Below are 47164 nucleotides of genomic sequence, written 5' to 3' on the forward strand. Positions count from 1 at the left end.
TGATCTGGTGTTCGGTGAATCGGGCTTTACGCATGGCGATCTCCTCAACGGGACATAATCAGTGTGTCAGAAGATCTCTAAAAGTGAATGGTTCGGTTTACCGGGATACTTACACTATCAGCCCTTCACGAGGATGGCTTTATGAAGAGCAGTCTGCTAGGTGGGTTAGTCGCTTTGCCTGGCATGCAGACGAGGCTGTTTAGCTTTATTACTCAATAGCCCATACCGGTGAACTAAAAATCTTCACGCAGCGACATATCATTGAATGACAGACCTCTGCAATCGTAGCGAAACACAACGCCTATTGCATCGATTTGTCTAATTCTGAAAGAAAAAAGTCCCGGTTTGAGGCCAGGACTTTTAGAGGGAATATGCGTAAATTTATTGCCTGATTTATCTCAATGAATTGAGCGGCAACAACAGATCAAGTTTTAGAGTGTAAGATTGATGGTCCGTGAGAGCGTGTAAATCAGGTCATAACCATCCCATTGTAAACTGAAGTCCATACTTCTTCCCATAGGAACAATACGATCGACACCTTTGGGTTGATACTGAGAAAGAAAGCTAGCAAGCGTGTTATTGGTTACTCCCAACACAGAAATTGTCTGACAGCGCTCATCACACACAGGATATATTTCACTTATATCATGCGCCAGATACTCCATAAAATAGCCACCAGCGCCAGTGAAGCTCATCGTTTCCTCATCCAGAGAGTCCAACTGGACACGATAAACCAGATTTCTATCCCCAGATACTTTCGTTATCCCTTCACGTGCACTACTCAACAGGCAAAACTGAGTCAATTTTTTGATAGCAACGGCTTCCTGCAGGATATATCTCTCCTGAGAAAATGCTTCAAATTCAGCCCAAAATGTCGCACGTGCCGAGTTCACCTCATCATCGTGACCTAACCAGATAATTAACCCTGGCGAAGTGCAGGCATTTTGATCCGTCAAGAAAGTATCATTATAAAAATGCTCAGCTACAGCACGTTTATCCGGTACTGACAAATAATGAGCCGTATCCACCAATGCAAAAGAATAACGATTTGCGAAGGCAATATCGATGCTTCGCGCTAGCATAGGTGATTCGCGGAGCGCCATGATCGTGGCGTCACCTCCCCAGATCAACCGGCTATGACAACGTGCAGAAAGCCAATCATTAGTTGCTTTATCACGCTCGTAACGTATCAGGCAAATATAAGGTGAAATCTGCGGATACTCTTGCAATGTCATCTTTATTTCGTGACAAATGATATCTACCTGCTGAAAATCACGCGATGGCACCCTAACCACATTCGCATTGCCACTCAACAGCCCTGCAACCAGCGAGTAGGCGAAGTTGACGGCAACGTTCGAGGGGGCGATGTGAAACGCGACACCACGTCCCCAACGGGTCGACAAATCCGGGTATCCCTGTTTCATGCTTAATACAGAACTCTTGCGGCACCAAAAAGCAAAACTGATCATATCAGGATAGGTTTTCGCTAATGGATTAAGGAATAATCGTTTTGCCAGACTGTTCAAAAAATCGATGATTTCTTCATCAAAAAGGGAGCGCGCGCGCAAACGATTCATCTGCTGGAGTGCAGTGATATTCCCCACCAAAAAAGAGGTGTTCTCAAAATTGTGCTGCATAGGTATCACTACATCCTCGCAGTTCAGCATTTTTTACACGCCCAAGAATCTTGAAGTATTTGCCCTTACGACCACAGGGGCAATTGTCTTCTCCCAATATGACGCCCCGATCTTCAGTAATAAGAGAGTGCCCAGGATATGATTCGGGGAGCAGAGACAGCACCTGGATAATGCCCGGCTCTCCCTCAGCACATACCGAAAAATCGTTGTGATTGCGAATAATAATATCGGAGAAAATACTGGCATGCAGATGGCCTTCTTCACATTGCATGTAGATACAGCCGGTTTGTTCAACCATCCCATAATAATCGTGGACGCGTTGTATGCCACAAACTTGATTCAATGCAGCAACAAACCCAGCAGGAGAGACTGCTTCAGACTGTAATTTTTTCCAACCTCCACCATGGATTAATATGCCAGATGAGAGATCTATTTTTTTATCGTTTGCAAGCAGCTGCTTATAAAAATGCTGCCATACCATAAAGGTAAAACCAAACAGCAAGATAGGTTTACCACGATGCTTATCCAGAAAAGCAAGGATTGTTGGAAAATCTAACGCCATATTATCATCCAACGCATAGGTCCTATCAGTACCAAAAATCGAAAAACCGAGGATACCGGCACCACGGGCCGAAAAAAGTCGACGATCTTTCATGACCGATTGAGAATCGATAATCAACAATGGCAATCGCGATGGGCCAATAAAATCATTAAGAATCTTTACCAAAGTCTTTTGTTGATTAGCAGCAGTTGCTTTATTTAGAAATATCTTGGAAACACGTTGTCCAGTGGTGCCTGAAGATGTCATTGTTTTTACGATCTGGTCCGAAGCAACGCTGGAAAGCGCCATCTCTTTGAATAAAGAAACAGGAATAAAAGGAATATCTTCAACTGCCTGATAATTGACCTGTGCCAGGTTCAAACCATTAAAAATGCGACGGTAAGCCAAACAATGCGCATAATGATGCGCCGTCAGATCGGATAAACGCGGCAAAACCAAAGCGTGCTTTTCTTCTCTATTAAGTGAGTAAGGCAAGGAATGAAGAATATCATCATATTGCATTATAATATGCTTCCAGTTGTGAGTAGAGCGTTTTTCCCGCTCCATTTTTTGGAATGCTTTCGAGCGTGATAATCTTGAAGGCGATATGATTCAGTTGAGTCTGCTCAACCAAGAAACGTTTAACTTGGGCGCTAACACTATCATCCGTAATAAATACATACATTCTGTCATCAATGCCCGCACACGCACAGTGAATATCGGGAAAAGCGTCACGAAGTTCTACTTCAACCTCATCTAAACCGACTCGATTGCCAAAAATTTTGAGGAACCGTTTTTTCCGTCCCACAACATAATAATATCCTTCACTGTCAAAGCGAGCCATGTCACCGGTAGAAAGGCGCCCTTGAAATTCATTTCCCTTTTGAAGATCCTCACAGCATTCCGCGTACCCTAATACAACATTGTCCCCCCAATAAATCAGCTCACCAACCTCGCCCTCTTGGGCAATAAGGTTTCCTCGTTCATCACAGAGTGCAAATTCTCCTCCGGGGATCGCTTTACCTATACTGCCACATTTATCGATGGCTTTATCGGAGGGTAGGTACGCCATACGAGCCGTTGCTTCAGCAGCACCGTACATTACGACAAAAGATTTATTGTTATCTTTCGCATAATGCGCAAATACGCGGTGCAAATCAGGAGACAATTTCCCCCCTGCTTGCGTCAACGTTTTTAAATCAGGCAATGCTAATGATGTGAAACGGAGTCTTTTCAACATCTCATAAGTGAAAGGAACGCCAGCTAAAGACGTAATGCAATATTGTGTCATCTGAGCCCAAAAGTCTCTCTGCATCACTGTCGCTTTCGTAAGAAATAAACTAGCCCCACGACTTAAATGAGAATTAATGATCGAAAGCCCATATGTATAATTCATAGGCAATGACGTAATAGCTCTTTCAGAGGCTGTAATGTTGAGATATTCAACAATAGATGTAGTATTAGCTGCCAAATTGTTATAACTTTGTCGGACTAATTTTGGACTACCCGTCGAGCCTGATGTGGTCAGCAGTAATGCCAATTCATCATGCATATCTGTTTGTTTTTTGGAAACACTTAACAACGAATATTCATGTGCTGTATAAAGAACAGGATAGGAGAATCGGTCAGATAGAGCTTGAGGAACATATATATAGTCAGGCTGATAAATTAATATATAATTATTAAGTTGTTCCTCGTTAATATCCTCATTGAGCATTAATGATACATGGCCACATTTTAATGCCATCAAATATCCGATTAATGACCCCAAACAGTTAGCACTCAAGTTAAATATCAATGATCTTTTTTTTACATTCTGAGCAAGTCTGGAGCAAAATTCATCAAGCTCTCGATAAGAGACTGTATTACCTTGCTCAGTAACAACGGCAGTATTGTCAGAATATTTAGAAAAGTCAAAAATTATGAAATATCTCCTTAAGCGTGCCTTCATCTCCATGACCAGGAAAACAAAGCATATCCTCATCTAATGACTTTAGAAAAGGTAGGGTAATATTATTATAGTCTTTTGTACTTCCCCCGGGGAAACGCGTGATAGCAGGGATTTTTTTCAACAACGAGTCACCGGTAAAAATCATTATTTCATCAAAAATAATTACTGCACTCCCTTTAGAGTGACCTGGTGTAGATAAAAACTTTATTGTTCTTCCTTGCCATTGGTGAATGTACTCTTGAGAAAAGGTTATATCCGCTGCACATACATATTGAGGGAAGATTTTATTAAATTCATCAGCCGTATTGGTATTATTGATTCTATCTTGTTCAGCAAGGATAAAGGATAATAACACCGGGCGATTATTCTTTTCTATTGCTATAATCTGAGCACAAGAATCCTGACAGATCACCGTAGAATTGGCAAATGTCCGAACCCAATTAACCCCTGATGTATGGTCAGGATGCTCATGCGTCAAGAGAATCAGGATATCATTGATATTCTGTGATATTAATAAAGCGTGTAGCTCATCACTCTGGTGCGGATCGATAACAATCGCTCGTCCATTATCTACGATGAAATACATATTGGCGTTAATATAAGGATAGACAAAACGCCTCACTGTCACGCCGTTAACCGTACAAGTATACATGTTAGTTTAATTTTTCAACAATATCTTCACCCGAGACTAAATTGTCTGCTTTAACATCCTTCTTCAGGGTGTATCCCGCCAATTGCTCGATCCACTCAGGGGCGAGACCCGTTCCAGGACGTTTAACATCAAAATTTTCGATTTGCAGCTGATGTCCGGCCGGTAAATCTCGAATAAAAACCACACTACGACGCATCTTTTCACGCTGAGCCAGTTCTAACACAGAAACGACGCGAGTTTCGCTCCCCATACTCAGATAAACATTATTGCACTGATCAACCAACTGTTTCATCTCATCCGGTTCAATGGCCATGTTGTTATCCATCCCCATTTTGGTTTTATCCAGAGTAAGATGCTTTTCAATGACAGTGGCTCCTAACGCAATCGATGCCGTTGGAATCTCCACACCTAACGTGTGATCAGAAAAACCGACGGGATAGTCTTTAAAAAGTGCTTTTAGACCTACAATATTATTAAGATTAATCGTTTCCGGTGCGGCAGGATAAATTGACACACAGTGCAATAGAATAATTTGTTGATTATTCTGTGATGTAATGGCGTCGACAGCCTTACGCACTTCTTCGATATCAGCCATCCCTGTCGATAAAATAATAGGAACTTGCTTACTCGCGATGTATTTAAGATAGGGGTAGTTATTCACATCCTGCGAAGCTACCTTGATAAAAGGTACTCCACATTCATCTACAAGAAAATCCACTTCATGTCGAGAATAAGGCGTTGAGGCAAATGCAATGCCTACACTCTGACAGTATTTTGCCAATTCTAATAACTCAATTTCGGCAAGGGAGAATTTTGAAATGATTCTTTTTGCAATCGGATTACTGTCATAATAGTTCTTTGAATAGAGCGAATCAGCAGACCAGGACTGGAATTTTACGCAGTCACACCCAGCCATTCTAGCACTATCAATCATTTTGCGCGCTATTTCAATATCACCATTGTGGCTTGAATTAACTTCAGCAATAAAATACGGTTTGTTCCCACTACCAATACACTTTCCATCTTTTAACAACACATCCGGCATAGCAAACCTCTTAGCTAAATTTTATTGATCGATAGGGTCAATGATCATTTCTGATAAAAACAACGTACGTTCAAGAAATGGTGCCTGATCTTCCAATGGACGCTGAGCGAAACGACCTTTACTGGTGCGAACATACGATGTATTAATATATTCTTGATCCTCAGTGCACATGACCTCACAAATAACGGGGCCTTCGTGACTCAGAACACGCTCTATTGCTTCATTAAGATCTACAGACGTTTCCACTTTTTCATAATGAAGACCAAAACACAGGGCTACCTTTGAAAAATCGGGACATGACACTCCATTATCCGCATCGGTGCCAATTGTGCGCGTTCTAAATAAATCAACCTGCCGTTTTCTGATTACCGCGTAACAATTATTATTAGCTACAATGATTTTAATAGGCAACTGATGGTGGGCTATTGTTTGCAACTCCTGCAAATTCATCATAATCGAGCCATCACCAATCACCGTAACCACTTGCTTATGAGAGCTTAAATAGGCACCGATAGCAGCGGGCAACGCGTAGCCCATCGCCCCTTGAGAAGCAGGATGTAAGCATTTTTGTTGTTTCTGGAACGAGATCGTAGTCGGTAAAATCAACTCTTCCAAGCCTGAATCAGTCACAAAAACTGCGTCATCAGCCAAATGTTCCGAAAGTATATCAGCTAAATAGTACAGATCGATCTTGTCGCTTTTGGTATATTTTTCTTCGCACTTGGGAAATATTTTCTTGTAATGGAGGCATTTTTCAGCCCAATCACTCCAGGTAACAGTAATGTTTCTCTGATTGATTTTTTCCAAAAAAATGCCCGCGTCAGATAATATTAACTTTTCAATCTTGATGTTATCTTTGCGAAATTCGTTTTCATCGATATCAACAGCAACAATACGCGCAGCACGAGCAAATTTTTCCGGGTTAGACCCAGTAGTCATTGATGTCATACGAGCGCCAATTATGACCAATAGATCAGAATTTTGCATAGCAAAATTCGCAGCCCGGTTGGTTGCCATTGTTCCTACAGCACCAATGGATAATTGATGCTCGGACCTATAAACATCTGTAGCTGATGCGCAATATACAACAGGAATCGACGTTTTTTCGATGAAGTCACTGAAAAGTGATTGTGCTCCCGCCGAGCGAACACCGCTGCCAATGACCACAACAGGCCGCTGAGCGCCAGCTAACGTTTCGCACAGCCAATCAATATCTTCATGTGAGGCACTTAATTTAGCCTCAGTGGGTGTATAACGCTCAAGCTCTTCTTCCTCAACGCGCATATTCTGAATATCTAAAGGGATATCAATCCAAACAGGTCCTTTGCGTCCATGCTGGGCCATATAAAGCGCTTTATCCATTTCCACTGCAATTTGGGTAGGATCATCGATCATTACCGCATATTTGGTAATTGGTTTTACCAAACTAATGATGTCGGCTTCTTGCTGACCATAGGTTCGTATAGGTAATCCTGTGTAATCGACTGTTTCTTTTAAAGTATTCTGCCCAGAAATGATAACCATGGGAATATCATCTTGCCAGGCACATAGCACAGGGGTTATCGCATTCGTCGCTGCACAACCGGTTGATACCAAACAGGCCCCTAATACCCCATTAACTTGGGAATAGGCCATGGCGGCGTAAGCGCCAGCCTGCTCATGGTGAACGCAAACACAGTTAAGTTCCTGATGCTTAGCTGCAGCATCAGATAAATACAGGACACCTCTACCTGTCACCATAAATAGATCGTCCACACCCGATTGGTGCAGCCGTTGCATCACGTAATCAGAGACGCGCATAATGAGAAACTCCTACGAAATAAAATCTACTTTGGAAGATAAAGGTTTAGCGTATCAGGCACAGCAACAACCAACTCAACCTGACAAACAACCTCACCATTGATAAACCCAGTAGATTTCCCTTTCGCAATCCCTCTGGAATAAGAATCAAGTTCAGCCACAATATCCAAACGTTTTCCTGGAATAACCTTCTGTTTAAAATTTGCATTTTTAACAGATAAGAAACCTGTCTTCTTTCCTTTATTCTCTGGTTTTGTTAAGAAAGTCATCAAAAACACTTGTGTCAGCGTTTCGATAAGAATAAAACCAGGAACAACAGGCTCGTCCTCAAAATGAGCGGGGAAAAACCATTCATTGTAAGTAAAGTTTTTAAATCCTCGAGCATTTTTACCAGGAATGGCTTCTTCAATAGCATCAACAAAAAAACAAGGAAAACGATTTTGTTGATATTTCTGGATCTCTAAAGGCCCAAGATCGCGCAGAATACTGATGTCACTCATCGCTGTCTCACTTAAATTTCAACATTATACTTCTTAAGTATTTCAATTCCTTTTTGGAAGGAACTTAAATCAACGATGTCATCTGTATCAAGCATAATGCCAAAGTCGTCTTCTAATGCGGCAATCAACCCCATGTGACCGACTGAATCCCACGCTTCGATAGATTGATACTTAAGTTCCTCAATGCCATTTTCATTCTCAATATCAAACGTTGTAACAAATGCAGATTTATATTTTTCAAAATTAGACATGATAACCTCTATATTGTACTTTACTTAAAATCAATCTTCGTTTTTTATAAATTTAACCCACTCAGAGATCAGCTGATCTCTTGATTGGATACAGTCAGGTGTTTTATATAAAGTAACACCACCGTTTATCGTATCGGACAGATCCAGCTTACAACTCGCAACCGAAAGTCCAACACCAAAAGAAACGAAAAGCGTACTATTACTTACTTTACCAAACATTTGGTCGCAATAATTAACCAGCACAGATGTGCCACCACAGTTTCCATATTTAGAAAATGTTTCAGCTGAAGCTTTATATTTGGGTAACCCAGCATGGTTAATAATGGTTCTAACAATTTGTCCATTCGCCTGATGGATAGCAAAAAAATCAATTTTTTGATAGCTACTTTTTGCATATTCAATAACTTTACTGATCGAGTCCGGTGCATTATCTATAGCAAACTTAAAGACATCACCACCTTGCATCACCGAATCTGACAAGTGATACGGGTTTCCGACAGGATCCATGATTTCCAAATCTACAATATCACGTTGAACAGGCAGTCTAAAACCACCCGCTGGCGTGACAATTTTTTTCCAATCTTTGCCTAAACTTTTTAGGTGAAAAAACGATTCATATTCTTTGTCAGAGCGGTCAACCAAGATAGCGGCTCCCGCATCGCCAAACAACATATTTGCGTTTCTATTTCTTACATTTGTAATAAGACTACTTGAAGAACCTTCAAGTACTAAACATTTTTTTGATGCCCCGCTTTCAACCAGAGAATGCGCCAACCAAAGCGCATAGATAGCATCGGTACATCCCAGGCCACTGGTGTCGAAACAAGCACACTCCTCAGATAACCCTAACTTCCCCTGAATAATACATGCATCTGAGTTTCCGATATAATCATGGTTGATAGATGCCATAATGAGAGTATCAATCTCATTGACATCAATATCCATCTTTTTTATCAGCACTCGCGCAGCTGCCTCACATAAATCAGCAGCCGTAACGCCATCGGATACAACATGACGCGTGCCTAAACCTAATATTTTTTTATTTCGACTAAGTTTGGCGGCATCATTTTCATAAAATTTAATTTCATCATCAATATTTTTTTGATTTTCTGGCAAAACACAAAAAATAGTAGAAACCTTGGCATGCTTGAACGTTGACAATGACATATCAATGACCTCTCTGATTAAAAACTTCCACAATCTACAACATAATTTTGAGCTGTGATCCAAGCTGACTTATCAGAAAGTAAAAAAATTATCATTTCGGATACATCATCAACTGCTCCGATCCCCATTGAATATTGTTGATGCTCAGTGTTGTATTTTTCTACCATTGCCGTTGTTAAAGGCGTATCTATCGTTGACGGTAAAACACAATTGGCTCTGATTCTAGAGGGCGCCAACTCTTTGGCTATGCACCTTATCGATGCACAGAGTGCTGCCTTACTTCCAGCGTACTCGGTATGTCCTCTGTCACACAATTGTGCAGCGACACTGGACACGAAAACCATAGAACTTCCTGCATTATTATTAACACGGCGATCGGAGAAAGCTTTAGCCATCATCAGCGGTGAGAAATAATTAATCGCGAACGTATCCTTTATACCTTCGTAAGAAAGGCTTCGTAAAAGCACAATATCGGAGATGCCTGCACACCACGCCAAGCCCTGCATTTTCCCATAGTGGTCTTTCAAGGCCTGAACATAACTCGACATCGTTTCAATATTTTCAGCTAACTCTTTAACTTCAGAGAAAATATAGTGCGGGAATTGACTCTTTTCTCGCACTTTTTCTAATCGCTCCCGGTTTCTGCCTACAGCAATGACCTTGGCACCCAATGCGTTCAACTTTAAAGTAACTGATTCGCCGATGCCAGATGATGCTCCGGTAACAAGGAATACCTTTCCGCTGAAAAAATCACTCATAGCGTGATATTTGCCATTTTTACAATTTCGCTGAGGTCTTTAATGTTTTTATAATCGGCCATGGTCGTTTTGGCACCGAAATTACGCTCAAGAAATGCCATCATAGCCATGATAGAAAGCGAATCCCAGTCAGCAAGACTTGGCAGATGAGTATCCATGCTCAAAACTTCATCCGTCTGCAATAATTCCTGAACTTCTGATAAAAATTCTTTCTCAGTCATGATTGTCGCTCCAATTATCATCAATTATTCACTTTAACTGCCGGATTACCAGACATATAGCAGTTATTACCACAGCCCTTATAAACCACAGACACAGGAACTATCGTATTTTCGTTTCCAATACGTGATTTAGGAAGTAAAACTGAAGATGTTGCAATAATATTTTCACTTCCAACCTTAACATTTCCAAGGACACGGACGTTAGGCGATATAAAATTAAAGTCACCAATAATAGCATCATGCCCAACTTCGACGCCGCCATTAAACAAATTTCCGTTTCCAATATGAACATTGGTTGAAATCAAAGTTCGTATGGCTAAAATATTACCATCACCAAGCTCACTGTGCGGAAATAAAATACATGATGGGTCAATAATATTTGGCATTTTCACGCCGCGATTCTTCAGATAAGTATATATACTTTTTCTTATAGCAGGCTTTGCTACGCCGATCACCGCACAATCGTTTTCCTCAAATACAAAACCATCTACGTCACAAACATATAACTCTTTGTATTCTTTATAATTTTCAGGATTGTCGTATCCGTTATGTCCGAGAAACCCACCAAATTGGATTTTTTCACCCGCTTGCATCATCCTATCTATATATGAATAGACTTCGCGAGCCAGGCCATCACCACCAACAATAAAAATACGATTCATATAATCATTCCATACCCAAAAGACAAAAAAGCGAATATACAGCGCTAGTCGTCTCCAGCTGTTGCATTTTTGATTAGTGAGATGATTTTTTCCTGCTCTTCTATATCTAAATCTGGATAGATAGGAATACACAGTACAGAATTGGCAATACTGACAGACTCAGAGAGATCTCCCCTTTTATGCATCTTATACATAGGGAAATCACTTATCAGGGGGTAGAAATAACGGCGAGCAAAAACACCTGCAGCTTTCATTTTGTTGTAGAGTGCGTCTCTGCCACAAGGGTAGCGATTGTCTATAAATATAGGAAAGTACGCATAGTTCCATTCAACATTGTCAGGAACATCAACTATTCTGATACCCTCTATATCAGATAAGACATGACAATACCTTTCAGAAATGGATTTTCTCAACTCAAGTGCTTTGTCGATATATTGTAACTGTAACAATCCAAACGCTGACTGAACTTCATTCATTTTGCCATTAATTCCTGGCGCTACAACAGTCACTTCATCGGTAAAACCAAAATTCTTAAGGTAATCAATTCGTTTTTTTGTTTTCTCATCAGGACAAATTATTGCCCCACCCTCAATGGTGTTAAATACCTTCGTGGCATGAAAACTCAGTATTGATAAATCACCATGGTTAAGAATGCTGACACCCTCTTTTTTGACACCAAAAGCGTGTGCTGCATCATAAATGACCTTCAACCCATAAATATCTGCGATTTGTTGAATACGCTCAACATCTGCGGGTATCCCGTAGCAATGCACAGGTAAAATTGCTGACGTCGCTGATGTGATCAGTTGTTCAATTTTTTCTGGATTGATATTGCACGTTTTAGGGTCGATATCAGCAAATACAGGCGTCAAACCATTCCACAACAACGTGTGTGATGTCGCAACGAAAGAATAGGGTGTTGTTATCACTTCCCCCGTAATGCGTAAAACTTGTAATGTAGTCAACAACGCCAGGGTACCGTTGGAAAAAACGCTGATGTACTTGACACCCAAATAGTCAGCCAATTGCTGCTCGAACTGCTGGTGAAATGGACCATTGTTAGTTAACCATTTGTTATCCCAAATTTTTTCTAGATACGGGACAAACTCCTCCAAAGGAGGAAGCAGCGGTCTATTGACATAGATATTTTTCACGCTAATGCTCTCCACGATTCATTCTTATCTTTTTTAGGCACGCTACCGCCCTGCCTTACGCTACCAGAGAACCACACCACTTTTGCTTGCCCATACCTTTTGTGCTGTAATTGATGGCGAGTACAGCCATCAATTACATATTGAGAAGTCATTGCCAGCATACATCACAACTCAAAGGTCCTTGTCACATAATAACATTTTGAGCGGTGATTACTCTACTTATCAATACCCGAATGCACATGCTTGCGCAGGTTTACCATCACAGTAATTCATCCAGACGCCTCGCATCATTTGCTCAAAGTACAGTGAGGGCGACCCACCTTGTTTTTCAATCGCCTTGAAGCGAGCCCGTAAGGCCTGCCGGCATTGATTCAGTTCATCAAGCCGAGTTGACCAGCTAATGGCTTGCTCGATGTATTCTTGCTTTGAAGAAGCGACAAATCCGTCCAAGACCAGTGCGTTTAATGCAGCAACACCTTGCCATGTATGGTAGTTTTCCCCCGTCAACATGAGTGTCGGCACCCCCATCCAAAGCGCATAGTTGGTAGTTGTCCCTCCAGAGTAAGGGTAAGTATCAAGCAATAAATCAATTTCATGATGTAATGCCAGATACTCACTTAACGACAGCCTTTCATGAAAAACAAGTTGAGATGATGCTATTCCATAGCTATCAAATTTAGCGCGCAAAATGGCAATGTCTTGTTTACCGGAGAGACCTGCGATAATCATTCGACTATCGGGCACCGACTTGAGTATTTGGGCCCATGCATCGCAAATATAATCGTTAAGTTTTTGTATACGATTCATGCTAGCAAACGTGAATCCCCCACGTTTTATAGCAGGTAATTCGTTCACTTCAGGGCTATTGTCCACAATTTTAAATTGAAGTTCGCTACGCAGATAAACCAGCTTTTCCACAAATTGTTGTTGGAAGTTTTTCGTTCTCGGAGCCAAATTAAAAACAAGGAAATAGTCCATTGCTGACATTCCTGTGGTGCCAGGACAACCAATCCAGCTTATCTGTATGGGAGCAGGTTTAAACGCAAACATAGGCAAGCGATTACACGCAGTATGACCAGAAAGATCAAACAGAATATCAATCTGTTCCTCATGGATTAGCTCAGCTAACTCTATATCGCTCTTGCGATACACAGCGTGCCATCCGTCAGCAGTTTGCTCAAAGGACTGCGTAACATTGTCGTACTTATTTGATGACGCAAAGCCATAAAGCGAAAAGTGCTCCCGATTGATACTCTCCCAAATGGGCCTTAAGAAGTTCGCCACTTGGTGATTCCATAGATCTCCAGAAACAAAACCAACGCGTAATTTACGCCCAGGTTCCCGTATTCCTTTCGGGATGAAATGCCGATGATACTGTTGTGCCAGTTGCTCGACCAATACACCATACCCTCGGTGCTCTGCATAAAGTGACTCAGGCGTTTCCCGTACATCGTGTAGCAGCGTGAAAAGATAGCTGCTATATAAATCACAGTCATCAGGAGCAATAGCACGCATACGGCGAAAACAGTCCACAGCTTCACTCATCCGCCCTTGCGAGCTGAGCAGGTTGGCCAGGTTGTTTAATATGTTAGGTTCTTCTGGCGCATATTGTTCTGCTTTTCGAACGCAAAATTCAGCTTGGGCCATCTCATTGCTGTCTTTATACAAGGTGCTGAGCATATTCCATGCCCCTGCATTACGACGATCGCAACGCAATATCTTGCGTACCAAACGCCCGGCATAGTAGTGTCGGTAGCTATACCAAAAGGCATAAGCAGCATCCAGGTATACACTCCAGCTCGTAGCATGCATCGACAATGTTTTCATCAAGGCAGCCAGCCCCTCGTCATATGCACCTGTCTTTAAGTTTGTTTGCCCGAGCAGATACCAGCAATACATGTTCGATGGCATTTCTTCGACCAACGCTTTAGCCTTGCTCCGAGCCGCCGCATAATCACTAATACTGATAAGGTCTCTAATTTGCTGTTGTACCTTTTTATCGACTGGCCTAGCATCAGCCACACGTTTACTGTGGTGAGACTTCTTCACTTTTTCTGAATCCGGGCTGATGTATCCCCCGATGCTGGTTTCACTGCAATACATGATCAATGCCCCGAGATAGCGCTCGCTCTTTGATGAACATGCTTGCAACAGTTGCTGAAAATAATGTTGCCAGGCAGGGACGCTCCCCCACAGCACGCCTCCTATACGTAGACGCTCCATGAACTCGTAGCAATCAGCGTCAAGTGGCATGTCAGATTTCTGGCATAACAGCAGCCTCAGGTAATCTTGTTCTTGCTGAGTAAAGGTAAACGTAATCTTGTCATGCCAAAGATTGAAAGCACCGATAGCGGTATGCGCGGGTACGTTACCCCGCAATAAGGCAGCAACACAAGGTAGGAGCTGTACTGATGTCGATGAGCTACTATTATAACGCCCTTGTTCTTGGCTAAAGTGCAATCCATCGATTCCACTGCGAAAAAGCATTGTAAGCGCATCCAACACATCCTGCTGATGCTGCTTATCTTCTTTATCATATTCTGGCGCTCGGGTATTAAACACCAATTGATCAAAACTGACACTGTGGGGCCAGGCATCACTGATCACATCCATCATGTTCAGCGCTAAGTCATGATTGATATGCACAACAACACCACTGCCAGAATAATGCGCATTGGCCACATAGCCTTCGTTAGTTACACCTCGCTGAAAACTCCCCGCCCAATGAAAATGCGTCAACCGCGCTAAATCAGGTGTTGGCAGAATGTCCTTTGCACGCTGTTCAGGCACTAACAAACTAAAACGATGGCTACGTCCAACAGCAAAATCCAGGTATTGCTGACCCAGCAACTTGTTATCACCCGGGCATATTGCATTATGCAGTTTCTCAACGTCACCACCATAGTACCCCGCAATCTCGGTATGAGGCAGAAGATCCCCTACATAGGCAAATCCAGCACCGGCAGCCATAGCATGGAAATCGAGTAGATAGCATGGCTCATTCAAACCCTGAAGATACCTCAGACTCAAGGCTAAATCTGAGCTGGTTTCAGCGTGTTTAACCAGCTCACGCATTGGTTCACTTAATGTATTTTTTGCAGCCAGTCCCAGAGACATGAAAGTTAGCATCGCACGAGCACTATCAAGTTGTTCTGCTGGCGTTTGTGCCAGGCTGCTATGCAATTGCAGCGCATCCTGCAATACTTCAGCAACCTTATAGCCGGGATAAGTACTCCATGCCAGACAAGCTATCCCTTTGGGCGTTAAATGCAGCTTAACCCATTCTAATAGCGCCGAGCGCATTGCATTATTGATCGTAGAGAAATGACCATGAATGATAATGTAATCAAACTCCCCCAAATCACTGTTTAATAATTCATCAATTCCCGCGGTCGCCAACTGAAGATTTGGCACTGACATTGTGCGTAATGCATGTTGCCCTTGGCTAATCAGCGCATCATCCAGATCAATACCAACCGCCTGACTCTTTTCATAAGCAAGTACAAACGGCAGTATGTTATCCCCAGCACCACATCCCAGTTCAAGTACTCTGGCTTTTTCTACTGCAGGCGTATGGATACAGTATAAATAGGCCACCGCCTTGATATGTACCGGCGATGCATATGACGTTTCAATTTGTGGGCGATGTACTGTTTCATCAGCAACATTAACAAGGTCAACAGAATTATCTTGCATATTAAGTGGATATCCTTAATTCATTAGTCCAATCGCTTTACGGTGGCATAGCTGCTCAATAGCAACTATTGATCCGCTGAGTAAGGTTGCCCGACTGAAAAACTCTCAGGTTCCAGCCTTAAACAATAACGCCGCCAACATTCACGCCACATCTGCCCCACGCAGTCTGAAACCGATACCTTACCAGCACCATCGCTAGCCGCTTTTACACGATCGCGCAGGCTAAGACGAATGGCATTGAGTTCGTTAGTTTTACTCGACCAAAGCACAGCTTTTTCGATGAATTCGTCTTTACTGTACCCAATAAACGCCGACAATCCGCAAGACTGCATAATGGATGCCCCCTGACGTGACACCAGTGTCTCACCCGCCAGTGAAATGGTTGGTACCCCCATCCATACAGCATGATTTGTGACAGTGCCGCCTGTAAATGGAAAGGTATTTAACAACAAATCGACGTCGTTATGCGCCTGAAAATAATGTTCTAACCTCATGTTTTCAAATAGCTTAACTCGATTGATATCAATACCTCGGCGGTGCAAATTCTCAATAATGTGAGCCCAAATAGCACTCGGCATGTTGCCAATGCGCATTCTTGACGTTGGAACGCGTTTTAATATCTCCGCCCACGCATCTAACACATCATCATTGACCTTATTCGGGCGGTTGAAACTGCCAAAGGTGAAATAGCCGTTCTTAAGTGCAGGCAATGGGTTGACAGGTATCGTGGATTCCTTGTTGTCAAAACTATTCGGCAGAGAAAGGTAGATCAATTTTTCCGTAAATTGCGCCTCAATCACGGGATCTTTCGCCACAGGGAAAATAGTCGCGTAATAATCCATTACAGGCAATCCCGTGGTAGTATGATAACCAACCCAAGAAATTTGTATCGGCGCGTGTTTTAACGCAAAGGTGCTTAACCGGTTGTATCCGGTATGCCCAGAAAGATCGATCAATATATCAATCTTATCCGTCTTTATCATCTCGGCTAATTCAATTGGGTTGACATATTGAATATCTCGCCAGGCATCTGAGGTTGCTTCGAAGTGATCCGTACCCGCATTGCGCAAATAGGAGGGGCTGTTGTTGTAGCAGTATAATTCAAACAGTTCCCGATCTAACTTGTCCCAAATCGGTGTGAAAAAAAAGCCCACTGGATGCCAATATCTAAGGTCACCAGATACAAAACCGATACGCAGTTTCCTATCGAAAGATTTTTCGAGGGGTCGATAACCTTCGAACGTCTGATGCGCGGCCCATGCCATTTCTCCTTTGGCATAGGCCAAATGACAATCCATAAGCTCTTGGGCAGTCGCATTTTTACTGTGAGAAAGAATAAATGCCAATTGGCTGTAGACATAGTAATCAGAAATCGGATCTCTTATCGCTTTACGTAGAAACGCAATTCCCTCATCAGTCTTTGCCTGTTCGCAAAGGCATCCCCCCAATAGACCAACGATTTGCTGATTATTCGGCACTAATGCCATCGCCTGTCGTGCACAGTATTCGGCATGATCTAATGTTTTACTCACTTTGTAAGAGTCCAAGCAAAAACCAATCTGGAGAGCTTTTCCGGTTACAGAGCAAAATTGCACGGGCTAACCGCCCTGCAGTCCAAAACACTCGGTGTTGGTAGAGCGCCATCGCCAACTCTGAGTAAACAAATAAAATCGTTGAGTTATAAGATAATATACGCGTTAGCATCAGTGCAGTTGATGCATCATCCGCAACCCGCCGATAAAATCGTGATAAATAATAACAACCGTTTATCGTTTTCAGAAGTCGCTCTCGTTCATGCTCTACAAGCGCGATCGCTTTTTCATTTTTACTTTTAATCAGAAGACTATTAATTTCAATAACCAACTCACCATCTATCGAGTCTTCATCCTGATTCGCAGCGTTTGTGTCTGTTTCATTGGCCAGAAGTTCAAAGGTGCAAGTATAGAATCCTCCTGCCGAAACATTGCTGGAGAACAGTAATAACGCACAAGGTACTCGATTAAGATCAACTAATTCTGCATTGCGCGCGACCTGCTGATAATAGCGTTTCCAGCCCAGTGCAGATGCGTTTAACACACCTTTATGGTGCAGGTTGTCAACCAACGTTCGGTTGGTTGCTGTAAGGGTTAAGCTTGGAAGTAACAGTTGTTCCCGTTCTTCTTCCGTAAGCCCTACCACTTCTTGCCACAGATTAATGACAGACAGCGATCCTGGCGCACTCTGCAACTGGAGCTTAACACTCTCGCTAGCTGCAACATGGTGCTCATTGCACAAACTGTGGCGATCTTTGTCCAACTGAAAATGGAGGCTTGAGATGCCTTTATTCAGCAATGCTTTCAGTGCATTGATTATTTTCTTCTCTAGATCGGCCGAAAAAGGCGATTCTGGATCATCATCTGGCAATCGACAATGAAAGACGAGTTGGTCAAAGCTGACACTATACGGCCAAGCATCTCCGAGGGTGTCAAGGATACACATCGTCAGAATATTGTCTGTAGAAACAGCGACACCATCATGACTGGCGAGCGAGTTATGAATAACACGAAGATCGGAAGCCTGACGGCGGAACCCCCCAGCCCAACGCATATCCGCCAATCGGGAATAATCAATCTGCTCAGATACTTCTGGAGCCCTACTCTGCGATACCAATAAACTAAAACGCTGACTACGATTTACTGCAATATCCAAATATTGCTGACCCATCACCTTTCCACATCCAAAGGCGATATCCTGCCACCGTTCATCTAACGCTTTGTTGTAAAAATCGGGCGTTTCTGTTTCAGGCCTCACATCACCCACGTAGGCCAAACCGCAATTTTCGATACGGTTATTAAATTCGACTAAATAACTGGATTCGTTTTTGCTTTCCAGAAAATAGTTTATGAATAAATCGCCTGACAGTGCATTCGCTTTCTTCAGAGGTAAGTCAAGACGGCTTTCGGTTCGGGGATACCTGGTTAAGCCAAGACAACATCGCTTTTCCCTGCTCGACTTGCTCGGTAAAATTTTCCCCCCGACAACTGTGAAGTTGGATCGCATCGCGTAGTGCCTCCATGGATTTAGCTCCGGGCTGGCAAAACCAATCTAGAGCAATAATGCCTTTCACACTCAACTTTTGTTGAAAAAACGCCAGCAAGAGATCGGTCACGTCATTGGCAAGCAGGGAAAAACTCCCCTGAACAATGATGTAATCAAAATTCTCCCACGAGTTGCCCAGTAATGCTTCCAGAGACAAACTGTAAAGATGTAGGTTGGTCGGCAACAGGATATCTGCATTTTTCTGTTTTTCAGGGAGAGACTCTGATGCTAATTCAACCCCAACGATCTGCGCAGAAGGGTAAGCAGTGGCAAAAGGCAGTAAGTTTAATCCGTCTTCACACCCAAGCACTAAAGTACGCGAATATTCAGCTGGCACAGTGTCAATGCCGTACAGCCACGAAACAGCCCGAATATGTTCAACCGAACCATAGACTCGCTCCATTGGGGTTGGAACAATGTCCTCAGCCGTGGTGTTCTTTACGTCACTATTGTTCTTGTTGCCCAACTTACTGTACTGTCTAAAGCCGCCATTTGACCAACTCCCAATTAAACCTACCTGCAGACTATCAACCTTGATACACACACAATCCAGCAAGGACGTTATTCTTCTAGCCGTTATTATCCGGCACTAACGTAAAAAAATAAAAACTTGTGCTTTTAAACAAAAAAAGCCAGTCCGGAGGCTGGCTTTGAAAACTGAGTATAGCAATTAACGCAGCAGAGACAGAAGAGTCTGCGGAACCTGGTTGGCTTGGGCCAATACAGCAGTACCAGCCTGTTGCAGAATCTGGTTTTTGCTCATGTTAGACACTTCGGTCGCCATATCAGCATCTTCAATACGACTACGTGCAGCACTCAGGTTAGTTACGGTGTTTTTCAGGTTAGTGATGGTGGATTCAAAACGGTTCTGAATCGCACCCAGATCACTACGTTGCGTATCAATGGCTTTCAGTGCAGCGTCCAAATCAGCCAATACGGTAGTATCCAGAACGTCAACACCTTTCGCGCCAACTTGACGTTGACCAGCAGCAGTACCGGTACCGGAAACAGTAACCTGGCCACCAGAAGCAGCGGCAGAACCAGCGGAATCAAATTTGTTCCAGCCAGAGTTGCCTTTCAGGGTGATAATGATAGTTTCGCTATCGTTAGCACCGACCTGGATGGAAATAGACGTATTAGCACTGGTTTGGGACAGCACTTTGATACCGTTGAACTGAGTCTGAGAAGCAACGCGGTCAATTTCTTCCAAACGTTGGTTAACTTCAGACTGGATGGAGTCGATGTCAGATGCAGAGTTAGTACTATTCTGTGCCTGAACAGACAGTTCACGGATACGCTGCAGGTTGTTGTTGATTTCGTTCAGAGAACCTTCAACAGTCTGCGCGATTGAGATACCGTCGTTCGCGTTACGAGCAGCCTGACTCAAACCTTTGATATTTCCGGTGAAACGGTTAGCAATCGACTGACCAGCAGCATCATCTTTAGCGCTGTTGATGCTATAGCCTGAAGACAGACGTTCAATAGCTGTCCCCAGTGCGGACTCAGATTTATTCAGGTTATTTTGTGCTACCAGCGACAGGCTGTTAGTGTTGATCACTGCCATAGTTGTATTCCTTTTTCAATTAAAGTCAGTTAGGGGGGGGACAGCGTTTGCTGCCCACGGTTTCATCACCGTCCTAACTTGATATCGGCGCTCCTTTCAGAAGCTTTAATGATTTTTTAAAATTTCCTTCGAAGTGGATTACTGATTAAAATACGCTGTAGCGGATGCCATCGTGCCATCTCAGTTCTGCTGAAAGATTATACTAAACTTTGTTCATTATTTGCCGATAAGCTTCTAAAGGCATTAACCTATTCATAAGGAATTACCATGGAAAGCATCAGCTTCACAGATCCCACCAGCATAATGAGCGATAGCCTTTCGAAATTAAAAACCAATGAAAAGACTCGCTTAACCCCGGTAAAGGGACAACAAAAGCTTTACGAAAACCGAGATAAAGCCTTTGACACCCTTAAGAGTGCACTAGAAAAGCTGAACAATGCCGCAGAAGCATTGACCAAAGCAAGCAGTATCAATAAAACCAGTGTTAGCAGCACCAATACCGCTTTCACAACAACAACGGATAGCAAAGCAACTAACGGCAATTACAGTGTAGAAGTGAAGACACTTGCTACCGCGCAATCCTTGATCTCGGGTGAATTCGCCAGCAATACAGCACAGCAGGGAGCAGCGACAGAAAACAATACCCGGACCCTGACTATCAGCCAGCCTGGTCAGGATAAACCACTTGAAATCAAATTGGCCGATGACCAGACATCATTAGTGGGCATCCGTGATGCAATTAATAAGGCTAATGGCAATGTTGGTGCGAGTATCATCAAAGTGGATGACGATACTTATTATTTGTCTATCACGGCCAAAGACACGGGCACCGATGCCAAGATGACTATCAGCGTCACCGGTGATGACACGCTGAATAGCAAATTGAATTATACCTCCGATACAGGTGCTGGCAGTGGTGCAATGACGCAGCAAACTGCCGCGCAAAATGCATCAATAAAGTTTAATGGCATGACGATTGAGCGCCAAAGTAACACGATTTCTGATGCTATTGACGGCATTACATTAACCTTGAAATCCCAGACAGCGACGAATTCATCAGAGACACTATCAATCGCCAGTGATATTGCGCCGATGAAGACAGCCGTGCAAAATTACGTCGATGCGTACAATGCACAGCAGACTACAATTGGTACTTTGACCAAATATACAGAGGTAGATCCTGGTTCTGATGCACAAAGCACCAGTAAAGGTGTACTGCTTGGTAACAGCACTGTCCGTGGTATCCAGACCTCGCTGAAAACACAAATCTCCTCCGCTCAGAGCGGTATGGATATCAGTACGCTCAATGAAATGGGCGTTAAACAAAACCCCAAAACCGGCATGCTTGAGATTGATAGCGATAAGCTAACAACTGCACTGACAGATAATTCCAGTCAGGTATTAAATTTTTTCGTTGGCGACGGAAAAACCACCGGCTACTCTACGCAAGTCACTAATTATTTAGACAACGTTCTTGATTCCAGCAAAGGGGCAATCCAAACCGCTAAAGACAGTAACGCAGCGACGCTGAAAACCATTAAAAAAACCTACGATCGCACTCAGCAAAGTATCGAAGATAATATTGCGCGCTATAAAGCGCAGTTTGCCCAGATTGATAAGTTGGTTTCTAAAATGAATCGCACCAGCGATAATCTGATAAAACAACTCGCTGCCTTAAACAAAAGTAGTTAATGGAGAAAGCCACTGATGTACAGCAGAAATGGCAGCCAGGCCTATGCCCAAGTTGGCCTGGAAAGCAGTGTGATGAGCGCCAGCCCACATCAGCTCATTGTGCTGCTTTTTGACGGTGCGCGCAGTGCGTTGGTCCGTGCGCTGATTTTATTACAGCAGAATGATATTGTTGGTAAAGGTTACGCTTTATCCAAAGCTATCGATATCATCACGAATGGCCTTAAAGCGGGCTTAGACATAGAAAAAGGCGGTGAGTTGGCAGAGAACCTTGCCGCCCTTTATGATTACATGGTTCAACGTTTGATGATTGCCAATTTGCATAATGATGCAAAGGTTATCGACGAAGTTGAAACATTGCTTAATAGCATCTCTGATGCCTGGCGCCAGATTGGCCCTACACCGCAAGCGGTACAGAGCGGAGCAGCATAAATGACAACGCTTTCGCAACTGCTTAAGTATTATCAGCAGCTTCAGCTACTGAGCCGGCATATATTGGCTCTGGCTAACAACGGCGCATGGGATGAAGTGGTCGAACAAGAGATTATCTACATCCAGTCGGTGGAGAATCTGAGCAAGATGCCGATTCCCGATAATCTGGGCAGTGTAATGCAGTTGCAATTTCGCAAAATTTTGCGAGAAATCGTAGAAAGTGAAGCGCAAATAAAAGAGTTACTGCAAAAACGCATGGATGAGCTGAGTTCATTAATGCAAATATCAGTTAAGCAGCATAGTGTCAATGCCGCCTATGGTGAACTCCCGCCCCAAGGTGTTATTCCTGACAATATTAATCCTCAAGAGTGACGGTGCCAGGGCAGTTTGCCATGTGCAATAAAAAACCATTCTGACGTCGTCGGAATGGTTTTTTAGACTGAAGCTTACCAACTCGGTTTCGCCAGATACTGACTCAGACGGAAAGGCTCATCATTTCCTGATAAGCAGCAACCAGCTTGTTACGTACCTGGATACCCATTTGCATATTGATTGAGGATTTCTGTAAATCCACCATCACATCATTCAATTCAACGCCCGGTGTACCCAAGGTGAACTTTTGCGCTTGCTCACGTGCGGCTTGTTGAGTGCCACTAATGTTATCCAATGCAGACTTTAGCTCACTCGCAAAACCAGGCTCGATAGTCGGTTTAACGCCAGGATTGTTCGCCGCTTGTAACGCGGTAGCCTGCAATTGCTGCACTACGCTCTCAATACCTTGAACTGACATTGTCTCTCACTTTTTCCCACAGGAATGCCCCACAACAGCGCCATCTTTCGCAAATGATTTCGTGACAAGGAGCTTATTGCTCCACGTTGCTATCGCACAAAAATCATCCGATTAACACAGTGCACTAAACTACCATATCAGTCTTATCCTAAAAGGCGTAAAAGACAGGGAAAATGCCACCTTATCGGAGCATCGTTTTTGCCGTTACGGAAAATAATACTACGCCGACAAAAGTAGGTGCACGTATTAACGATTGCGCAATCAGGGAGTGCTGTTTTGTTACGTACCAACGTTAATTTTATCGCTCAACAACCAAGCAGAGAACGAGTATGAACGCCGCAACCGATTTTATGTCCGGTGGAAAAGGGTTTGGCGAGATACTCAACCGCTTGCGCGCCAATCCTAAAATTCCCCTGTTAGTTGCGGCAGCAGCTGCAATTGCAATTGTTGTCGCTATGGTACTATGGGCAAAAGGCCCTGATTACCGGGTGCTCTACAATAACGTCAATGACCGTGATGGTGGAGCCATTGTCAACGAACTGACAAAAATGAATATCCCTTACCGATTTGCTGAAGGTGGCAGTGCAATCCTGATCCCCTCAACAAACGTGTATGAAACCCGTTTACGCCTTGCTCAACTGGGACTTCCCAAAGGAGGGGCGGTTGGTTTTGAATTGCTCGATCAGGAAAAGTTTGGTATCAGCCAATTTAGCGAGCAGATCAACTATCAGAGGGCGCTAGAAGGCGAACTGTCACGCACCATTGAAACGCTCGGACCAGTGCAAACAGCACGAGTGCATCTGGCGATACCTAAGCCCTCACTGTTCGTTCGCGAACAGAATGCACCCTCTGCGTCCGTAACGTTGAACTTGCAACCGGGCCGTGCCTTGGATGAAGGGCAAATCAACTCCATCGTCTACATGATTTCAAGCAGCGTGTCCGGCTTGCCCCCCGATAACGTCACCGTTGTAGACCAGATGGGCCGCCTGCTCACCTCCGCGGGTGCAGCTGGACGCGATATAAACGCGACACAGCTGAAATATGTGACAGAAATCGAGTCTATGTATCAGCGCCGCATTGAAGCCATTATTGCCCCTATTGTCGGCGGCGGTAACGTGCATGCGCAAGTCACAGCACAAGTCGACTTTTCCGCACGTGAACAAACCGATGAACAATACCAGCCCAACTCTGCACCAAATCAAGCAGCTACTCGATCACAACAAACCAGTCAAAGTGAGCAACGTGGTGGGCCCAACGTGGGGGGCGTCCCTGGTGCATTATCTAACCAGCCAGCTCCGGCACCCACAACGCCTATAGCGACACCGGCAAATAACGCCGCTAATGCTAACAACGCGAACCAAAATCAAAACAATAACCAGAACCCGCAGCAGGCCAATCAGCAGAATCAAAATGCAGCGACGGGCGCGCAAGGTAATTCAGTTATACAAACGTCAAACTCACGTAATGATGCAACAACAAATTACGAAGTTGATAAGACAATTCTGCATACCAAACACAGCACCGGAGGCATTAAGCGTCTTTCTGTTGCCGTTATAGTCAACTATCTGCCACCAGGGGAAGACGGTAAGCCCATCGCCTTGTCGGAAGAGCAGATAAAGCAAATTGACACCGTTGCGCGCGAAGTCATGGGTTTTTCAACTGAGCGTGGTGACTCATTAAACGTTGTCAACACACCGTTTATGTCTACCAGTGATGCTGCCAGCGAACTCCCCTTCTGGCAGAAACAGGCCTTCTTCGAGCTGATGGTTGAAGTCGGACAGTGGCTTCTGGTTCTTCTTGTCGCTTGGATCGTTTGGCGTAAGCTGGTTAGACCGCAATTCAAGAAACGTGAAGAACAGTTGGCTGCGGCTAATGCAGCGGCACAAATGCGCAACAATTCTAACGATGTCATAGTTAAGCTGAGCAAAGACGAAGAAGAACTGCAACGTCGCTCACAACAGCGCATCAACACCGAGTTGCAAAGCCAGCGTGTACGCGATCTGGCTGAAAACGATCCGCGCGTCATCGCCCTGGTTATTCGCCAATGGATGAGTACTGAACTATGAGTATGAAAGGCACAGAAAATAGCGCCATCTTGTTGATGACCGTGGGCGAAGATCTCGCAGCAGAGGTATTTACTCACCTTTCAACGCGTGAAGTGCAGAATTTGAGTACGGCAATGGCGAATCTGCGCCAAGTCTCGCCGCAACAGTTGGCAGAAGTACTCAACGAGTTCGAGGTGGAAGCAGAACAATACGCCGCATTGAGCGTCAATGCCGGTGATTATCTGCGCTCGGTGCTGGTGAAAGCGCTGGGCGAAGAGCGAGCATCCAGCCTGTTGGAGGATATTCTTGAAAGCCGCGAAACGAGCGGCGGTATCGAAACCCTCAACTTTATGGAGCCGCAAACTGCCGCAGATATTATTCGCGACGAGCACCCACAAATTATTGCAACCATCCTGGTGCATTTAAAACGGGCGCAGGCTGCGGATATTCTGGCACTGTTTGATGAGCGGTTGCGTAACGATGTCATGCTGCGTATTGCCACTTTCGGCGGCGTTCAACCTTCAGCGTTGGCAGAACTGACCGAAGTGTTGAATGGCTTGATGGATGGTCAGAACGTGAAACGCAGCAAAATGGGTGGTGTTCGTACTGCGGCCGAGATTATCAACCTGATGAAGAGCCAGCAGGAAGAGGCAGTTATCGATGCTGTTCGCGAGTTCGATGGCGAACTGGCACAAAAAATCATCGACGAAATGTTCCTGTTCGAAAACCTTATTGATGTGGACGATCGCAGTATCCAGCGCCTGTTGCAAGAAGTGGAATTCGAATCGCTGCTGTTGGCACTGAAAGGCTCCAACGAGCCGTTACGCGAGAAGTTCCTGCGCAATATGTCGCAGCGGGCGGCAGAAATTCTGCGCGATGACCTCTCGACTCGCGGCCCGGTTCGCATGTCTCAAGTGGAAAACGAACAGAAAGCCATCCTGCTTATTGTGCGTCGTCTGGCCGACAGCGGCGAGATGATCATCGGTGGCGGCGAGGATGCTTATGTCTGATGCCGCTGACAACATGGCCTGGAAGCCCTGGAAGCTGAAAGACTTGGCATCCCCGTTTGATGTCGAGCCTGAACCGAAAATCGACGTTGTCGAACCGGAAGAAGCAGCACCAGAGTCGGTGGATCAATTCCGCTCGTTTGAGGCGGAACTGGAAAGTATGCGTGAGCAGACCATGCGGCAGGCGCGCGAAGCAGGCTTTGCCGAGGGACGCCAACAAGGCTATGACGCAGGGTATCAGGAAGGGCTGACTGCTGGTACGCAGCAAGGTACGCAAGATGCCTTGCTGCAACAGCAGCCGATGATTGAGCATATGCAGCAGTTGGTGAGCGCGTTCCAGCAGACATTGGATGCTATGGACAGCGCTATTCCAGCGCGCTTGACGCAATTAGCCTTGACCGTTGCGAAACAGATTATTGGTCAGGCACCGCTGTGCGATGGCACCGCGTTGCAGCATCAGATTCAACAGTTGATCCAGCAGGAGCCGCTGTTCAGTGGGAAAGCGCAATTACGGGTCAATCCCAGCGATCTCGAGTGTGTAGAAGCAGCGCTTGGACCCACGCTGGAACAGCACGGCTGGCGATTGCTAGCCGATGGTCAACTGCATCCAGGCGGATGCAAAGTGAGCGCAGAGGAAGGCGATCTCGATGCCAGCCTCGCCACGCGCTGGCATGAGCTATGCCGATTGGCTGCGCCGGGAGAGTTATGATGACCCATCACCTCGCACGTTGGTTTGCCGAATTGGACGCTTTCGAAAAGCGTATCAAAGAGACACCGTCCGTGCGTCGTTACGGGCGTTTAAAGCGTGCGACCGGGTTGGTGCTGGAAGCTACAGGACTACAAATGCCCTTGGGCGCGACCTGCCTGATTGAACGCCACATGGGCACTAAAACGGATGAAGTTGAGTGCGAGGTAGTTGGCTTTAACGGTCAGAGCCTATTCCTGATGCCACTGGAAGAAATGGAAGGCATCACACCGGGTGCGAGAGTCTATGCCCGTGTCGCGACGCAGGGTGTGGTGCAAGGGAAGCAATTGCCTTTAGGGCCGGAGTTGCTTGGTCGTGTTCTTGATGGCAGCGCTAAACCGCTTGATGGCTTACCGCCCCCGGAAACCGGCTATCGCGCACCGCTGATGACTGCGCCTTTTAACCCTCTCCAGCGTACACCGATTGAAGATGTACTGGACGTGGGTGTGCGCGCCATCAACGCACTGTTAACCGTGGGCCGTGGCCAACGTATGGGCTTGTTTGCCGGTTCCGGTGTCGGTAAAAGCGTACTGCTGGGTATGATGGCACGCTATACCAAAGCAGACGTTATCGTCGTCGGGTTGATCGGCGAACGCGGTCGGGAAGTGAAAGATTTTATTGAAAACATACTGGGTGACGAAGGGCGAGCGCGTTCAGTGGTCATCGCCGCGCCTGCGGACGTCTCTCCCCTGCTACGTATGCATGGAGCCGCTTATGCAACGCGTATTGCTGAAGATTTTCGCGATCGCGGCCAGCACGTATTGCTGATCATGGATTCTCTGACGCGTTATGCAATGGCACATCGTGAAATTGCATTGGCTATCGGTGAGCCACCGGCCACCAAAGGCTATCCACCGTCGGTGTTCGCCAAACTGCCTGCGCTGGTTGAACGTGCGGGCAATGGTATTCACGGCGGCGGATCGATTACCGCGTTCTATACGGTGCTGACCGAAGGTGATGACCAGCAGGACCCAATTGCGGACTCAGCGCGTGCTATTCTGGATGGACATATTGTCCTGTCGCGCCAATTGGCCGAATCCGGTCACTATCCGGCCATTGATATTGAAGCGTCAATCAGCCGCGCCATGACCGCGCTAATTGATGAAAAGCACTACGCCTTGGTAAGGTTGTTTAAGCAGTTACTCTCCAGTTACCAACGTAACCGGGACTTGATAAACGTGGGGGCTTACGCGCCGGGCAGCGATCCGACGCTTGACCAGGCCATTCGCCTCTACCCACAGCTTCAGGATTTTTTGCAGCAAGGCATGTTTGAACACAGTGGTTATGAAGCCTCTTGTCAGGCTTTAAACGTCATTTTTCCCCGTAGCGAGTAGGAGGACAGATGAAAACGCAGTCATCGCTGGTTACACTACGTGAATTAGCCCAAAAAGAGGTCGAAAAAACAGCGACCCAATTGGGACAAGTGCGTAAAGCCTATCAACAAGCTGAACAACAACTGAATATGCTGTTAAACTATCAGGAAGATTATCGCGGTAGGTTACAAGTGACGATGTCTGAGGGCATGGCCAACACCAGTTGGCAGAATTTCCAGCAATTTATTCAAACGCTGGACGTCGCTATTGATCAGCATCAGAAACAACTGCAACACTGGAATTCGCGCCTAGATCTGGCGATGAAAACCTGGCAGGAAAAGCAAAAGCGCCTCAATGCGTTCGAGACGCTACAAGAAAGAGAAGATATCAGGCAGCTCGCGCACGAGAATCGCCTCGATCAAAAACGGATGGATGAATTTGCCCAACGGGCCTCTCTGAGGAAAACAGATTTATGATGCTGCCAATCGTTACCACAACAGCAAGCACCGGCGTCAGTGACACAGCAGGATCGGCTTCGGGGTTGCCTACAACGGATCAACTGCCTCAGAATTTCGTTCAACTGTTATCTCTGCACCTGCCGAAAAAAGCGGCCACCACCGCCGTGCCATCTGAAAACACTGCGGCGCTGAGCGGAAAAGACAGCAAGCAAAAGCTGTTGGATGCGTTGACAGCACAAGATATTGATTTAAGCCAGCAGGATTTGAATACCCTGCTCAACGTCGTTAACGGGCAAGATAATCTGGATGACAAAACGTTATCAGAACTGGTGACGTCATTACGCAAGTCTTTTGCTCAAGGCAAAGACACCTCCCTTGAGAAGGGCAGCGCCGAGGCTTCATCAACCGACATCCAAGCAGTGCAAGCGCTGATGGCGATGTTATCGCTAGTAGTAACACCTGCAACTACGCCACAAAGTGGCGAGATGTCGTCTTTGCTTCAGGCAACACAGTCGCTGTCAATACCTGGTTTGAATCAGTCAGCACAGCAAAATACCGCTTATGGCGCAACCGCGTCCGCCTCCTTGTTTGGTACACTGGCCGCGCGCGATGCGCTGACTAGCGGGAGTGATACGCTGTCAACAGCAGCATCCAATGCCAAGAATAGCCGTGCAACATCAAACTATGCGTCGCGCATCCAGGCACAGGTTGATGATAGCAGCGCCATGCAGGATAAATCGGCAGTTGTGGCCCACACCATCGCCGATGTAACCAAACAGGATAGCAATGGCACCCAAATACCGTTGACCGCACATACGACCCCGGTGAATCTGGCACCCAATGCACAGACCTCAATGATGAACAACATTGCACAACCGGGTGCGACCGTGCAGTTAAATGCGCAATTAGGCACAACCCAATGGCAGGACTCCCTTGGTCAGCAAATCATTATGCTCAGCCGCAACGGGCAGCAAAGCGTACAATTACGGTTGCACCCTGAAGAGCTGGGCACATTGCATATTTCGCTGCGACTGGATGATAATCAGGCTCAAATCCATTTAGCATCGGCAAACAGTCAGGTGCGTAGTGCCCTTGAGGCTGCGTTACCTCACCTGCTTACAGCCATGGCAGAAAGCGGTATCAACCTCGACCAAAGCAGCGTAGCGAGTGATAATAGTGGTTGGCAACAAACCCAACAGCAAATGGCGAGCAGTAACAACGATACCGGTGATAACAACGCATCTTATCGGCAGCAATTTGCGTCTTCCGCGCCCTATGGTGATGAAGTAAGTGAGATTGATATGTCAAGCACAGTCCGCGCAAGACCAGTGAGCGGTGTCGATATTTTTGCATAAACATTAGGTAAACGAACAAGTTAGCGCGATTTTTCTGGTTTATTCCTTGTATTGAATGGACGAATAGACCGGATAATCATTAACATCATATATTCATTTAGTGCTGCTCCATATTGGCATTAGATATTGATTAATAACAGGAATTCTCTTTGGCTATGTCTGACATGCAAGCTGGTTCACGGCGTAAGCGATCTATCTGGGTGATACTGCTTATTATCATTGCGCTGGCGGCAACAGGAGCTGCGGGCGTAGCATGGTGGATCTTGTACCACAAGTCCTCTTCTGCTGAGCAGCAAGTGGCATCGCCGCCTCCAGCGCCCGTATTTATGCCGTTGGACACGTTCACTGTCAATTTGGTCAATGCTGACAATAACCCCGAACGGGTACTTTATGTCGGTTTCACATTGCGTCTGTCAGACGAAGAAACCAGAACACGCTTGACGAATTATCTCCCTGAGGTGCGTAGCCGCTTGTTATTGCTGTTGTCGCGTCAGGATGCCATCTCCTTGGCAAATGAGCAGGGTAAGCAAAAGCTGATTGAACAAATCAAGCAGGTGCTTAGCCCCCCACTTGTCCCCGGACAGCCGAATCAGGTCGTTACTGACGTGTTATTCACTGCCTTTATTTTGCGGTAATTTTTATGGGCGATAGCATTCTCTCTCAAGCAGAAATTGACGCATTGCTCAACGGCGGCAGCAGCGATGATGCCAGCAGTGTTGGCGCTGCCACGAAATCGGACGATGATGTCAAGCCTTATGATCCCAATACGCAGCGACGTGTCGTTCGTGAACGTATGCAAGCGCTGGAGATCATCAATGAACGCTTTGCACGTCAATTCCGTATGGGGTTGTTCAACCTGCTACGACGTAGCCCGGACATCACCGTTGGTGCAATTAAAATACAGCCTTACCATGAGTTTGCGCGCAACCTGCCGGTGCCGTCGAACCTTAACCTGATCCACCTGAAACCGTTGCGTGGCACGGCGCTGTTCGTGTTTTCGCCAAGTCTGGTGTTCATTGCGGTAGACAACTTGTTCGGCGGTGATGGCCGGTTTCCCACCAAAGTGGAAGGACGCGAGTTCACGAACACCGAGCAGCGTATCGTAAAACGCATGTTGCGTTTGGCGCTTGACGCCTATGGCGAAGCCTGGAATGCCATCTACAAACTCGACATCGAGTATGTGCGTTCTGAGATGCAGGTAAAATTCACCAACATCACGACATCACCGAACGATATTGTGGTGATTACGCCTTTTCATGTTGAAATCGGTACGCTGTTGGGGGAGTTCAGCATTTGCATCCCTTTCTCGATGATTGAACCGTTGCGCGAAGTGCTGACCAATCCCCCCTTGGAAAACTCCCGCCAGGAAGATAAGAATTGGCGCGAAACGTTAGCTAAGCAAGTGCAACATTCTGAATTGGAGTTAATGGCCAATTTTGTTGATATACCGCTGCGGCTTTCCAAAGTATTAAAACTTCAGCCGGGTGATGTATTGCCTATTGATAAGCCCGATCGCATCATTGCTCACGTTGATGGCGTTCCGGTACTGACCAGTCAATACGGCACGCTGAATGGGCAATATGCATTACGCGTCGAACATTTGATTAACCCTATTTTGAATTCTCTAAATAATGAGGAACAGCCCAATGAGTGACACCAAGCAACCGTCCGACGACAAGGAATCCGTGGACGATCTGTGGGCTGATACGTTTAACGAGCAACAAGCCGCAGAAAAACCAAGCGCAACGGACAATATCTTCAAAAGTCTGGAGCCTTCCGATGCACTCGGCAGCTTGCAGGATATTGACCTTATCCTCGATATACCGGTAAAATTGACCGTTGAACTCGGCCGCACCAAGATGACTATCAAAGAACTGCTGCGCTTAACGCAGGGTTCCGTGGTGGCGTTAGATGGGTTAGCGGGTGAACCCTTGGATATTCTGATCAACGGCTATCTGATTGCTCAGGGTGAAGTCGTGGTGGTATCGGATAAATATGGTGTACGTATTACCGATATTATTACGCCTTCTGAGCGGATGCGTCGTTTGAGTCGCTAATGGCTGATACCCAACCTCTTGCTCCTGCGCGGTCGGCACCTATCTCTCAGGCCACGACGCAGGTTACCACCGCCCCCTTCCCTACCAGTACGCTGCTTACTCAGGTAGGCACCGTGCTGGTGGGTGTTTTGATGCTCATTCTGGCGATTGCCTGGGTGGTGCGTAAGCTCGGGTTACCCCCCCCTGTCAGACAAAATAAGCTGGTCAAGGTAGTTTCAAGCTGCCAGATCGGGCAACGCGAACGCGTTGTGGTGGTCGAAATTGAGGATACCTGGCTGGTACTGGGTGTAACGACACAACAGATTACGCCGTTGCACACGCTGCCCGTTCAAGAAATGGATGACGCGCCTGCTGGCGAGATGGCCACACCAGCCAATTTCCGGCAATTATTACACAAAGTTATCAAACGTCCGGAAAAATCGGAATGAAAGTGCGTCTTCATATTCCATCGTTATCAATGCTGAAGCGCGGACTGCCGGCACTCGCTGCCATCCTGCTGCTCTTTACACCCGCTGTCTGGGCAAAGTTGCTGGGAATTATCAGCCACCCCCTCGCCAATGGCGGTCAGAGTTGGACCTTACCGGTTCAAACGCTGGTGTTCCTGACGTCATTGACGTTTATTCCGGCAACCATGCTGATGATGACCTGTTTTACGCGCATCATCATCGTCCTGGGCTTATTGCGTAACGCATTAGGTACGCCTACCGCTCCCCCCAACCAGGTGCTGTTGGGTTTGACGCTGTTTCTGACTTTTTTCATCATGTCTCCGGTGCTAAACCGGGTTTACGATGAGGCTTATGTGCCGTTCAGTCAGGATCAGATCAGCATGCAAACGGCCATTGAGCGCGGTGCTCAACCTCTACGCGAATTCATGCTGCGCCAGACACGGCAATCCGACCTGGCGTTGTTTACGCGCTTGGCTCAGATGGGCGAGATCCAGGGGCCAGAAGCGGTTCCTATGCGTGTTTTGGTCCCTGCATTTGTCACCAGTGAATTGAAAACCGCCTTCCAGATTGGCTTTACCATTTTTATCCCATTTTTGATTATCGACCTGGTGGTTGCCAGTGTGCTGATGGCGCTCGGTATGATGATGGTGCCGCCGGCCACCATTTCGTTGCCGTTCAAGCTTATGCTATTTGTGCTGGTAGACGGATGGCAATTGTTGCTCGGTTCACTCGCGCAAAGTTTTTACAGTTAATTCCTACTAAGGTCGCCCGATGACGCCAGAATCCGTAATGGCTTTAGGCTATGAAGCAATGAAGGTCGCACTGGCGCTCGCAGCCCCACCTCTGCTATCAGCGCTGTTCAGCGGATTGATAATCAGTCTGTTGCAGGCTGCAACCCAGATCAACGAAATGACGCTCTCCTTCATCCCAAAAATTCTGACGGTGTTTTTCACGCTGGTGATTGCGGGACCCTGGATGCTTAGCTTGATGCTGGATTACATGCGCACGTTGTTCGGCCAACTGCCGACGATCATTGGCTAACCATGCTGACGCTTGATAGCACACAGTGGGAAATTTGGTTCAATCAGTTCCTGTTTCCCTTGATACGCATTCTGGCGTTAATTACCACGTGCCCGGTATTCAATGAGCGTACAATCCCGGCTCGCGTGAAAATCTGCCTCGGCATTGTCATTACCCTCCTAGTCGCCCCCTATTTGCCGGTCAATACCACACCGATATTTTCCGCTGGTGGCGTCTGGATCATTCTGCAACAGTTACTTATCGGTGCTGCGCTTGGGTTCACCATGCAATTGGCCTTTGCTGCAGTCAGGCTGTCGGGCGAACTAATCGGTATGCAGATGGGATTGGCATTTGCCACCTTTTTCGATCCCACTGGTGGACCCAACATGCAAGTGCTTGCACGTTTTCTGAATATCATGGCCATGTTGTTGTTTATGGCTTTCAATGGTCATTTATGGATGATATCCCTGATCGCCGATAGCTTTCATACGCTGCCTATTAGCCCCGCACCGCTGAGTAGTGATGAATTTTTGGGCCTGGCGCGTGCAGGAAGTTTGATATTCATTAACGGTGTGATGCTCTCACTGCCTTTGATTACGCTGTTGCTGGCACTCAATATTGCTTTAGGGTTACTGAATCGCGTTGCGCCGCAGCTTACCGTTTTTGTGATTGGCTTTCCGCTTACGTTGACTGTCGGTATCATGACGGTTGGTATGCTGCTTTTTCTGCTGGCTCCCTTTGCTGAACATCTTTTTGGTGAGGTATTCGATATCCTCGCCGATGTGCTGACGCGGCTTACCATCACTCCCTGAGGTTATCCCAGTCAATTCGACGTTAAGATAGAAAATTATTGTTGGGAGAGTTCGGTACAAAAAAGAGATAAAAAAAGGGGAAAAAAGAGATAAGTAAAACAAAAGCGGCACGTCATTATTGAAATGACATGCCAAAAGAATACGCCCGGTTTAAGCGTATTCAAATCTGTGCCGCATCACTGTAGTCAATTACCAATTAATCTGAAACAGTGACATACCCGACATATTTTTATATGTGGTATAAGCAGCTTGTAATGAAGCTTGTTGCATAACATAAGTCGAAATAGCAGATACCCAGTCCGTATCCACTAATGCGCTTTTTGCCTGCGAGTTTGCTATCGTACGGTCAGCCCCAATCGCATCCAACTGATCAAGTTCTTCTAACTGAATACCGAGCGTAGACTGAACAGACGAGACGTTATTCAGTGAGTTCCGAAGCCCTCTATTTGCCGTATCCAGTGAACTCTGAAGCGCTTCACGCGCCGCATTATCACCGTCAGCAATCGGTGTTTTCAGCACATTGATAGCGATATCCAATGTAGCAAACAGATCTTTTTGGATAGAGCCATCGGGCTCTTTCACTGCATCACCCGTCGCACTGTTGAATACCTGTGGTCCAATATTACTTACCGTCATGGTGCGACTGGAATCAACTTGTTGCGATATTGCCGTATGACCACCCGTGTAGGTTACTACTTTGGTTATAGGGTCTTGCACATAAGGTGCTGTTGTCGTCTGATAGCCTGCGAAAATATAATTACCATTGCCATCCGTAGTATTGGCAATATTCAGTAATTGTGCTTTCAGCCCTTCAAGAACTTCGGCTTGAGTGTTACGGTCATCGTTACTTCCAACACCACCGGCGCTGATCACGGTTGTCGAAGCCGAGGTTACCGCCGTGACAACGCTTTCCAGCACGGTCAATTCCAGTGACATATTTTGACGAGAAAAAGTTCTGGCCAAAGTAAATTGAGAAGTTTCCGCCTGCGCCTGCCCGATCATGACGGCCTGAGAGGCAGCGATCGGATCGTCAGAAGGTGTCGAGACTTTCGTACCACTGGCTAATTGCTCGCCAACTTTCTGCCAAATTGACTGACCATTCAGAATACCATTCATATTCTGCTGATATATCATGCTAGTGCTTAAGCGCATGGTATAAGTTCCTCTTTATTCGATCGCCAATTAGCTGCGGATAGATAACAACGCGTCAAAAAGTGCCTGTGCGGTTTGAATCACTTTCGCATTGGCCATGTAATACTGCTGGTAACGCATCAGATCGCCATATTCTTCGTCCAGATTGACACCCGATACGGACTGTTGCTGAGCAGTGAGCTGTGTAACAACGTTCTTTTGTATGGTACTGTTGATCTTCAACGTGTTGGTTTGGTTACCAATATCACCCAAGATACTGGCGTAGGCACCGGTAAATGTCGCGGTATTACCCACAATTTTTTCATTCTGCAACGCCAAGAGTGCCTTGGCATTGGTGTTGTCACTTGGACCACCTGATTCGCCGGGCACTTCGTTGCCATTTTCATCCAGCTTGGTTGAAGCTGCAGCCACTTTATTCGGATCGCTGATGGCCACTTTCATATCAATGATGACATCACTTACCGGTTTAAGCAGATAAGTATCACCTGCCGCTGTTGGGGTGGCACCATCTGTAATCGTGACTTCAAGTCCATCAAACGAAAGCTTGCCATTGGCATCCGGAGTCAGCCCCGTTATCGTGGTATTAGTAGCGGTACGCGTGATATCCCATGAAGTGCTATTGAAACGCATCGAATAATCTGTTGCCTGCACCGATTTTGTATCGGTGTAGGTCGCATTTAACACCGCATTACCGGTATTTTTGCTATTTTCGTAAACAACAGGTCCGCCAAATTGGAAGAAATCATCGCCAGAAACACCGTTATAGTCATACCCGGCTTTATGTTGGGTATTAAACGCATCCGCGAACGCCAGCACCAATTGGTTGACCTGATTACGTGTAGTATCAAGGGTATCAGTTCTGAAAGAAATTAACCCACCGAGCTTACCCCCGGATAAGGTGCTGTCACGGAGCTCACTAACACCAACGGTCGGATAGTCATACCCCACAGCAACAAGCTGTGGATCGCTGCTAGAGGGAATAGTCACCAAATCAAAGCTGCGCGTGCTATGAACCAAGTTCATGCCATTCTTGAGTGAAACATTGTAAATAGAGCCATCTTGAATTGTGACGTTCACGCCCACCAATTTGTTGAGTTTATCCACCAACAAATCGCGCTGATCGAGCAAATCGTTAGGTTGAGCCCCCTGATTAGCCCCCTGCAAACACGTAATCTCTTTATTCAGATTAGCAATCTGACTGATGTAGGTATTTACCTGCCCAACCACACTTTTGATTTCGCTATTAATGCTTGATTCCATGTCACGCAAGTATTTATCGGTAACCTGAAACTGGTTTACCAACCCTTGCGCTTTGCCGATCATGGTTTGACGGGCTGATGAGTCGCCAGCATTATTCGCAACGTTTTGCAGGTTGGTAAAAAACTCCTGCATGGATGTAGAGAGATTGGTTGTACTGCTTGCCAGCAAGTTATCAATTTTCGATATCTGTTCGTAGCTGGTAGTTACCGAACTACTGGTGGCTTGTGCTGAGAGCAATTGGCTGGCAATAAATTTGTTATAATCACGATTAATGGATACGAGATTCACGCCATTACCGATATAAACACCGCCTGTGCTTGTTCCTGTGGCCTGTTCAATTAGCGCAGTCTGTCGGCTGTATCCAGTCACCGCCTGATTACTGATATTGTTGCTGACTGCACTCAATGCTGCCTGTGCTGCCTTCAACCCACTCATCGCGGTATTTACCAAATTGAACATGTAAACTTCCTTTCTACAGGCGTGAATGCCGTACACGTTGAGAATATGACGAAAGTGCGTTATTCACTTTCATCGCTGATTCAGGTTATCGGCAAAACAGGGAAAATCTTCAGAAAAAAATCAAAATAGTTGGCTTAAATCATGTGTGTAAGCCTTAACTGCTTTTTCACTGGTATTCTTCATTTGTTGAATCATGGTGATCAATTTTTGCGCATACTGAGGATCGGTAGCATAGCCTGCGCGCTGCAAGGCGTGGGCAGCTTTCTCAGCACTGCCTGCTGCTGCCACATTGCTATAACGTGGGTTGTTGGTCAGCAATTTGACGTAATCACCCAACGCATCCATATAAGAATCATAAACACGGAAGCTCGCCTTGGCCTTTTTCGCCACGCCATCTTCATATTCGGTGGTGGTGATTTCGGTAACAGGACCATCCCAATTGCTACCCGCTTTGATACCAAACAGGTTGTGACTCGGACGACCATTCGCCGTTGGAATTTCGCGTTGTCCCCAACCGGACTCTAGTGCGGCCTGAGCCATAATCAAGTGATGAGGGATCCCGCTTTGCTGGCTGGCAATCTGCGCAGGCACAGCGAGTTGCGAAACAAAATTGCTGCTGGAGAGCGGCAACGCCGAGCCGCTGGAAGGTAATTTTGGTAAGGCTTTACGCACCATCTGCTCTACCTCGGCTGTCGGCATTGTTCTGAGCAGTGTACCGTCAAAACGTAATGGAACTGCTGGAACACTTTCCTCGGCCATGGTGGAGGAAAGTGTTCCTACATTCTGCGTAGCCGTAAGTTGCTTAACCATAACATCAGCCAACCCCAGCCCTTTGCCAGATGCAATTTGCTGCCCCACCTGCTGATCATACATTGAGGTATAGAGCCGCGTTTGGTCGTTATTGAGCAGCCCATCCTCTATAGAAGCCGAACGCATACTTTTCATCATCAGTTGAACAAAAATGCCTTCCATCTGGCGCGCTACTGCCCGAATTCCCTCTTTGCTTTGCGGATCGGTAGAAACTTCGCGCTTGAGTGAATTGAGTGACTGCGCGTCATACGCGGCATTATTGAGCGACTGAATATCGGCCATTAGATGATTTCCAGTTTAGCGCGCAGACAACCTGCACTCTGCATTGCTTGTAAAATCGACATCAACTCCATCGGTGTCGCACCCAATGAATTCAGTGCGCGCACTACGTTATTCAGATTGGCGCTGGCGTTAACCCGCTGTAATGCACCGCCACCCTGCTGGAGTGATATTTCGGTTTGAGGAGTGACTACGGTTTGCCCACCCGCCAGCGGCGTATTTGGTTGGCTTACAATATTTTGCTGGTTGATAGTGACAGAGAGATTACCCTGCGCAATCGCACAACTTTGCAATGTCACTTCACGGTTCATTACCACTGAGCCGGTGCGAGAGTTAACGATAACCTTGGCATCCTGCACGCCGATATTCACATCAAGATTCTGTACGTCTGCCAAAAAGCGCACCTGAGAACTGTTGCCACGAGGGGTGATCACCTGAATAGTGCGTGAGTCAACTGGCGTGGCGCTTCCGCCCAGACCGGAGCGATTAATGGCATCACTCACACGCTGCGCCATGGAGAAATCATCCTGCTTTAATTGCAGCATGATCAGGTTGGAAGCACCAAAGGTCGAAGGCAGTTCCCGCTCAATCACTGCGCCGTTAGTAATACGACCGCCCGCCAATTGGTTGACTTGCACGCTGCTGCCGCCGGCGGCCGCACCTGCGCCGCCGACCAGTACGTTACCTTGCGCCAACGCATAGACCTGGTTATCAACCCCTTTTAACGGAGTCATCAATAGCGTGCCACCGCGTAAACTTTTGGCATTACCCATTGAAGAGACAACCACATCAATGGCTTGCCCTGCACGGCCAAAGGCAGGGAGTTTGGCTGTCACCATTACTGCTGCCACGTTTTTCAACTGCATGTTGATGCCTGCCGGCACAGTGATACCCAACTGTGACAACATGTTGGTCAGGGTTTGCGTGGTAAACGGTGTTTGCATCGTCTGGTCACCAGACCCATCAAGCCCCACAACCAAGCCATAACCAATCAGGGAGTTTTCCCGCACGCCTTGTATGTCGACAAGGTCACGGATCCTGTCGGCCTGCGAACTCGCAGGCAGGAAAGCCACCAAGGCTAACATCAGGCTAAAAAACGACGCGATCCGCATTCGGTACCTCTTCACTTAGCTTAGAACGGAGAAACGTTGAGGAAGAAACGCTGCAACCAACCCATGTTTTGCGCTTCATTGATATAGCCGTTACCCACATATTCGATACGGGCATCGGCCACCTGAGTCGAAGGCACAGAGTTAGTACCGCTGATGGCTCTCGGGTTCACAACACCAGAAAAGCGTATAAATTCAGTGCCTTGATTGATAGCAATCTGTTTTTCGCCCACAACCTGCAAATTACCGTTCGCTAACACCTGCCCCACTGTCACCGTAATGGTACCACTGAAGGTGTTGTTAGCATTGGCTCCACCTTTGCCGGTAAAATCATTTTTGCCTGAGGCTTCAAGGTCAGCGCGATTATTACCTAATGGACCTTCCAGATAGCGCGGTGCAGTCGTCACACCAAATGACGAGGAGCCGTCGCGGCTGGCAGAAGCCGACGAGCTCTTACTTGCACTGACATTTTCCTGCAAAACGATGGTCAATATATCACCCACATTTCTCGGGCGACGGTCTTCAAACATCGGCTGATAGCCATAATTCATAGGCTGAACAGCTTGGAAGATAGATCCATTTGGCGCTGCTGTCGTGGGTGGCGCTGGTTGCGCGGACGTGGGGCCGTTAACCACTTTATCATGAGGAATATAAGCGCAACCGCTTAGCGTCAACATCATGACCAACACCAGCGATTGCGGCTGGCACAACAAATTGGTAACCGGCCTTTGCATCATCATCACTACGGATATCACCTTAAAAGATTGCCCATTTATTAATACTCAACGGGGCAATGACAGAATAAACCGGATATCAAATGTATTGCCGTTTTATCCACACCATCGCCCCGTTAATCGCCCAGTTTTACAGCTGGGTCAATTTCTGCAACATCTGATCGGAGGAAGATATAGCCTTACTGTTTATCTCATACGCACGCTGCGTCTGGATCATTGAGACCAATTCTTCTGCCACGTTGACGTTAGAGGTTTCTACAAATTTTTGATACAACAGGCCAGCCCCGTTCAAACCAGGGTTGGTTTCATTGGGCGCACCTGAACTGGTTGTTTCCAGATAGATATTTTCACCAATGCTTTCCAAGCCGCTGTCATTGATAAAGGTCGCTAACGTCATTTGCCCAATCTGGTTCATTGCCGTCTGCCCTTGCAACTTGACACTGACAATACCATCGCGACCAATGGTGAGCTCCGTGGCATTGGCAGGAATCGTGATGGCTGGCTGAACCAGATAGCCACTTGAGGTTACCAACTGGCCATTACCGTCCAGTTGAAATGCGCCGTCACGGGTATATGCCGTCGTACCATCAGGCATCTGCACGTGGAAAAAACCTTGCCCACTGATAGCAACATCCTTGGAGTTTCCGGTGTCCGACATCCCGCCCTGAGTATGAATTCGCTCAGTAGACACTGGGCGAACACCGGTACCCAATTGTAAACCAGAAGGCAGCGCTGTCTGTTCCGACGACTGAGCACCTGGCTGGCGAATGGTTTGATACAGCAGGTCTTCAAACACGGCGCGTTGACGTTTGAAGCCATTGGTGCTGACGTTCGCCAAGTTGTTGGAGATAACGTCCATATTGGTTTGCTGTGCGTTCAAACCGGTTTTTGCAATCCACAACGAACGGATCATAAAGCAACTCCTTCACGCAAATGGCGTGTTAGCTTATTGCCAATAGTTGATTGGCACTCTGAGCATTAGTGTCGGCACTGCTAATCACTTTCATCTGCATGTCAAAGCGACGTGAGTTAGCAATCATATCGACCAGGGCACCGACTGAATCGACATTGCTGCCTTCAAGAACGCCGGGCATGATTCGTACAGTGGGGTCATTCTGTAATACGTTGCCGCGCTGCTGCTGGGCCGCTTGGGTCAAACGAAATAAACCGTCGTCAGAACGCGTTACTTCTTGCCCGGTTGCCTTCACCAGTTTCAACCGACCTAGCTGAGCTATCGTATTGGGAGCATCGCCTGCATTGAGTGAGGAGATAGTACCATCAGCGGAAATACTGATTTGCGCATTGGGTGGAATCTCAATCGGGCCGTCGTCTCCAACGACAACGCGCCCCTGGATGGTCAACTGACCATCAGCATTGATCTCCATATTCCCATTGCGAGTATAGGCTTCACCATTTGCGGTTTGCACTGCCAACCAACTCTCTTTTGGCAGTGCAATATCCATGGAGCGCCCGGTGTAATCCATCACACCTTCCGACATATCCGCCCCGGGAGTAGAGGCCACCACCAGAGTACGCGTTTGTAACGTCGGTCCATTGATAGGTACAGCGCGCAACGCAGCCAATTGGGCCTTGAAACCTGGTGTTGACGCATTCGCCAGGTTGTTGGTCGTGATCGCTTGCTTTTCAAGTGACTGGCTAGCTCCGCCCATCGCGGTATAAATAGCGTGATCCATGGAATATCTCCGCTAAAACGATTAACGCAAGCTGACCAGTGTTTGCAGAATGGAATCCTGCGTTTTGATAGTCTGCCCATTAGACTGGTAGAAACGCTGAGCAACGATCAAACCCACCAACTCTTTACTCATATCCACGTTGGAACTTTCCGTCATATTGCCAAGCAACGACCCAAGGCTCCCCACTCCAGCCTGTCCAATAACTGGCTGACCAGATGTTTCCGTACTAGCCCAGACGTTATCTCCCTGGATGGATAGCCCTTCCGGGTTAGAGAAACTGGCCAGCGCAATCTGTCCCAACGGTTGTGTTCTGTCGTTGGAGTATTTACCGGTGATGACACCACCATCACTAACGCGATAACCGACCAAGTTTCCGGGCGGATAACCATTTTGCGTAGGCGTTTTGTTGCTGTTCGCACCAAAGTTCTGTTGCACGCTGCCAGCAAAATCAAGCGTGAAGGTCGATGCCAGAGAACCATTCATTGACGGTAGTGGAATGGTGCTGGCTCCTGTGATACCATTTGAAACAGGCTCTGTACCAGTTGTAATCGTCTGCGTCTGTGATTTCAACGCGCCGCTTTCCGTAAACGCCAGTGCAATTTTAGTGAAACCAGTACCGGTTACTGAGCCATCCTGCACGTTTACAGTCCAGGCGTTATCGCCCGTTTTTTCGAAATACAGCCCGATGTTATGTGGATTGCCCAATGTATCGTAGACGGTAATCGATCCCTTATAGTTAGCTGTTTCCGGGCTATCAGGATCGAAGACCTGAACGGCATCGGATGAATTAAGGTTGGCGATAATTGACGCGACAGTCGTCTGTTGGGCAGGCATCGCTGTTTCAGGGATAGTCAACGGTACCGGATCAGCCCCTTGCTGAATAACGGGCGGCGTGCCAACAACCAGATAACCGGTCAATTGCATGCCTTGCATATTAACGATATTGCGGGTAGCACCATCCAGTGTGAACTGACCATTGCGGCTAAAATACACAGAACCACTACTGTCCTGCACACGGAAGAAGCCATTACCACTGATCGCAACATCCAGTGCTCGTGAACTGGAATTTAGTGAGCTATTCCCGAAATCCTGCAATGTGGACGAAACCTTTGTTCCTAAGCCAGTGCCACCAGCAAACATATCTGCAAATGCAATGGTACCCGCTTTAAACCCCACAGTTGACGAGTTGGCAATGTTATTGCCAATTACGCTCAGCTGTTTCGATGCGGCATTCAAGCCGCTAACCGCTTGATAAAAACTCATGGTGATCTCCGGATGAGTCAGTTCATTCATGCTTCAGAACCGAGTTTCGAGGTAGGCCAGATTCTGTGCTCAATGCTGTCTTTCAGTTACAAAATCTGCCGCACATCATTCAAGGTCGCTTTGCCTTGCAGCCCAAAATTCAGTTGGGCACCAGAGTCATTGCGAACAACCCCATTAACCAAGGCATAACGTAATGGCTGTACAGTTTGTTGAGCCCCATTCGTGCTGGCCGCAACAGTAAAGGTATAGGACCCATCAGAAGCAGCAGTACCGTCTGCCAACTTGCCATCCCAATCCCAAGAGTGCACACCGGCGGTCAGTGCACCAAGTTCAAGGGTGCGCGCTACCTTACCTGTACTGTCAGTGATGGTAACAGTGACGTTTTCTGCCGTACTTTCAAGCTCAAGGCCAAACGGTGTGCTGGTATCATTACCCACCAAAATCTCGTTTCCGGGAACCATCACACCATGACCAATCAGACTCGTTGCCTGAATAGACTGGTTATTGTTGATCTGCCCAGAAATAGAACTGAGTGTGGTGTTGAGCTTCTCAATCCCACTTACGGTGTTCAACTGCGCCAACTGACTGACCAATTGGTTGTTGTCCATCGTTTTAGTGGGATCCTGATTCTTTAACTGAGCGACCAGAAGCGTCAAAAATTGCTTCTGTAGATCAGCACTGGTGTTTGCCGTTACGGAGTTTGACGAGCTGCTGGTACTGCTCGTTTTACTGGCGGAAGTGGTATCATTAATCGTTACCGACATTTACACGAATCTCCTAGTTATTGCCCGATAGTCAATGTTTTCAGCATCATCGTCTTCGTGGTATTTAGCACCTCGACGTTGGCCTGATAACTGCGCGATGCAGAAATGGTGTTGACCATCTCCGCGACCGGATCCACGTTTGGCATACGGACATAACCTTGCCCATCCGCCAACGGATTACCGGGTTCATAAACCAAACGCGCGGGGGAAGGGTCTTCGATTACGTTGGAGACGCGCACTCCTCCCGTTGCCTGACCTGCCGGCGCATTTACTTCAAAAACAACCTGCTTGACACGATAGGGTTGCCCATCTGGACCAGTCACACTGTCTGCGTTCGCCAGGTTACTTGCACTGACGTTCAAACGCTGGGATTGCGCTGAGAGTGCGGAACCGGAAATATCAAATATGCTTAGCAGTGACATAACGCCTTAGCCTCCTCTTCCATCACCCTCAGGATGAACCTGATTGCAGTACTGACATCATGCCTTTAATCTGACCACCCAATACGGTAAGACTGGTTTGATATTTTAGGCTGTTGTCGGCAAAATTGGTACGTTCACGATCCATATCAACGGTGTTACCATCCAGGGCAGGTTGATCGGGAACGCGATACAGTAAATCAAATTCTGGCGGCTGAAAATTCTGTGCCGGGATATGACGAGTGGAGGTGGTTTTCAACGCAATCCCCGTGCCGCTCACTCGGCCTTGCTCCATTACTTTGTTGAGCTGGCTGGCAAAATCGATATCGCGCGCCTGATAACCCGGCGTGTCAGCATTGGCGATATTCGCCGCCAAGATTTCTTGTCGTTGGGCACGCAGATTCAACGCTTCCTGTTGAAACCGGAATGAGGCGTCAAGTTTGTCGAGCATGCTCCCTCCGCAAATGAGAATTTGGAGTAGGTAGGATAATTCCTATGCTGATACTGCCATCGCGAGAATAAGCGTGAAATGCAACGCTATTTATTGCCTTAACGCACCGCAGAGATCTTTACACTAGATAATGCAGTGATCTTCAAGAGGTGAAGTCAGTGAAAAACCCATTTTATTCCGCTATTTTTGCGCTACTGACCAGCCTGATAGGGAATGTGCACGTTGCCGTTGCAGCCGATTTACAGGCTCAACTCGATCAATTTTTTCATGCGCGTTTTCCGGACAAGCACAGCAGCGTCACCGTTATGATTAAATCGCCGCCGGAACAATGGCCACAGTGCGAAGCTCCCGTGCTGGCGTTGTCAAACAATACTCGCGTATGGGGTAATGTCAGCGTATCCGTTCGTTGTGGCGACCAACGGCGTTTCATTCAGGCCGAAGTACAAGTCACAGGGAATTACCTGGTGAGCGCTCGGCAATTACGCCGCGGAGTCGCTTTGACTACATCGGACCTGAGACAAACGACAGGGCGATTAGACCTGTTGCCGCCACGTGCGTTGTTGTTGCCTAAAGATGCTATAGGGGCCGTGTTACTGCGCGATCTGTCGCCGGGGCAACCATTGACCAGCGCCATGCTTCGTCGTGCATGGATAGTTAAATCAGGCCAAACGGTGCAGGTGCTGGCGCAAGGCGTAGGGTTTAGTATTAACAGTGAAGGAAAAGCAATGGGTAACGCTGCTGTTGGTCAATCTGTGCGCGTGCGTATGGCATCAGGCCAAATCGTCAGTGGTGTTGCGGGTGAAGACGGTGTTATTTATATTGCGCAATAATAAATTAAAGTATTCGTCATTGTTGCCGATGATATCTACAGAATAAATTTTGCGTCGCCCTTTCCTTTCGTGTGGCGTTTATGTAAATCTGAGTGGAATCAGGTTATTATTTAACCTTTTGACACCTTATTTTAGAAGGTAACATTATGAGCATTGAACGTACCCAGCCGCTGAAACCTGTCACTCAAGTACAGTCTCGCGACGCCAGTGAAGCGACGAAGCAAAAACGTGTACAAACGCCCACCCAAAGCAAAGTGACGGGAACCCAGGTTAAGCTGAGCGATGCGCAAGCTCGTTTGATGCAGCCTGGCACACAGGATATCTATATGAATCGTGTGGAAACGCTGAAGCAGGCCATTCGCGATGGTTCTTTACAGATTGATGCGGGTAAAATCGCAGATGCACTGATCAAAGATACTCAAGACTTTTTGGCGAATAATTGATAACTATGGAAAAATTGCGAACAACGCTTGATGCGGTACTCGATACCCTGGACCAGTTGAACACTATCTTATCAGAAGAGCAAACCCTGCTCTGTGCTGGTCATATTAACAGCGTTGCTTTACAGAAGGTCACTGATACTAAAAGTGCCACCTTGGCAACTGTGCAATACCTTGATAAGAATCGGCAGGAAATTGAAAATCGCTTGCAGCTTCATGCTCCCTACGAATCAGACGCTGTGCTATTCGAACGTTGGCAGGCTATTCAAGCATTAACGGCTCATTTGCATGATATGAACAAGCACAATGGTATGTTGCTAAATCAGCATATTTCCTATACTAATGAGGCCATTGCGATACTGAAACCTCTCCATGGTCAGAGTCTTTATGGCCCTGATGGACAATCATCAGGATTGGTGGTCGGCGGCATAAAAATCAATTTATAACACTAAATAACTTTGCGTAATAATAGATCACTTGAAGGGAACTCAGTCCGAGTTGCGCGATCTGATCAATCGCCAAATCAAAACAAACCACCAACCGGACTGAGCAATGCCGATCATAGCAGCAATCCCTGATGAAGAACGACAGCGGATGCGTAAAGAAGCCCAACAGACCCGCGATAAAAACCACGCCAGACGTCTTATTGCCATA

General features: G+C 46.5%; 50 protein-coding genes. 20 read left to right on the forward strand and 30 right to left on the reverse strand.

Annotated elements, in window-relative coordinates:
• Nucleotides 1–431: 431 nt before the first annotated feature.
• From CS369_RS12450 to CS369_RS12535, 18 genes are all read right to left on the reverse strand, one after another.
• Complete coding sequence (locus tag CS369_RS12450) at nt 432–1637, reverse strand: acyl-CoA reductase (RefSeq protein ID WP_196907333.1); 1206 nt, start codon at nt 1635–1637, stop codon at nt 432–434.
• Entirely contained in the window at nt 1621–2703 is a 1083-nt protein-coding gene (locus CS369_RS12455; protein ID WP_374191060.1) for an acyl-protein synthetase, read from the reverse strand. Before CS369_RS12455 ends, CS369_RS12450 begins: the two co-directional genes overlap by 17 nt.
• Nucleotides 2690–4129, reverse strand: a complete 1440-nt coding sequence (locus tag CS369_RS12460) for an AMP-binding protein (protein WP_196907335.1) — start codon at nt 4127–4129, stop codon at nt 2690–2692. The genes CS369_RS12455 and CS369_RS12460 overlap by 14 nt, the downstream gene beginning before the upstream one ends.
• Nucleotides 4092–4757, reverse strand: coding sequence for an MBL fold metallo-hydrolase (locus CS369_RS12465; RefSeq protein ID WP_196907336.1), 666 nt, complete (start codon nt 4755–4757; stop codon nt 4092–4094). Before CS369_RS12465 ends, CS369_RS12460 begins: the two co-directional genes overlap by 38 nt.
• A gap of 25 nt (nt 4758–4782) precedes the next feature.
• Nucleotides 4783–5826 (reverse strand): N-acetylneuraminate synthase family protein, encoded by a 1044-nt coding sequence (locus CS369_RS12470; protein WP_196907337.1) that lies wholly within the window; start codon nt 5824–5826, stop codon nt 4783–4785.
• 21 nt (nt 5827–5847) lie between these two features.
• Entirely contained in the window at nt 5848–7626 is a 1779-nt protein-coding gene (locus CS369_RS12475; protein ID WP_196907338.1) for a thiamine pyrophosphate-binding protein, read from the reverse strand.
• Between the two features lie 26 nt (nt 7627–7652).
• The gene (locus CS369_RS12480; protein ID WP_196907339.1) at nt 7653–8126 is read right to left on the reverse strand and encodes a 3-hydroxyacyl-ACP dehydratase FabZ family protein; all 474 of its coding nucleotides are present in this window, start codon (nt 8124–8126) and stop codon (nt 7653–7655) included.
• 11 nt (nt 8127–8137) lie between these two features.
• A complete protein-coding gene (locus CS369_RS12485; protein WP_196907340.1) occupies nt 8138–8377 on the reverse strand; it encodes an acyl carrier protein in 240 nt (79 codons plus the stop codon).
• 30 nt (nt 8378–8407) lie between these two features.
• Nucleotides 8408–9544 carry a 3-oxoacyl-ACP synthase III family protein gene (locus CS369_RS12490; RefSeq protein WP_196907341.1) on the reverse strand — a complete coding sequence of 379 codons (1137 nt, stop codon included), beginning with the start codon at nt 9542–9544 and terminating at the stop codon, nt 8408–8410.
• A gap of 17 nt (nt 9545–9561) precedes the next feature.
• Entirely contained in the window at nt 9562–10302 is a 741-nt protein-coding gene (locus tag CS369_RS12495) for an SDR family NAD(P)-dependent oxidoreductase (RefSeq protein WP_196907342.1), read from the reverse strand.
• Nucleotides 10299–10523: a phosphopantetheine-binding protein gene (locus tag CS369_RS12500; protein ID WP_196907343.1), complete on the reverse strand. Its 225-nt coding sequence runs from the start codon at nt 10521–10523 to the stop codon at nt 10299–10301. The genes CS369_RS12495 and CS369_RS12500 overlap by 4 nt, the downstream gene beginning before the upstream one ends.
• A 20-nt stretch (nt 10524–10543) precedes the next feature.
• Nucleotides 10544–11185, reverse strand: a complete 642-nt coding sequence (locus tag CS369_RS12505; protein WP_196907344.1) for a hypothetical protein — start codon at nt 11183–11185, stop codon at nt 10544–10546.
• Between the two features lie 44 nt (nt 11186–11229).
• Nucleotides 11230–12339 carry a DegT/DnrJ/EryC1/StrS family aminotransferase gene (locus CS369_RS12510; RefSeq protein ID WP_280514784.1) on the reverse strand — a complete coding sequence of 370 codons (1110 nt, stop codon included), beginning with the start codon at nt 12337–12339 and terminating at the stop codon, nt 11230–11232.
• A gap of 222 nt (nt 12340–12561) precedes the next feature.
• Complete coding sequence (locus CS369_RS12515; RefSeq protein ID WP_196907345.1) at nt 12562–16035, reverse strand: methyltransferase regulatory domain-containing protein; 3474 nt, start codon at nt 16033–16035, stop codon at nt 12562–12564.
• A 65-nt stretch (nt 16036–16100) separates the two neighbouring features.
• Entirely contained in the window at nt 16101–17567 is a 1467-nt protein-coding gene (locus tag CS369_RS12520; protein ID WP_196907346.1) for a hypothetical protein, read from the reverse strand.
• Nucleotides 17560–19074, reverse strand: a complete 1515-nt coding sequence (locus CS369_RS12525; protein ID WP_196907347.1) for a methyltransferase regulatory domain-containing protein — start codon at nt 19072–19074, stop codon at nt 17560–17562. Before CS369_RS12525 ends, CS369_RS12520 begins: the two co-directional genes overlap by 8 nt.
• Nucleotides 18962–19669, reverse strand: coding sequence for a class I SAM-dependent methyltransferase (locus CS369_RS12530; RefSeq protein WP_196907348.1), 708 nt, complete (start codon nt 19667–19669; stop codon nt 18962–18964). The genes CS369_RS12525 and CS369_RS12530 overlap by 113 nt, the downstream gene beginning before the upstream one ends.
• 114 nt (nt 19670–19783) lie before the next feature.
• The gene (locus tag CS369_RS12535) at nt 19784–20677 is read right to left on the reverse strand and encodes a flagellin (protein ID WP_196907349.1); all 894 of its coding nucleotides are present in this window, start codon (nt 20675–20677) and stop codon (nt 19784–19786) included.
• 267 nt (nt 20678–20944) lie between these two features.
• Between CS369_RS12535 and fliD the strand changes: the two genes are divergently transcribed.
• From fliD to fliT, 3 genes are read left to right on the forward strand one after another with little or no spacing between them, the layout of a single operon-like run.
• Nucleotides 20945–22369, forward strand: a complete 1425-nt coding sequence (gene fliD / locus CS369_RS12540; RefSeq protein WP_196907350.1) for a flagellar filament capping protein FliD — start codon at nt 20945–20947, stop codon at nt 22367–22369.
• Nucleotides 22370–22384: 15 nt separating this feature from the next.
• On the forward strand, nt 22385–22798 hold the full coding sequence (gene fliS / locus CS369_RS12545) for a flagellar export chaperone FliS (protein ID WP_196907351.1): 414 nt from the start codon (nt 22385–22387) through the stop codon (nt 22796–22798).
• Nucleotides 22799–23170: a flagella biosynthesis regulatory protein FliT gene (gene fliT / locus CS369_RS12550; protein ID WP_196907352.1), complete on the forward strand. Its 372-nt coding sequence runs from the start codon at nt 22799–22801 to the stop codon at nt 23168–23170. It abuts the gene before it with no gap.
• Between the two features lie 103 nt (nt 23171–23273).
• On the opposite strand, the gene fliE is transcribed toward fliT, so the two are convergent.
• Nucleotides 23274–23588 (reverse strand): flagellar hook-basal body complex protein FliE, encoded by a 315-nt coding sequence (fliE, locus tag CS369_RS12555; RefSeq protein ID WP_196907353.1) that lies wholly within the window; start codon nt 23586–23588, stop codon nt 23274–23276.
• Nucleotides 23589–23917: 329 nt separating this feature from the next.
• Here fliE and fliF point away from each other — a divergent pair, with 329 nt between their 5' ends.
• The 13 genes from fliF (at nt 23918) to fliR (ending at nt 34846) form a co-directional block, all read left to right on the forward strand.
• On the forward strand, nt 23918–25654 hold the full coding sequence (fliF, locus tag CS369_RS12560) for a flagellar basal-body MS-ring/collar protein FliF (RefSeq protein WP_196907354.1): 1737 nt from the start codon (nt 23918–23920) through the stop codon (nt 25652–25654).
• The gene (fliG, locus tag CS369_RS12565; RefSeq protein ID WP_196907355.1) at nt 25651–26643 is read left to right on the forward strand and encodes a flagellar motor switch protein FliG; all 993 of its coding nucleotides are present in this window, start codon (nt 25651–25653) and stop codon (nt 26641–26643) included. The genes fliF and fliG overlap by 4 nt, the downstream gene beginning before the upstream one ends.
• The gene (fliH, locus tag CS369_RS12570; protein ID WP_196907356.1) at nt 26636–27349 is read left to right on the forward strand and encodes a flagellar assembly protein FliH; all 714 of its coding nucleotides are present in this window, start codon (nt 26636–26638) and stop codon (nt 27347–27349) included. The genes fliG and fliH overlap by 8 nt, the downstream gene beginning before the upstream one ends.
• Nucleotides 27349–28719 (forward strand): flagellar protein export ATPase FliI, encoded by a 1371-nt coding sequence (gene fliI, locus CS369_RS12575; RefSeq protein WP_196907376.1) that lies wholly within the window; start codon nt 27349–27351, stop codon nt 28717–28719. Before fliH ends, fliI begins: the two co-directional genes overlap by 1 nt.
• Before the next feature lie 8 nt (nt 28720–28727).
• Nucleotides 28728–29174, forward strand: coding sequence for a flagellar export protein FliJ (gene fliJ / locus CS369_RS12580; protein ID WP_196907357.1), 447 nt, complete (start codon nt 28728–28730; stop codon nt 29172–29174).
• Nucleotides 29171–30511 carry a flagellar hook-length control protein FliK gene (locus tag CS369_RS12585; RefSeq protein ID WP_196907358.1) on the forward strand — a complete coding sequence of 447 codons (1341 nt, stop codon included), beginning with the start codon at nt 29171–29173 and terminating at the stop codon, nt 30509–30511. Before fliJ ends, CS369_RS12585 begins: the two co-directional genes overlap by 4 nt.
• 155 nt (nt 30512–30666) lie before the next feature.
• Nucleotides 30667–31146, forward strand: coding sequence for a flagellar basal body-associated protein FliL (gene fliL, locus CS369_RS12590; RefSeq protein WP_196907359.1), 480 nt, complete (start codon nt 30667–30669; stop codon nt 31144–31146).
• 5 nt (nt 31147–31151) lie between these two features.
• On the forward strand, nt 31152–32165 hold the full coding sequence (gene fliM, locus CS369_RS12595; RefSeq protein WP_196907360.1) for a flagellar motor switch protein FliM: 1014 nt from the start codon (nt 31152–31154) through the stop codon (nt 32163–32165).
• On the forward strand, nt 32158–32568 hold the full coding sequence (gene fliN / locus CS369_RS12600; protein WP_196907361.1) for a flagellar motor switch protein FliN: 411 nt from the start codon (nt 32158–32160) through the stop codon (nt 32566–32568). Before fliM ends, fliN begins: the two co-directional genes overlap by 8 nt.
• Nucleotides 32568–32996 (forward strand): flagellar biosynthetic protein FliO, encoded by a 429-nt coding sequence (gene fliO, locus CS369_RS12605; protein WP_196907362.1) that lies wholly within the window; start codon nt 32568–32570, stop codon nt 32994–32996. Before fliN ends, fliO begins: the two co-directional genes overlap by 1 nt.
• Nucleotides 32997–33025: 29 nt before the next feature.
• The gene (gene fliP / locus CS369_RS12610; RefSeq protein ID WP_196907377.1) at nt 33026–33766 is read left to right on the forward strand and encodes a flagellar type III secretion system pore protein FliP; all 741 of its coding nucleotides are present in this window, start codon (nt 33026–33028) and stop codon (nt 33764–33766) included.
• Nucleotides 33767–33785: 19 nt separating this feature from the next.
• Nucleotides 33786–34055, forward strand: coding sequence for a flagellar biosynthesis protein FliQ (gene fliQ / locus CS369_RS12615; protein WP_195312453.1), 270 nt, complete (start codon nt 33786–33788; stop codon nt 34053–34055).
• A 2-nt stretch (nt 34056–34057) separates the two neighbouring features.
• Nucleotides 34058–34846, forward strand: coding sequence for a flagellar biosynthetic protein FliR (gene fliR, locus CS369_RS12620; protein WP_196907363.1), 789 nt, complete (start codon nt 34058–34060; stop codon nt 34844–34846).
• Between the two features lie 189 nt (nt 34847–35035).
• On the opposite strand, the gene flgL is transcribed toward fliR, so the two are convergent.
• The 11 genes from flgL to flgB all read right to left on the reverse strand — a co-directional run bounded on the left by flgL (nt 35036) and on the right by flgB (nt 45240).
• Nucleotides 35036–35998, reverse strand: a complete 963-nt coding sequence (gene flgL, locus CS369_RS12625; protein ID WP_196907364.1) for a flagellar hook-associated protein FlgL — start codon at nt 35996–35998, stop codon at nt 35036–35038.
• Between the two features lie 30 nt (nt 35999–36028).
• The gene (gene flgK / locus CS369_RS12630) at nt 36029–37717 is read right to left on the reverse strand and encodes a flagellar hook-associated protein FlgK (protein ID WP_196907365.1); all 1689 of its coding nucleotides are present in this window, start codon (nt 37715–37717) and stop codon (nt 36029–36031) included.
• 120 nt (nt 37718–37837) lie between these two features.
• Complete coding sequence (gene flgJ / locus CS369_RS12635; RefSeq protein ID WP_196907366.1) at nt 37838–38809, reverse strand: flagellar assembly peptidoglycan hydrolase FlgJ; 972 nt, start codon at nt 38807–38809, stop codon at nt 37838–37840.
• The gene (locus CS369_RS12640; RefSeq protein ID WP_196907367.1) at nt 38809–39918 is read right to left on the reverse strand and encodes a flagellar basal body P-ring protein FlgI; all 1110 of its coding nucleotides are present in this window, start codon (nt 39916–39918) and stop codon (nt 38809–38811) included. Before CS369_RS12640 ends, flgJ begins: the two co-directional genes overlap by 1 nt.
• A gap of 20 nt (nt 39919–39938) precedes the next feature.
• A complete protein-coding gene (gene flgH / locus CS369_RS12645) occupies nt 39939–40649 on the reverse strand; it encodes a flagellar basal body L-ring protein FlgH (protein WP_374191061.1) in 711 nt (236 codons plus the stop codon).
• A 130-nt stretch (nt 40650–40779) separates the two neighbouring features.
• Nucleotides 40780–41562, reverse strand: coding sequence for a flagellar basal-body rod protein FlgG (gene flgG, locus CS369_RS12650; RefSeq protein ID WP_196907368.1), 783 nt, complete (start codon nt 41560–41562; stop codon nt 40780–40782).
• A 28-nt stretch (nt 41563–41590) separates the two neighbouring features.
• On the reverse strand, nt 41591–42343 hold the full coding sequence (locus CS369_RS12655) for a flagellar basal body rod protein FlgF (RefSeq protein WP_196907369.1): 753 nt from the start codon (nt 42341–42343) through the stop codon (nt 41591–41593).
• Between the two features lie 21 nt (nt 42344–42364).
• Complete coding sequence (flgE, locus tag CS369_RS12660; RefSeq protein ID WP_196907379.1) at nt 42365–43606, reverse strand: flagellar hook protein FlgE; 1242 nt, start codon at nt 43604–43606, stop codon at nt 42365–42367.
• Nucleotides 43607–43692: 86 nt separating this feature from the next.
• The gene (gene flgD, locus CS369_RS12665) at nt 43693–44370 is read right to left on the reverse strand and encodes a flagellar hook assembly protein FlgD (protein ID WP_196907370.1); all 678 of its coding nucleotides are present in this window, start codon (nt 44368–44370) and stop codon (nt 43693–43695) included.
• A gap of 17 nt (nt 44371–44387) precedes the next feature.
• On the reverse strand, nt 44388–44792 hold the full coding sequence (flgC, locus tag CS369_RS12670; protein ID WP_196907371.1) for a flagellar basal body rod protein FlgC: 405 nt from the start codon (nt 44790–44792) through the stop codon (nt 44388–44390).
• 28 nt (nt 44793–44820) lie between these two features.
• Nucleotides 44821–45240: a flagellar basal body rod protein FlgB gene (gene flgB, locus CS369_RS12675; RefSeq protein WP_196907372.1), complete on the reverse strand. Its 420-nt coding sequence runs from the start codon at nt 45238–45240 to the stop codon at nt 44821–44823.
• A gap of 182 nt (nt 45241–45422) precedes the next feature.
• Here flgB and flgA point away from each other — a divergent pair, with 182 nt between their 5' ends.
• From flgA to CS369_RS12695, 4 genes are all read left to right on the forward strand, one after another.
• Complete coding sequence (gene flgA / locus CS369_RS12680; RefSeq protein ID WP_196907380.1) at nt 45423–46070, forward strand: flagellar basal body P-ring formation chaperone FlgA; 648 nt, start codon at nt 45423–45425, stop codon at nt 46068–46070.
• A 146-nt stretch (nt 46071–46216) separates the two neighbouring features.
• The gene (gene flgM, locus CS369_RS12685; RefSeq protein WP_196907373.1) at nt 46217–46513 is read left to right on the forward strand and encodes a flagellar biosynthesis anti-sigma factor FlgM; all 297 of its coding nucleotides are present in this window, start codon (nt 46217–46219) and stop codon (nt 46511–46513) included.
• 5 nt (nt 46514–46518) lie between these two features.
• Complete coding sequence (locus tag CS369_RS12690; RefSeq protein ID WP_196907374.1) at nt 46519–46956, forward strand: flagella synthesis protein FlgN; 438 nt, start codon at nt 46519–46521, stop codon at nt 46954–46956.
• A 106-nt stretch (nt 46957–47062) separates the two neighbouring features.
• The coding region (locus CS369_RS12695; RefSeq protein WP_374191062.1) for a hypothetical protein at nt 47063–47164 on the forward strand (102 nt) is incomplete at its 3' end.

It is taken from the genome of Candidatus Symbiopectobacterium sp. 'North America' (assembly GCF_015762685.1).
Classification (GTDB): Bacteria; Pseudomonadota; Gammaproteobacteria; order Enterobacterales; family Enterobacteriaceae; genus Symbiopectobacterium.

What these genes read in the sequence shown, in the direction of transcription:
- CS369_RS12450 (WP_196907333.1), bottom strand. Translation starts at nt 1,637, where the DNA reads ATGCAGCACAATTTTGAGAACACCTCTTTTTTGGTGGGGAATATCACT.
- CS369_RS12460 (WP_196907335.1), bottom strand. Translation starts at nt 4,129, where the DNA reads ATGAAGGCACGCTTAAGGAGATATTTCATAATTTTTGACTTTTCTAAA.
- CS369_RS12470 (WP_196907337.1), bottom strand. Translation starts at nt 5,826, where the DNA reads ATGCCGGATGTGTTGTTAAAAGATGGAAAGTGTATTGGTAGTGGGAAC.
- CS369_RS12475 (WP_196907338.1), bottom strand. Translation starts at nt 7,626, where the DNA reads ATGCGCGTCTCTGATTACGTGATGCAACGGCTGCACCAATCGGGTGTG.
- CS369_RS12480 (WP_196907339.1), bottom strand. Translation starts at nt 8,126, where the DNA reads ATGAGTGACATCAGTATTCTGCGCGATCTTGGGCCTTTAGAGATCCAG.
- CS369_RS12485 (WP_196907340.1), bottom strand. Translation starts at nt 8,377, where the DNA reads ATGTCTAATTTTGAAAAATATAAATCTGCATTTGTTACAACGTTTGAT.
- CS369_RS12490 (WP_196907341.1), bottom strand. Translation starts at nt 9,544, where the DNA reads ATGTCATTGTCAACGTTCAAGCATGCCAAGGTTTCTACTATTTTTTGT.
- CS369_RS12495 (WP_196907342.1), bottom strand. Translation starts at nt 10,302, where the DNA reads ATGAGTGATTTTTTCAGCGGAAAGGTATTCCTTGTTACCGGAGCATCA.
- CS369_RS12500 (WP_196907343.1), bottom strand. Translation starts at nt 10,523, where the DNA reads ATGACTGAGAAAGAATTTTTATCAGAAGTTCAGGAATTATTGCAGACG.
- CS369_RS12505 (WP_196907344.1), bottom strand. Translation starts at nt 11,185, where the DNA reads ATGAATCGTATTTTTATTGTTGGTGGTGATGGCCTGGCTCGCGAAGTC.
- CS369_RS12515 (WP_196907345.1), bottom strand. Translation starts at nt 16,035, where the DNA reads ATGCAAGATAATTCTGTTGACCTTGTTAATGTTGCTGATGAAACAGTA.
- CS369_RS12525 (WP_196907347.1), bottom strand. Translation starts at nt 19,074, where the DNA reads ATGCGATCCAACTTCACAGTTGTCGGGGGGAAAATTTTACCGAGCAAG.
- CS369_RS12535 (WP_196907349.1), bottom strand. Translation starts at nt 20,677, where the DNA reads ATGGCAGTGATCAACACTAACAGCCTGTCGCTGGTAGCACAAAATAAC.
- fliD (WP_196907350.1), top strand. Translation starts at nt 20,945, where the DNA reads ATGGAAAGCATCAGCTTCACAGATCCCACCAGCATAATGAGCGATAGC.
- fliS (WP_196907351.1), top strand. Translation starts at nt 22,385, where the DNA reads ATGTACAGCAGAAATGGCAGCCAGGCCTATGCCCAAGTTGGCCTGGAA.
- fliT (WP_196907352.1), top strand. Translation starts at nt 22,799, where the DNA reads ATGACAACGCTTTCGCAACTGCTTAAGTATTATCAGCAGCTTCAGCTA.
- fliE (WP_196907353.1), bottom strand. Translation starts at nt 23,588, where the DNA reads ATGTCAGTTCAAGGTATTGAGAGCGTAGTGCAGCAATTGCAGGCTACC.
- fliF (WP_196907354.1), top strand. Translation starts at nt 23,918, where the DNA reads ATGAACGCCGCAACCGATTTTATGTCCGGTGGAAAAGGGTTTGGCGAG.
- fliG (WP_196907355.1), top strand. Translation starts at nt 25,651, where the DNA reads ATGAGTATGAAAGGCACAGAAAATAGCGCCATCTTGTTGATGACCGTG.
- fliH (WP_196907356.1), top strand. Translation starts at nt 26,636, where the DNA reads ATGTCTGATGCCGCTGACAACATGGCCTGGAAGCCCTGGAAGCTGAAA.
- fliI (WP_196907376.1), top strand. Translation starts at nt 27,349, where the DNA reads ATGACCCATCACCTCGCACGTTGGTTTGCCGAATTGGACGCTTTCGAA.
- fliJ (WP_196907357.1), top strand. Translation starts at nt 28,728, where the DNA reads ATGAAAACGCAGTCATCGCTGGTTACACTACGTGAATTAGCCCAAAAA.
- CS369_RS12585 (WP_196907358.1), top strand. Translation starts at nt 29,171, where the DNA reads ATGATGCTGCCAATCGTTACCACAACAGCAAGCACCGGCGTCAGTGAC.
- fliL (WP_196907359.1), top strand. Translation starts at nt 30,667, where the DNA reads ATGTCTGACATGCAAGCTGGTTCACGGCGTAAGCGATCTATCTGGGTG.
- fliM (WP_196907360.1), top strand. Translation starts at nt 31,152, where the DNA reads ATGGGCGATAGCATTCTCTCTCAAGCAGAAATTGACGCATTGCTCAAC.
- fliN (WP_196907361.1), top strand. Translation starts at nt 32,158, where the DNA reads ATGAGTGACACCAAGCAACCGTCCGACGACAAGGAATCCGTGGACGAT.
- fliO (WP_196907362.1), top strand. Translation starts at nt 32,568, where the DNA reads ATGGCTGATACCCAACCTCTTGCTCCTGCGCGGTCGGCACCTATCTCT.
- fliP (WP_196907377.1), top strand. Translation starts at nt 33,026, where the DNA reads ATGCTGAAGCGCGGACTGCCGGCACTCGCTGCCATCCTGCTGCTCTTT.
- fliQ (WP_195312453.1), top strand. Translation starts at nt 33,786, where the DNA reads ATGACGCCAGAATCCGTAATGGCTTTAGGCTATGAAGCAATGAAGGTC.
- fliR (WP_196907363.1), top strand. Translation starts at nt 34,058, where the DNA reads ATGCTGACGCTTGATAGCACACAGTGGGAAATTTGGTTCAATCAGTTC.
- flgL (WP_196907364.1), bottom strand. Translation starts at nt 35,998, where the DNA reads ATGCGCTTAAGCACTAGCATGATATATCAGCAGAATATGAATGGTATT.
- flgK (WP_196907365.1), bottom strand. Translation starts at nt 37,717, where the DNA reads ATGTTCAATTTGGTAAATACCGCGATGAGTGGGTTGAAGGCAGCACAG.
- flgJ (WP_196907366.1), bottom strand. Translation starts at nt 38,809, where the DNA reads ATGGCCGATATTCAGTCGCTCAATAATGCCGCGTATGACGCGCAGTCA.
- CS369_RS12640 (WP_196907367.1), bottom strand. Translation starts at nt 39,918, where the DNA reads ATGCGGATCGCGTCGTTTTTTAGCCTGATGTTAGCCTTGGTGGCTTTC.
- flgH (WP_374191061.1), bottom strand. Translation starts at nt 40,649, where the DNA reads ATGCAAAGGCCGGTTACCAATTTGTTGTGCCAGCCGCAATCGCTGGTG.
- flgG (WP_196907368.1), bottom strand. Translation starts at nt 41,562, where the DNA reads ATGATCCGTTCGTTGTGGATTGCAAAAACCGGTTTGAACGCACAGCAA.
- CS369_RS12655 (WP_196907369.1), bottom strand. Translation starts at nt 42,343, where the DNA reads ATGGATCACGCTATTTATACCGCGATGGGCGGAGCTAGCCAGTCACTT.
- flgE (WP_196907379.1), bottom strand. Translation starts at nt 43,606, where the DNA reads ATGAGTTTTTATCAAGCGGTTAGCGGCTTGAATGCCGCATCGAAACAG.
- flgD (WP_196907370.1), bottom strand. Translation starts at nt 44,370, where the DNA reads ATGTCGGTAACGATTAATGATACCACTTCCGCCAGTAAAACGAGCAGT.
- flgC (WP_196907371.1), bottom strand. Translation starts at nt 44,792, where the DNA reads ATGTCACTGCTAAGCATATTTGATATTTCCGGTTCCGCACTCTCAGCG.
- flgB (WP_196907372.1), bottom strand. Translation starts at nt 45,240, where the DNA reads ATGCTCGACAAACTTGACGCCTCATTCCGGTTTCAACAGGAAGCGTTG.
- flgM (WP_196907373.1), top strand. Translation starts at nt 46,217, where the DNA reads ATGAGCATTGAACGTACCCAGCCGCTGAAACCTGTCACTCAAGTACAG.
- CS369_RS12690 (WP_196907374.1), top strand. Translation starts at nt 46,519, where the DNA reads ATGGAAAAATTGCGAACAACGCTTGATGCGGTACTCGATACCCTGGAC.